Source organism: Saccharothrix obliqua (assembly GCF_019375475.1).
GTDB lineage: Bacteria > Actinomycetota > Actinomycetes > Mycobacteriales > Pseudonocardiaceae > Actinosynnema > Actinosynnema obliqua.
On sequence record NZ_JAHXGQ010000003.1, the window covers coordinates 460,518 to 518,188 of the forward strand.

Below are 57,671 nucleotides of genomic sequence, written 5' to 3' on the forward strand. Positions count from 1 at the left end.
TGAGCCGCACCACCGGCGCGGCCGTGATGCGGCCGTCCACCACGACCGGGCGCTGTCGCACGCGCCCGAGACCGAAAGTCACCGTGGTGCCACCGACCGAGTGGAAACCGTCGACGTCTCGGTGTCCGAGCGAGGTGACCGCGAAGGTGCCGGTGATCAGTGGTCGCAGCGCCAACGAGCGGGCCGTGTGGCGGAACCGCAGCCTGCCGCGCAGCGGGGAAGCGGCGTGCAGCGCGCGCACCCCGGCGAAGGCCGGTGATCGCGCCGGGTCGCCCTGCCGGGCGTGGTCCAGCCCGGCCTGGGCCTCGGAGAGGTCGGTCGAGTGCACGTCATGCAGCACCACGGCCAACACGACCCGATTGCCGTTCAGCTCGCTGTCCAGCGTCACCTTGGCATGGGCGAATGAGTACCGCGCCACCCTGAGGCGCAGCCGCCCGGTGACGGCGGCGTTGGCATCGGGGTGGCGGACGAGCACCCGGCCCGCGGTGTGCGCGAGGTAGGTGACCAGGGAAATCTTGGTCTCCCTGGTGGCGGCCTGGTGAGCGAGCACCGCGGACATACCCACCTCGGTGTCGAGGAAGACGGGAGAGAAGGACCGGATCTGCTCCAGGAAGTACAGCGTGTGCCTGCGTTCTCGGGCCATCGGCTGCCCGACTGCCATGACGCGCTCCTTCGAGATTCAGCGGACGGCGAGGTGGTAGATGCTTGCCAGGGTCGGCGCGGTCAGCACCTCGGGGAGCGACAGCTCCCGACCCGTGCGGCGCTCCAGCAGGGTGCACAGGCTCAACAGGTGCACCGAGTCCCAGCCCGCGACGTCCCGCAGCTCCAGGTCCACATCGGTGTCGGAGAGGTAGAGCCCCAAATCGTCGCGGAGAATGCGGAGGAACTCGTCGATGAGCATGGTTCACCTCACAGGGTATCGGTGAGCGTGACGTGCGCGGGCGGGGCGATGATGTCCGCCAGATCGTGAAGGAATCGGACGGATTCGGACCCCGGGACGCGGGTGAAGCCCGACCGGGAGTAGAAGGTGGCGACTCTGCCGTTCTTGGCTGTCGCCCGGTACTCGCCGGTGACGGCCACCGCCCCGGATTCCCGCGCGTGCCGCAAGATTGCGCTGATGGCGGCCTGCTCTACACCACGTGAGAACACCCTGCAGCTCAGCAAAAAGTTGTCCAAGTGCAGCGTATCACCGTCACGGCGGCCGAACACGACCCCGACGATCCCATTGTCTCCGAACCGGTCGGAGCACTCGATGGTCAGGACGAGGCCGTCCGGTGTCGCCGCCAGCGCGGCAACATCAGCTACCTGCATGCGCTGGCCGGTCATGTTGAACTGGTTGGTGCGCAACGTGATCTGAGAGATCCGGCTCAGCTGGTCGCCGCGCGCGCGGCCAACCGCGACCCGCACGCCGAGTTCGGCGAGGTAGTCCGCCAGCGATTCGAAGCTGTCCAAGAAGTCTTGGCGCACCAGTTCCGCCCGGTACCTTGCCGTGCGCGACCGGTCTTCCGTGGTCAGCTCGCGGGTGTCGAACCACCCGTCCCGCAGCAGTGTCTCCACATGGCGTGCCGGATCGCCGCCCACGTGTACCACCGCGACTTCGGGGAGTTCGGAGCGGATCAGGGCGCACTCGTAAGGGCTGTCGTCCACGAAGACGAAGCCGTCCAGCCCCAGGTTCAGATCGGCCGCCAGGTCGCGCAGGTTGTCGTGCTTGGGATGCCAGTTGGTCACCAGCCGCACCAGGTCGTCCTCGCGCAGCGTCGCGTCGGGCCTGGCCAGCGCCGCCCGCGCCGGACCCGGGTCGTTCTTGCTCACCGCGGCGATCAGGACACCCTGCGCGGCGAGTTGGCGTACGGTTTGCTGATACGCGCGGAACGCCTCGCCGACCGGCGTGTGCGCCATCTCGACGGCCTCGGGTCCGTCGTCGCCGACCACCCCACCCCAGAGCGTGTTGTCGAGGTCGGTGACCAGTACCTTCCGGGTGCGGCCGACGACGGAGCGGGCTAAGTGCCCGACCTCGTGGGCATAGGCGGCTTGGAGCGCAGGGGACAGGTGCACACCTGCGTATACGTCCATTCTCGGCTCGACGGCGGGCACCCCTTCGGCCAGCAGTGGGTCGCTGTCGAGCACGACCACGCCCGGTCGGTCCACACCGAACCGCAGTAACGCGGCGTTGGCTTCGCGCCACACCGCCCCCAACTCGGCGCGCGAACGGTGATCGACGAGTGCTGCGGTCCGTGACCTGGGGAGGGGCACGGTGTTGAGGACGAGAGTGCTCGAGGACCGCTTGGTGAATGAGTCCACCAGTCCGGACAGCAGACGGAGCTTTCGCTCCCATACCCGCTGCACGTCCTGCGGCGTCCAGGGCACGGCCACTTCGTCGAAGACCACCGCGGGGTCGAGCAGGCACAGCACCAAGTGGTGCCCGCCGGCGTACAACTCGCTGCTGGGATCGGACAGGTCGAACACGTAGCCGTCGAACCCGCCGACCATTACTCGCGCCACGATCCCGTGCCGGGCGAACTGGCCGGTCAATGCCGGCACCGTGGCAGCGAGCGTGCCGTGCCCGGTCACCGCGACCGACACCGATGGTGTGTCCGGGTGGACGGCGAGCACGGCTACCGGGTCGACTCCAGCCAGCAGCCTGCCTGCTGTCATCACGTCGTCGCCGCTCAGGCCGTCGAGCAAGCCGGCTACCTCGGGGTACCGCTCTACTACAGCACCCTTTTGGTGCAGTTCGCGCAGTCGGGCCAACGGGTCCGCATGTGTCTTCGCGGTCGACGGCGACATCAGATGCCCTCCAACGCGAACCCGGACCTGATCCACTTGCTGGACTCGATCGCCACACCCACCGCGCGTTCGCCCCGAACCATCTTGTCGAAGGCCCGCTCGAGCTGGAAGAAGACCAACGCATTGCCGTTGTTCCCGGTCTCGGCCACGCAGCTGACCTCGGTGGCCGACGGGAGGCCCAGCAGTGCCATGACCTTCTCGGTCATTCGCCCGGACAGCTGCGGCGGCAGCAGGTAGTCGATGTCCTCACCGTTCCAGGACAACGAGGACAGGATTTCCCCGAGTACCTCCCGGGCCATCGTGGGCACGCGCTCTTCGATTGCCTTGTAGTCCTCGGTCGCGGGCGGCCGGTTGCTGTGCCGGTCGTTGGGGCCGAACCACTCCAGCGTGGCGCCGGGCGCGCTGCCCAAGCCGACGAGCCGGGTCGCGGTGGTGCGCAGAATCGCGCTGCCCGGGACCGGGTCCGTGCTCAGCACCGCCGCTCCTGCACCGTCACCGAAGAGGACGAAGTTGACCAACTGTGCGGGCGGCAACTTTCTGAGGTCCTGGGAGGTGTCGTAGAAGCGGGCAACGACGTCGCCGCCGAGTACCAAAGCGGTACGGAACCGGTCGCCGTCCAGCAACCTGCGGGCAACGTCGAGCGCCTGTACCGCGCCGGAGCAACCGGATTGCAGTTGGTAAGAGGCGACCTGGTCGATGCCCAGCCGGTCGGCGACAACGTTCGCCGTGGTAGGCATCAACCGGTCCGGAGTCGACGTTCCCATCACGACCAGGTCGATGTCGCCGGCCTTGACCCCGGCGTCGACGAGCGCGATCCGTCCGGCCCGCTCGCCGAGGTCGGCCAGCTCCGCCTTGGGCACACCGCTGTCCAGATCGATCGACAAGTGTCGCGAGGTGGTGCCGATGAAGGTATCGACCCACTGCTCCCACAGTGGGTCCATGCCAAACCGGCGTGCCAGGTCGGCGTTGGTAACGGGCGGCCCAGGCAACGCCGTTCCCACGGAGAGCAGATGGACGTCCGGTCCGCTCACGGTGCCCCCTTGTACATCCTGCCGATCGTCGCGGTCGGGATGCCGCGCTCGCGGACATCGTCGACGGGACGTCTAAATCCCGTCTTGGCCGCGGTCGGGGGGAGTGTGTGTAGTCGCGCCCGCTGGCTGGGTGCGCGCTCCGCGATGATGATCGCCCGGTGCAGGTCACGCAGTTCGCCACAGGGGTCGAGACCGAGTTCTTCGTTGAGCGCGTTCCGCGCGACCTGGTAGACCTCCAGCGCTTCCGCCCTTCGGTGGCTGTGGAATAGCGCGAACATCAGTTGTTGGTAGAAGGTCTCGTCCAAGGGGCGCTCGATCACCAGGTCGAACAGCAGCGGAATCGACTCCTGATAGCGGCCGAGTCGGAAACGCGAGGTCACGAGCATTTGAGCGCACTCCAAGCGCAGCTCGTCGAGCCAGTTCGCCAGCGCGCTCACGACGGGCCCGTCGCGCAGGTCGCGGAACGCAGGCCCGCGCCACAACCCGAGTGCGTTCCGCAGTCGCTCAGCGGCCTGCTCGTGCTCGCCGAGCCGGTGCAACTCCCGGCCGCGCTCGGTGAGCCGGCGGAACTCCTCGTAGTCCAGGGAGGTCCCTTCCTCGGTCAGCAGATAGCCGGGTTCCTTCGTGAGGATGGCCGGGCCGTTACCGGTCGGCTTGGAGAGGAACTTGCGCAACTGGGAGATGTGGACGTAGATACTGGCGGTGGCACGCCGGGTCGGGCGGCTTCCCCAGACCTCGGTGATCAACTCTTCCATCGACACGACCCGGCCGGGGCGCGACAGCAAGGCGGCGAGCACGATGCCCTGCTGTCGCGCACTGATCCCGTGGCGTCCGCCTTGAACTACCTCCAGGTCGCCGAGCACGTTGAACTGCATTCACGAACCCCTTACCCATTCGGCCAACTGGGCAGACACTTCATCGGGTCTGCTTGTGGTCGACAGTGTGCCGGGGCGTCGGGTGGGGTCACATCAGAAGAACCTCTTACCCTGATCGGGTTGTATTCCCGCCCGATTGGGCTGGTGCGCAGCTGCTCAGACGGTTCCGTCTCCGGTTTCCGGTGCGACTGCGGGCCTGGGTGTCCGCAGTAGGAAGATCGCGATGACCAGTGCGGCACCGATGAACACAGCGGCGCCGCCGAACGCCCATGCGACCCCCGTGACGAGGGGGTCTGCGCTCGGCGGCGCTGACCTGCCGGCAGCGCCGAAGATGGTCACGAGGATCGCCAGGCCCAGTGAACCGCCGACGGTCAGCATGGCTTGGAGCACACCCGAAGCCGCACCGGCCTCCGCCGCGGGTGTCGCGGACATGATGATCAGGTTGTGCGCCACCATGCTGAACCCGGCGCCGGCCCCGAACAGGATCAGTGGGCCGAGCACCGACCCGGCGTACCCGTTGTCCGTGGAAAGCGTGCTGAGCCAGACCGCTGCGACGAGGATGGCGGAGATACCCGCGATCGCGACCAGTCGGGGGCTGGTCTTGGCCAGCAACCGGGGCACCACCTGAGAACCCGCGAACACCGCCGCGGCCATCGGCAGGAAGGCGAGTCCGGTGGTCAGCGGATCCATCCCCAGTGACTCCTGGAGGAACTGGGTGAGGAAGAACCACATGCTGGTGAGGGTGGCGGCGATGAGGAGCAGGTTCGCGTACGCCGCGGAACGGCCGCCGCCGCGGAACAGGCCGAGCGGCAGGACGGGGTGCGGAGACCTGGCCTCGATGACGATCAGGACGGCGAACAGCGCTAGGCCGCCGGCGAACGCGGCCAGTGCCACCGTGTCGTCCCATCTGTGCTCGGAGACTCGGATGAGCGCGTAGACCAGCGAGGTCATCGACGTGACGGAGGCGAACGCGCCCAGCAGGTCGAAGGGGCCGGGATTGGTCTCCGATTCACGGATGAACTTCGGCGTCAGCAGGATGACGAGCAGCCCGATCGGCACGTTGATGAACAGCACCCAGCGCCACGACAGCAAGGAGGTAAGCAGGCCGCCGAGCACCAGACCCAGCGCCAAGCCGGAACCGGAGATCGTCGAGAACACGGCGAAGGCGCGGTTGCGCTGCGCCTCCTCCCGGAAGTTGGTCGTCAGCAGGGCGATGCCGGTGGGCGCCGCGAAGGCGGCTCCGACACCCTGCCCGGCCCTGGTCAGCACCAGCACGACGTCGTCGGTCGCGAGCCCGCCCACCAGGGACGCGGTGGTGAACAGCGCGGTACCGACAAGGAACACCCGGCGGTGTCCGCAGATGTCGCCGAGTCGGCCGCCGAGGAGCAGGAGGCCACCGAAGGGGAGGAGGAACGCGTTGGTGATCCAGGACAGGCCGGTCTGGCTGAACCCGAGTTCGTCTCTGATCGTCGGCAGTGCCACGTTCATGATCGTGGTGTCGAGCTGGAGCATGAACTCGCACGAGACGATCAGCGTCAGCGCGATGCGAAGCCCGCGGCTGGTGAGCGCGCTCCCCGTCGCGGTGATTCCGGGCATGCGGAAGCCTCTCTGATGTCCGGTGTTGGACCTCGTGTTGATACCGGTTCGCGGAGGTGCCGACTGTGTCGTCGACTGCGCCTAATATATGGGGATGTCCCCCCGTTTGTAAATGGGGGGTGACTCTCAGATCACCCTGTGCAGGGAGTACGCAGATGACCGGACCCGAGGGGCGCAGAGCGCTGCGCGCCGATGCGCGGCGGAACCACGATCGGGTGTTGGCGCAGGCGGCGATCGACTTCGCCGAGTACGGTGCCGACGTCCCGCTGGACGACGTCGCCCGGCGCGCGGGCGTCGGCTCAGCCACGCTCTACCGGCACTTCCCGTCCAGGGACGCGTTGCTGGCGGAGGTGATCCGCGGCAGCGTCGACGGCCTGCGCGCCGAAGCCGAGCGCCTGCTGGTGGCCGATGACGCCGACCAGGCGCTGCGCGACTGGATGCGCGCGGCGACCGTGCACGCGGCGTCTTACCGGGGCCTGTCGTCGTCGCTCATGACCAGCTTCTACGACGAGGGATCCCCGTTGCACGCGTCGTGCCTCGCGATGCACGCAGCGGGCGGCGAACTCCTGGCCCGCGCTCGGAGATCGGGCTCAGTGCGGGCCGATTTCACCGCGGAGGATCTGTTCACCCTCGTCAACGCGCTGGCATGGGCGGCGGAGTGGAACGGTCGGATGGCCACCACCGCGCCCGCCCTGCTGGACGTCGTGTTCGACGGTGTTCGGGAGGCGGTAACGCCGTAATGCCGCGGCCTGTGTGCATTGTGCCGATCTAAAGGCATACCAAACCCAGATGTCGGCGGCGTTGTCGGTTCTACGGCGGCATCCTAGGGTCGGTCCGGATGGCCCCGCGTCACCGGACCGGAGGAGCGACATGGGAGAGACCACCGCTGCCCGCACCGCACCGCCCGAGTTCCCGCAGAGCCGCACCTGCCCGTTCCAACCCCCAAAGGGCTATGCCCCGTTACGCGAGGGCGGACCGCTCTCCCGCGTGTCGTTATGGGACGGGCGGGTGGTGTGGCTGATCACCGGGTATACCGAAGGGCGGGACCTGCTGGCCGACCGGCGGCTGTCCGCAGATCGGACCCGGCCGGATTATCCGATCATCGCGCCCAGATTCGCCGCTGACGTCACCCGCAGGCTGGTCCTGATCGGTATGGATCCACCCGCGCACGACGTGCACCGCCGGCTGCTCAACCCCGCCTTCAGCCTCCGTCAGGCGCGCGAGCTGGCCCCCCGTATCCAGCGGACCGTCGACGACGCCGTCGACGAGGTGCTGCGGCTGGGCCCACCGGTTGACCTCGTCGAGCACCTGGCACTGCCGGTCCCGTCCGAGGTGGTGTCCGAGCTACTCGGCGTGCCCTATGCCGACCACGGCTTCTTCCAGGACGCGACCCGCCGCTTGATGCAGGCGCGGGACGAGGCGTCGTCCCAGACTGCCGGACGTGACTTGGTCGACTACCTGGAGCGACTGGTCGCCGTTAAGCGCCGCCGTCCCGACAACGGGCTTATCACCAGGTTGATCGAGTCGCTCGAGGTGAACTCGCTGTCGCACGAGGAACTGGTGCAGATTGCGCTGGTGATCCTCGTGGCCGGGCACGAGACCACCGCGTCGATGATCGCACTGGGAGTGATCACGCTGCTGGAGCACCCCGACCAGTTGCGCGCGCTTACTGCGGACGCCGCATCGGTACGTATGGGCGTCGAGGAACTGCTGCGCTACCTCGCGGTCACCGATCTGGCGGGTACTCGAGTGGCAACCGAGGACATCGAAATCGGCGGCGAAGTCATCCACGCGGGCGACGGCGTCCTGGTCTCGTCGACCCTTGGCAACCGCGACGGTTCTGTGCACGCCGACCCCGACGTGCTCGATGTGGGCCGGGGAGACCGCAGGCACTTGACGTTCGGCTACGGGATACACCAGTGCCTCGGCCAGAACCTGGCCCGGGTTGAGCTGGAGATCGTGTTCGAGACGCTCTTCCGGCGAATCCCCGGACTGCGCTTGGCGGTTCCGATGGCTGAGTTGCCGACTCGTCCGCCGGGGGTCGGGACGATCCAGGGCGTGACCGCTCTCCCGGTGATGTGGTGATGGGATCGGGCGTGTCCGTCGATCGGGTCCGCTGCGTCGGGGCTGGCCAGTGCACGGCGGTGGCACCGGGGATGTTCGACATCTCCGCCGAGGACGGGCTCGTGGTTCTGCTCGATCCCGCGCCCGGTCCAGCCGACCACGATGCCGTCGCGGAGGCGATTCTGTTGTGCCCCAGGTACGCGTTGGAGGTGCTGGCCCGGTGAACGCCACCCGCTCTCTGGGGTCGCTGCACGTCGGTCCGCTCGGCCTCGGTTGCATGGGGATGACAGAGTTCTACGGGCCAACGGACGACGCAGAGTCCTGCGCCACGATCGACCGCGCCCTCGACCTCGGCGTCACGCTCTTCGACACTGCCGACGTGTACGCGTTGGGGCAGAACGAGAAGTTGCTCGGCCGGGCGCTCACAGGGCACCGCCGTGAGCAGGCGGTCGTCGCCACGAAGATCGGGGTCATCCGACCAGGTAAGGGTTTGGGCACCGGTGTACGCGGCGACGCCGAGTACGTGCGGGCCGCGGCTGAGGCATCTCTCCGCAGGCTTGGCCTCGACCACGTCGACCTGCTCTACCAGGCTCGAGTGGACCCCGGCGTGCCGATCGAGGAAACCGTCGGTGCAATGGCCAGACTAGTTGCTGAGGGTAAGGTCCGGCACATCGGGTTATCGGAGGCGAGTGCGGCCACCGTGCGTCGCGCACACGTTGAGCATCCCTTGACCGCCGTCCAGACGGAGTGGTCGCTGTGGTCTCGCGGCATCGAGAACGAGGTGGTCCCGCTGTGCCGGGAACTGGGTATTGGCCTGGTCGCCAACGCCCCGCTCGGCAGGGGGTTTTGGACCGGCCGCTACCTCGATGCTGAAGCGCTGGACCCCGGCGACTTCCGCCGCATCGCGCAACCGCGCTTCTCCTCGGAGAACCTGCGCCGCAACGCCCCGCTGGTGCATCGGCTGACGGACCTGGCCACCGAGCGTGGCGTCACCCCTGCCCAGCTCGCCCTGGCGTGGCTGTTGCACCAAGGCGACGACGTGGTGCCGATCCCCGGGACCAAGCGTCGTACCCACCTTATGGAGAACCTAGGCGCGCTGGAGCTCTCGCTCGATCCCGAGGAGGTCGACGCCGTCGCGGCTGCGGTGCCGCCGTCGGAAATCCACGGCGAGCGGTACACGGAGACCAGTTTGGCGATGGTGGACCTCTGATTCCGATCCCACCGTCGTCCCGCAGAACCGACTGGAGTGGACGGAGGTCCGTCGCTGTGGCGTGTTCTTCCAAGGCCTTCGCCCTGGTGGCGCTGCTCTTACTCACCGCGTGCGCCGGGACCGAGCCCGAAGACGATGTGGTGCGTGTGGCGCTGTCCCAGCAACCGGAGTGCCTCGACCCGCAGGTCAGCCCGCGCGAGGTCACCGCAACGGTGGTGCGCGGCGTGTTCGACTCGCTGGTCGAGCTCGACCAGGAGGGCGTTGTTCGGCCGTGGTTGGCGGAGCGGTGGGAAATCACGCGAGACCGGAGGTCCTTTACCTTCCACCTGCGTGGTGGTGTCACCTTCCACGACGGCACCCCGTTGGACGCCGAGGCGGTGCGAGCCACGCTCGACCACGCCACTGCTCCCGCCACCAAGTCCCGGTACGCGGCGATGCTGCTGCGCCGCTACGCCGGGTCGGACATCCTGGATTCGCGAACGATTCGAGTCCACCTCACCGAACCCGACGCCTCATTCCTCCAGGCGCTCAGCACCGCTTACCTCGGTATCCAGTCGCCTACCTCGATGCGGGTGAATGCGGGTGATCTGTGCGCGCGTCCGGTAGGTTCCGGGCCGTTCCGGTTCGCGCACTGGCGGCGCAACCGTGACATCCGGCTCGATCGCTATGCCGAGTACCGGTGGTCGCCGCCTTCGGCGCGCACCCCGGGCCCGGCCGCCGCATCGGGTGTCCAGATAACATTCATTCCCGAAGACGGTGCCCGCTTCGGCGCGCTCGTGAGCGGGCAGGCTGACGTGGTAACCCCGATCCCGCCCGTCAAGGCGGGAGTTCTGCGCGCCGACCGCAACCTGCGTCTGCTGGCCGCGGACTTGCCGGGCGTCGTCTATACGGTGTGTTTCAACAGCACCAGTGGACCGCTGGCCGATGAGCGGGTGCGTCACGCGGTGCGGCGTTCAGTCCGCATCGACGAACTCGTGCGCGCCGTCCACTTCGGTGAGTATCCGCGTGCATGGAGCATGTTGGGCCCGGCAACCCCTGCATACGCGCCGGACACCGTCGACAGCTGGCCGGTAGACACCGCCCTCGCGGAGCGGTTGCTGGACGAGGCAGGCTGGACAGGTCGGGATGAAGAAGGCTACCGAGTCCGCGACGGGCAGCGACTCGTGCTGAACTGGCCGTACCTACCGGAAACACAGGGCAAGGACCTTATTCTCCTCCAAGGCGTACAGGCCGAGGTTCGGCGCCTCGGCATTGACCTGCATGTGACGGCCGAGGATGCGGGCACCTACGTCCAGCTCACCTACACAGGCCGGGGCTTGGACATGTTCGGTACCAACTTCGTCCGCGCAGACCCGGACGTCCTTCGGTACTGGCTCGGGTCAGGTGAAACGCTGGACAACGGCGGCGGCAACGTCTTCCGGGTGCGCGACCCCGTGCTCGACACCCTGCTCGACCAGGGGCTGGCCACCGACGATCTGGCGGCGCGCGTTCGGCACTACCGTGCGGTCCAGCACTACGTCAACGACCGCGCGCTGGTCATGCCAGTGTTCGTCCCGCGTGCGATGGTCGGCACGTCCTCCCGACTTAACGGACTCGCGTTTGAGGCTGCCGGCTACCCGCTCTTTCGTGACGTGACGACAGGGAGGAGCTGACCGTGTCGACCTGGCTCCCTGGCGGGACCCCTCGCACCGCCGCACGTTGGTTCGCCCGTCGTGCGTCCCTCGCCGCGATCGTCGTTGCAGGCGCGGTTACGGCGGCCTTCCTGGGCCTGGAGTTGACTGCGGACGACCCTGCGCTGACTGTGCTCGGCACGACGCCGCGAACCCCGGAGTTGGTCGAGCAGGTTCGTGCCGAACTGGCTCTGGACAAGCCCGCGTGGCAGCGCTACCTGCTGATGATCGGACGGGTGTTCACTGGTGATCTCGGTACCTCCCACCAGCTACAGCAGCCGGTCTGGTCGCTCATCGGCGAGCAAGCGAGTGCCAGCGCCGAACTGGTCGTCGCCGGTATCGCTGTGGCGTTGGTCGTTGCCTCAACCTCTGCGATCGCCACGGCGGGCGGGCGCAGACCCATGCTCCGCGCCGCCCTGTCCGCCGTCGAGCACGTCACTGCGGCCAGTCCCGCGTTCTGGTTCGGGCTCCTGCTGCTTGGCGTCTTCTCTTTCCGCCTGCACTTGTTCCCTGTGGCGGGTGGCACCGGTCCGCGTGCCCTGGTGCTGCCCGCGCTGACCTTGGCACTGGAACTCTTCGGGCCCTTCGCTCAAGTGTTGAGGGCTGGTCTGGACACCGCTCTGCGTGAGCCGTTCGCGCTGACCGCGCGCGCCCGAGGCACCACCTGGGAACGCCTGCTCGTGCGGCACGCGCTGCGCCATGCCCTGCTGCCCCTGGTCACGCTGTCGGGGTGGACTGTGGGCGCGCTCCTCAGCGGTGCGGTGGTGATCGAGACCGTCTTCGGCAGGCAGGGTTTGGGCAGGTTGCTGGCCACCGCGATCACCGGGCACGACCTGCCGGTGGTCGTTGGTGTCGTCACCGTGTCCGCGGTGGCCTTCGCAGTGGTGTCGATGGTCGTGGACTGGCTGTATGGCGTCATCGACCCCAGGACTGGAGAGGCGATCGGATGACCGTCTTTGCCATCACCGTCGGACGGGTGCTCTCCGGTGCTGCGGGCAGTGGGCCGCACGGTGGTCGTCTGCGACGGTGTCATCACCGTAGTCAGACCTACCACGCCGAGCCTGAACGAAGCCGGCTCGGACAGCTGCCGCCTCGACCTCGCCGACGTCGCCGTCCTCACCGGGCTGAGCGCCCCGCATGTCCACCTGATACTCCGCGCATGTCGGGGACCCTGTTGTCGGCTTGGGTGCCACCGGGATCAAACGCATCCCGCTCGGGGTGGCCTGTCAGGGCGAGAAGTTGCCGGGCGCGGGCGTTACCACCGTGGCCCTGGCGAACACCCCTTCCCGGTGCAGCGCGAGGCAATCGCCGCCATCGAGTTGCCAAGCGACCGCATCTTCCCGGCAGAAGTGCCGGTGATCGCCAGCGATGGGTACTGCTGGTACCCGGGCGAGGCCGCGGGCGCCCCGACGGCACCTGCCGCCGGCCTCGGACCGACCTCACCTGTCGCATGGGCGGAACTGGTGTCGTGGTGATCGACGGGACCGCCGCCACAGGCGGGTCGGAGCACGGAACCAACCAGTCCAACACCGCCGTGGTCGCGGTGGCCGAGGGCCGCCGGATGGCCGCGCACGGTGAGGATGACTTCCGCTCTGCTGTCGACTCATTGGGGCGCTTTGGTTTCTCCGGCGCGCCCGCCGGTGATCCGAGCGCGGCCACAGTCGTGTGCTCGACGTTGCGCCGCACCATCGGCAATTCGGTCGAGCGCGTAGCCCGCGAGGTCCTCGACGTCGTGCTCCACCAGCACCACCGGCAGGTGTGGCTGGTTGCGGGCACCGACGCCGGTATACCCAACTGGTACTTCGGCGCCTACACCACGTACCTGGACTGGTGGCTAGCCGTAGGACAGAGGGAGGCAATCGTCCTGGAGCGCGCCGCCGCCGCGGCAGCCCGCGCCCTGGAACAGGGAGGGGTCACCGGTCACATCACGCTCGCCTCGACAGCCGATCTGCTCGTCGACGGTGATTCGCGCTCCACCCCCGGAATCCTCGCCGTGCCGCGTCTCGTCCTCCACCGCCGCACGGCCGACCGACCGGGGAGTGCGCAATGACCATGCTGAACAACTCGCCTGTACGCCGAAACCCCACCGTGGCGGTGACCGCTGCCGGCGTGGTCCTGCTGCTCGCCTCGCTCGCAGCGCTATGGCCCTCGATGCTGGCCCCATACGCGCCGGACGACATCGACCTGGTCCGCGCACTGGCCCCACCCGGGCCCGAGCACTGGCTGGGCACCGACCAACTCGGCCGCGACGTGCTCAGTCGAGTCGTGCACGGCACTGCGACCACACTGCTGGCTGGACTGGGGTCGATCGCCGGGGCGGTGACCCTGGGCTCGTCGCTGGGCATCTTCGCGGCCACCGCTCACCTCCGTGTCGCTGGGGCGATCATGCGGGCGACCGACGTCCTGCTGGCCTTCCCCGGCCTGCTGCTTGCGCTGCTGGTGGTCACAGCGATCGGTCCCGGCGCCATCAACTCCGCCGTCGCCATCGGGTCGGCAGCCGCTCCCGGCTTCGTCCGGCTCGCCCGCTCCCGCGCACTCGTGGTCGGCCGGTCCGGCTACGTGCAGGCCGCCGTTGCCCTGGGCAGGTCCAGGGGTGAGATCTACCTGTGTCACCTGGTCCCCAACACTCTGCCACCCGTGCTCGCGCTGGCCACCGTCAACGTCGGTAGCGCCATCATCGCCGGATCCTCCCTCGGATTCCTCGGCCTGGGGCCAGAGCCGCCGAGCCCGGAATGGGGCACGATGCTTGCTGAGGGCCGCGACTTCCTCGGCGCGGCACCAGCCATGGCTGTCGCACCGGGAGTGGCGGTCACCCTTGTGGTGCTGTCGCTCACCGTTGTCGGCGGGCACCTGCGCTACCGGTTCGAGACCGGGGGACGGACGTGATTGCCACCGATTTGGAACGGCCGCTGGTAGTGGTGCGCGGCCTGACCGTCCGGTTCGGTGGACCACCGGTGGTGCGCGGTGTCGACCTGACTCTGCACCGCGGCGAACGTTTGGCACTGGTTGGCGAGTCGGGGTCGGGCAAGAGCGTCACCGCGCGCTGCCTGCTCGGCTTAGCCGGCGACGGTGCCCTGGTCACTGTCGACCGACTGGAGTTCGCGGGCCGGGACCTCAGCGGGATCACCGAGAAGCAGTGGCACGAGCTACGCGGTGCCCGCGTCGGGCTGGTGCCCCAGGACGCGCTGTCCGCCCTGGATCCGTTGCGCCGCGTCGGACAGGAAGTAGGTGAGGTGCTGGTCAACCACGGCATTGCCACCCGCAGCGAGGCCCTGCGGCGGGCCGCAGTCGTATTGGAGGAGGCGGGTATCCCCGATGGGGCTGCTGCGGCGCGCCGCTATCCACACCAGCTCTCGGGCGGTCTGCGTCAACGCGCGCTCGTCGCCTCGGCTGTCGCCGCCCTCCCGGATGTCCTGGTCGCCGACGAGCCCACGGCCGCCCTCGACGCCGAAGTGCGTGCGCGAGTGCTGGACCTACTGTCCGGGCTGGCGGCCAGGGGCACCGCGTTGTTGCTGATCAGCCACGACCTCGCGGCGGTGGCTGACATCGCCGACCGCGTCGTGGTGATGCACGAAGGCGAAGTGGTCGAAGAGGGCCGAGTCGACCGCGTCCTCGGCGCGCCTGAGCACCCCTACACCCGGAAGCTACTGGCGGCCGCACCCAGTGCTGCGACTTCGCGTGGCATCGCGTCGGATCGCGTCGTGCTAGAGGTCCAAGGGGTGCGGAAAGTCTTCACGGATGCGGACGGCGCGCCGCATATCGCCGTGGACGACGTGTCGTTCCGAGTGCACGCCGGTGAAGTGCTCGGCCTTGTCGGCGGTTCCGGATCAGGCAAGACCACGGTGGCCAGTGTGGTGATGGGCCTGCTGAACCCAGATGGTGGCGATGTCCGGTTGCTCGGTGAGCCGTGGTCGAAACGGTCGGAGCGAGAGCGACGGCGGGTGCGCGGCAGCATCCAGCTCGTTCAGCAGGACGCTCTAGGCTCGTTCGACCCGCGATGGCCCGTGCACCGAATACTCGGTGAGGCGTTTGGTGCCACCGACCGACGCGGGCTGGCGGTACGCCAGCGTGACCTGACACGGTTGCTCGACCTGGTGGGTCTGCCAGAATCGCTGCTGGACAGGCATCCGTTGGCGTTGTCCGGCGGACAACGCCAACGGGTGGCCATCGCCCGAGCCTTGGCCCGGGAACCCGAGGTGGTCGTGTGCGACGAGCCGGTGTCAGCGCTCGACGCCTCGACCCAAGCACAGGTTCTGGACCTGTTCCTCGAGATCCGCGACCGATTGGGCGTGGCACTGGTTGTCATCTCCCATGACTTGGCCATGGTGCGTGCCATCGCGGACACCGTGGTCGTGATGCGTGCCGGGCGGGTCGTCGAATCCGGCCCGGCCGGTACCGTGCTGGGATTCCCAGAGCATCCCTACACCCGGGCTCTTCTCGCTGCGGCACCGCGACAGCACATCGCCGCACCATCCGCCCTGCGTACCACCTCCGCGGGTGTGGTACGACCGCTGCCCGGTGACGTGCCTCCGGAACCCGGACGGGGGTCAGACGTGGGGTATTGAGGTGGCCGTGGCCTCTTGGCACTCCGATCTGAGCGGTCAATCGGCCTGCGGTGAGCGTAGCTATGGGATCGGCGTGAGTTGACCGGCCACTGGAGATTGATGGGTTTGGTGGCCGGCAGGTGGATGGCGTTGCCGGGTTAGCAAGAAGTCCAGCGGTGTCGGCTCGCGGCATTGTCCCAACCCACTTTGGTCAGGTTGCTCATGTATACACCACGATGGACGCAGCGGTTTCCTTCATCCTTGTCGACGTGGCGGTATACGCGGACGTCAGGGTAGCTGCCGGCGTTGCCGCGATTATGCCACGAGGATGCGGCGTCGTTGGCGTCCATGCCGTTGTTAACGTCATCTCCGTAGTTGTTGTCGTCGCCCGACCAAGTCCAGGAACGCCCCTTCTTGTCGTCATGTTCCCAGATGCAGAAATCGCCCTGATCGCAGTTCGGGTCCGATGCTGCCGCCGATGGTACGGCCACGACGATGCTCGCGCAGGTGGTGACGGCCATGACCACGGCCCGCATGATGTGCATGGTGTTCTCCTATCTTGTGAATTCCGCATGTGTGGATGCGCTCGTTCTGTCAAGGGGGCGGCATGGCTGATCAGAGCGTGGCTAGTGCCGCGTACTGGAGGCGGCGCAGTTCCGCGACCGCGCGTTGGTAGGGGCGGCGTACCTCATAGGTCAATTCGACCTCCACGGTCCGGACCAGGACACCCACGTTGTGCTGGAGGGCGCAGCGTGCCTCCACACTGGCCAACTGCTTGTCGTGCTGGTCGGCGGTTCGGGCATCCATGGTCGACCAAGTGCGGGAGGCGGTGTTGCGCAGCTCGACGGGGCTGTCAACTGGCTGTCCATGGGCCCGGGCACACCGCGACCACGCCATTACCGCTGCGGTGTAGCGAGGATCGCGTCGTAGATCCGTCTCGTCCGCGACCGGGAGGTTGGACACTGTCTGCTGTGCCCACAGCCAGCGACCCAGGTCCCCGTACAGGGTGACTCGGGCCTGCGACAGGCAGCCGAGGTTACTTGTGGTTACCTGTGTGCCGTCGGGAAGTCTCGCCGTGACGCCGGTCGGGGCGGGGCCGAGCAACGCCGCTGTACGGGCCGACGTGGGGGTGGACGTCTGCTCTGCTCGTGCGGCGGCTACCCGCGCGGGGTTCGCCGCTCCGTATCCGTAACGATTCGCCCATTGTGCGTCGTCGAGCACCAGGCGGAACCGGGTCGCCGCGTACCTCTGGTAACCCGTTCCCGGCTGGGGTGTGTAGTGGTGGCCGGCGGCGGCCATGCAGTCGCGAACCAGGTGTTCCTCCGCCATGTGCAGCGCCTCCAGGTTCTCTGCCGATGGCTCCCAGCCTGCGGGTGGGCCGCCGGTCTCGTGGCCGCATCCGGACGCGGTGAGCATCATCGTCAGCCCCGCCGCGGCCAGTAGCCCGGTTCGCCACCGCATCGCCCTCACCTCCGTCTGTGGTCATCTGTGGCCGATACGAGACGACCACGGACGCGGAATCGCCTCAAGAGGTGAACCGTGACTCGTGTGTCGCCGACATGTCCCCGACAACGCTTCTACGCTTGGTATGCGCATTGCTACAGGAGGTGAGGCCCGGTGGTCAGGTCATCCTGGGACGAGACGCCCGAGTCCGTCGTGTCGGCGGCGGAACTGGGGCTGCTGCTGCGTCGTGTGAGAGGCGAGCGGACACAGCAAAGCGTCGCCAACGGTGCCAAGCGCCATCACTACTACCTGCACCGCCCGACCTTGTCAGCGATCGAATGCGGGCATCGGCTGCCCACGGCGAACGAACTACGCGGCATCCTGTACGGATGCGGTCAGCCCGACCTGCATGAGCGGCTGGAGCGGGCTAGACAACGCCTGATCGACGCACGCTCGGCCTCCACTGCCAGACCGTTGCCCTCTTCACGGGAGATGGAGGGCACCGTCGCCGATCGTCAAAGCGCCACCGAGTTCCGTGGAGTAACCGAGTCCTCCGCCGGGATGGTGGGCCGCGATCGATCCGGCGAGGTTCCGACACGACGATGGCTCGGGGTCGCCTGCGTTACCGCTGTGACATTGGTGGCATCGGCCGCAGGCGGACTGGTCGGCGACTCCGCTCGGGTTGGTGTGCCCTCGCCGGTTCCCCCTGCCCCGGTCGTAAGAGTGGACGCCGTACGCGACCACCACTTGTGCGCCGAGGCCCTTCCCCCCGCCAGGGACGGTGTCGTCCTGGCGTGGGCACTGGGACCGGACGATGCCATCACCCCGGACCGACGGGTGGAAGTTCATGCCGCCCGGACTCCGGAGGGAGGATGGATTGCCTGGACGCACCTCGCGCGCCCAGCGTCCAGCGTGGACCGGTTCTGGATGGATTGGAGCTACCGCGGTGACCCTCCCGGCCGCAGCCAGTGGCGGCAGTGCGGACCGCATGCGATCAGCGGTGGTCCGGACAGTCCCGCAGTGCGCGGTGTGGACAGTGAGGGCAAGGCGCGGTGGGTGCGGGCATGTGGACAGGCTCCACAGTGGGACCGGCCTCCGGCCAGTACGAAGAGTTCGTTCTGCACCAGCTGGGTGCCTATCAATCCCTGAGTTGTGCCCAACGTAAAAACGTCGGTTCATAAAGAACCCGCTCAGTCGCCCCGGCGCGTCATGGCCAATGTCGACCTCGATAGCGCCGAAGAAGTTGATGTCCTTGATGTGGGGGAACCCGGGTCGGGACCTCATTGTCCGCATGGCGGTCGGTGCGATACATCGGGCGTTATTCGCTGGAATGATGTCCCGTCTATCACCACCTTTCGGCGACTGTGCTTGTCGGTCGCCGTGTAGTGCGGGCAGTCGGTAGAAGCCGCGGTCGTGAGCGCCTGCGACAACTATGCCACCCACAATATCGCGAGACGCAGAGTCGTACGATGAGGTGATCTGCGGCCAGGCCGTCGACTGGGCGATGGAGGCGCCGGTGGGCGGGTCGCGGACCTGGGACTGTGATAGGTGCTCAGACCGTTGTGGGTGAGCCCGTTGAGGGCCTGTGACGGCACTCAGGCCAGGGGCAGTTCCGCCATGGCGTCCGCCAGTTGCTCGGCAGTATCCCCGGCAGCCCACACGTGGCCGTCCGGGCGCAACAGCACGACGGTCGTGGACCAAGGCAGCTCGGTCTCGTACAGCTGGAGGTCCGCGTTCGTGGCGAGTTCCTTCAACGCCGGATCGGTTTCCCGAGCCAGCAACACCGGGCGGCCCGCGCGCAACAGGTGAAGCTGCTCGCGAGTGGCCGGGAAGCGTTGGCCTGCAAGGGGATGGGTGCCCGGGTAACGCACGTCCAGCGCGGTCAGCGTGTTGGCCAACGCGGTCGCCACGTCGGGATGGGCGCGCAGCAGGTCCGCCATGAACCGGCGCAGGGACCGGCCTTCCTCGGTGGTGGCGGTGATCAGGGCGGTCTGGGCCTTGGTGTGCTCGCCCAGGGCAACGCCGACGGGGTGGCGTTCCGGGTGGTAGGTGTCGAGCAGGGCCGCGTCCGCCCGGCCCTGCTGGACCGCGGCCAGCTTCCAGCCGAGGTTCATCGCGTCCTGGAGGCCCACGTTCAGCCCGACGCCGCCTGCCGGGAAGTGCATGTGCGCGGCGTCGCCCGCCAGGAACACCCGACCCTTCCGGTATTCCGCCGCGAGCCGGGTGGCGTTGCCGAAGCGGGACAACCACACGGGGGAGTGCGGGCCGAAGTCCGTGCCCGCGATCCGCTTCACCGTGTCTCGCAAGGATTCCAGGGTCGGAGCGGGGTCTGTCGGGGCGTACCCGGTGACGCGGTGAAGTCCGCCGGGGAGCGGGACCACGATCAGCGCGCCGTGCTCGTTGTGCCAGAAACCCAGCCGCTCCGGTGGGTTGGCCAGCTCGACGTCGCCGAGGTAGCCGAAGACCGTCGAATCGGTGCCGGGGAAGTCGATGCCCGCCGCCTGGCGCACGGTGCTGCCCGCGCCGTCCGCCCCGACCACGTGGTCCGCGGTGATGTCGTGCTCACCGTCCGGCCCGTCGACCCGCAGCGTCACACCCTGTTCGTCCTGGCGCAGCCCGGAAACCCGGTACCCGCGCCGGATCACCACCCCGAGGGCCAGGGCGTGCTGTTCGAGCAGTTCCTCGGTGCGCAGTTGCGGGTGCGCGAGCATGAACGGAAAAGGTGTGTCCAGGTCCCGGAAGTCCAGGCGGGTGGGCAGCATCCCGAAGTGGCCGTCCGGCACGGCCAGCCCGCCGTCCAGGAAAGCCATTTCCTGCCCGCGCATCGCCAGCACCTCGATCGTGCGCGGGTGGACGGCCAACGCCTTCGAGTGCGGACTGCGCTGCTCGGCTCGTTCCAGGACCAGCGGTCGCCCGCCGCCCAGCGCCAACTCGGCCGCCACCCACAGCCCGACCGGGCCCGCGCCGACAACGATAGTGTCGTGTGCGTTCATGGTGTTCGCTCTCTCTATTGGCGTTACATACTGGTATGTGCACTTAGGAGTAGTCGAGATGACGTCATCGCAGATCAGTGGTCCGTGCCAGGCATGGCCGGAGGACAGCGCTTTCATCCGCGAGGTGCTCGACCGCATCGGCGACAAGTGGACGGTGTTGACCATCGGCACCCTGAGCACCGGCCCGCTGCGTTACTCCGACTTGCGGGCGAGCATCCCGGGGATCTCGCAGCGGATGCTGACCCAGACGCTCAAACACCTCGAACGCGACGGCCTGATCACCCGAACCTCATACCCCGAAGTCCCACCGCGAGTGGAGTACGACCTGACCGACCTGGGCCGGTCGCTGGTCAACGCGGTGACGGCGATGGCCGGGTGGGCTGCCACCCACCACAGCGAAATCGCCCGCAACCGGGCTGCCAGCGAGCAAACCGGAGTCGGCCGAGCCAAGGCCGCGGGGTCAGTGCGTCAGCAGGCTGAGGTGTCAGCGGCACTCACCAATCGGTAGCGCCGCCCACACCGCCCGCGCTGCGGGACCGGGGTTTGAAGCTCAACCATCTTCACCACCTCACCAGTGCGTAACGCCATCATGGGCGAGTCGGAGAGGGTCTACAAAAGGCACTTCCAAGTGCGTGAGCACTGTCGGGACCCTCATCCCCGATGAGTCCCGTAGGCGGCGAGGGCCGGTCCGGGTTCCGGCGGACGGCCTCGGTCGTGGAGTGCGTCGGTGCTCCGGCATTCTGTACCACCATGGGAAAGCTGACCTACGGCATGAACGTCTCGGTGGACGGCTACACCGCCGACGCGAACGGCGACCTCGGCTGGAGCACGCCGGACGACGAACTGCACCAGTATTGGAACGACCGCACCGCGCAGGTCGCGCTGTCGCTGTACGGGCGCAAGCTCTACGAGCTGATGGCGGCCCACTGGCCGACCGCCGGCCAGGCGCCCGACGTGCCCCCGGTGGAGGCCGAGTACGCCCGGCTGTGGCTCGCGATGCCGAAAGTGGTGTTCTCCCGAACCCTCGAATCGGTCGACTGGAACTCCAGGCTGGAGCGAGGTGACGTGGTCGAGGTCGCCAGGCGGCTCAAGGCCGAGACCGACGGCCTGATGGAAGTGGCCGGTGCGACGCTCGCCGCGCCCCTCGTCCGCGCGGGCCTCGTGGACGAGTTCCACGTGCTGGTCACACCGGCCGCGATCGGTGGCGGCACACCGTTCTTCCCGTCACTGGACGCGTGGCTGAAGCTGGAGTTGCTGGAGAACCGCACCTTCGCGTCGGGCGCGGTCCTCCTCCGCTACAAGCCCGTCCTCGGCTAGCGGTCGATCCCGCTCGATCGACTCGCGACAGCGGGAACACGCCGCGGGCTGGTATCAACGGTGGTCGTGACGAAGACCGCGTTACCTGAACTCCGGCCGATGTCGTGGTGGTGGGTGGTGCCCGCGCTGCTCGGCGTGGTGGCGATCGGGATCGGTGTCCAGATCTGGGCGCGCGGCTACGTCGGGGCGGCGGACCCCGCGTCGGTGCGGGTCGACGATCGCCGGCCCGATGGCGTTCGACGGCACGAAGGTCCGGGACAAGGTCAGCTTCGAGGGTGCGCGGTTCGGCGGTTGGGTCGCGGTCTCCGACCTGGAGACGACGTTGACGAGTTTCGGCGGCGCGACGTTCGAAGCGGGCATCCACATGGACGACTCGAAACCCGGTGCCGTGCTGGGCTTCGCCGGAGCGGAAGTACGCGGGAAGGCCGTGTTCCGGAAGTGCGTGGGAGTTGGTGTCCGGCGCGGTGAGCGCGCGTTCGGTGCCGACGAGCCCAGGGACGGTGAGCAGGGCCCAGATCATGAGGACCGCTTGCCCTGCCACACCAGCGGTGAGGTCACCGTCGACTGCGACACGCTCGCCGGCCGGGACCAACGCCTCGTGCTCTACAGCGCGCCGCCGGACTCTCCCGACTCTGAGGCCCCGGCCCTGCCGGGCCGCTGCGACACCGAGGGAAGCGCCGCGGCCGGTGCTCCCGGGAGCGGCTCGCCGCGTTCTCTTGACCCGGTGGGCGTCTACCGATATGCCTGTCCCCAGGGCAACCGGCTACGGGGGAGACGTCGGTGGCGGAGTTCCGGGTACTCGGCAGCGTCGAGCTTCACGTCGGGGGCGATGTGGTCGACCTCGGTCCCGCGCGGCAGCGGTGCGTCCTGGCGGTGCTGCTGGTCGAGGCCAACACCACCGTGCCGGCCGAGCAGTTGATCGACCGGGTGTGGGGTGAGCGCGTGCCGAGCCGGGTGCGGGGCGCGCTGCACAGCTACCTGGCGCGGCTGCGGCGGGTGCTGGCCCCGGAGTGGGCGACGATCACCCGGCGGACGGGTGGTTACGTGCTGACCGTCGACGAGGAAACCGTGGACCTGCACCGGTTCCGCCGGTTGATCGGCCAAGCCCGTGCGGCCGTCGACGACGAGCAGGCGCTGGCGATGGGGGAGCAGGCGCTGGGCCTGTGGCGCGGTGAGCCGTTCACGGGGTTGGACTCCCCGTGGTTGGCCTCCGTCCGCGCCACCCTGGAAAGGGAGCACTTCGACGTCCGGCTCGACCACTACGACCGCCGGTTGCGAGTGGGCGGGCACGCCGCGCTGCTGCCGGTGCTGCGGGCCGAGGTGGGCAGGAACCCCCTGGACGAGCGCCTGGCCGGGCAGTTGGCACTCGCGCTGTACCGCGGTGGACGCCAGGCCGAGGCCCTCGAGGTGTTCCAGGAGGTCCGGCGGCGGCTGGTCGCCGAGGTCGGCATCGAACCCGGCCCGGACCTCCAGCGGCTCCAGGAGCGCATCCTCCGCGCCGACCGCGACCTCGTCGCGGCGCACCGGCCCGACGTGCGGCGGCACAACGACCTGCCCGGCGACCTGCCGGACTTCACCGGTCGCGACGCGGAGGTCGACGCGCTGCTGTCGGTCCTGCCCGCCGGTGGCGACCGGCGCACCGCGGCGGTGGTCGTCGCGATCGACGGCATGGCCGGCGTCGGCAAGACCGCCTTCGCCGTCCACGTCGCCCACCGCCTGGCCGATCGCCACCCCGACGCGCAACTGTTCCTGGACCTGCACGCCCACACCTCCGGTCGCGAACCCCGCGACCCCGCCGACGCCCTCGACGTCCTGCTGCGCGGCCTCGGCGTGCCGGGCAGGCGGATCCCGGACGACCCGGAGGCGCGGGCGAGCCTGTGGCGGTCCGTGCTGGCCGATCGGAAGGCGTTGGTGGTGCTGGACAACGCCGTCAACGTGGCGCAGGTCCGGCCGCTGCTGCCCGGCAACCCCGCGTGCCTGGTGCTGATCACCAGCCGCCACCGGCTCATCGACCTGGATTCGACGCGCACGCTGTCCCTGGACGTGCTGCCGCCGGGTGACGCGGCGACGCTGTTCACCCGTGTCGTCGGTGGCGATCACGCGGTCGCCGCGGTGGACGAGGTCGTGCGGTTGTGCGGCCGGCTGCCGCTGGCGGTGCGGATCGCCGCGGCCCGGTTGCGCTCGCGCCCGGCCTGGACGGCCGCCCACCTGGCACAACGCCTCCGCGAGGAACACCGGCGGCTGGGCGAGCTGACCACCGGTGACCGGAGCGTCGTCGCCGCGTTCAGCCTGTCCCACCGCTACCTCAAGCCCGCCCACCAGCGGTTGTTCCGACTGCTGGGCACGCTCCCCGGCGTCGACTTCGACGCCCACCTCGCCGCCGCGGTGGCGGATTCCGACTTCCACGAGGCCGAGCGGCTGCTGGAGGACCTGCTCGACGTGCACCTGCTCCAGCAGCGCTCCGCCGGCCGGTACCGCTTCCACGACCTGCTGCGCTCCTACGCCGCGCGGTTGTCCGCCGACACTGACCACCCCGACGTCCGGAACGCCGCCCTGACCCGGGTCCTGGCCTACTACCTGCACACCAGCGCCGCGGCCATGGACGTCATCGCCACCGACAAACGGGGAACGCGCCCCGACGCCCCGATGCCCGCGACACCCGTCCCTTCCGTGTCGAACCTCGAACAAGCCCTGTCCTGGTTGGAGGCGGAGCGGCCCAACCTCGTCGCGGTCGCCGTGCACTCCGCCGACCACGGTCACCCGACGCAGGCCAACCACCTCTCCGCGACGCTGTGGCGCTTCCTGCTCGTCGGCGGGTACTTCGACGACGCCCTCGTGCTGCACACCGTGGCCGTCACGACGGCGCGGAGCACCGGTGACCGGTTCCGCGAAGGTGAGGCGCACCTCAACATCGGTCTCACCTACTGGCGGTTGGGGCGCTCCAAGCACGCGCTCACCCACCTCGAACGAGCCCTCGCGCTGGCCGAAGACCTCGACGACGACGCGCTGCTCGGGCGGGTGCTGGTCGGGTTGGGCCTCGCGCACTGGGGCTCGGGCCGCTACCGCGAAGCCCTCGGCTGCTACTCGCGCGGACTCGTCCTGGCACGGCGGATCGGTGATCGCAACCTCGAAGGCCAGGCCCTGGTCGGCACGGGGTTCAACTACTGGGGCCTGGGCCGGTTCCAGGAGTCGATCGACCACCACCGGCAGGCGATCGAGTCGGCCCAGGACGCCGGTGACCGCGGCCTCGAAGGGTACCCGCTGGTGGGCATGGGCTTCGCGCACTGGAGCCTGGGCCGCTACCAGGAAGCCCTCGACCACCACCAGCGCGGGCTTCGCCTGGCGAGGGAAGTCGGCGATCGCAGTCTTGAGGGGCGTGCGTTGCACGGGTTGGGTTCGACGTGCCGGAGCTTGGGGCGGCACCACGACGCCCTCGACCACGACCTGCGGGCGCTTCGCGTGGGGAGGGAGGCCGGCGATCGCAGTCTTGAGGGGCGTGCGTTGCACGGGTTGGGTTCGACGTGCCGGAGCCTGGGGCGGCACCACGACGCCCTCGGCTACTTCGAACAGGCGCTCTCCCTCGCCCGCGCCATCGACAGCCACAACCTCGAAACCGAGGCGCTGAACGGACTGGGCGAAACCACCCGCGCCACCGCCGACCCGGTTGCCGCGCTGTCCCACCACCGCAGGGCCCTCGCCCTCGCGCGCGAAACGGGCAACCAGGCCGAGCAGGTCCGCGCCCACGAAGGCATCGCCCACGCGCACAGCGACCTCGGCCAGGCCGAGGAGGCGGACCGGCACCGACGCGAGGCTGCGGCCATCCACCGTGACATCGGCGGGTCCACCAGCAGGTGACAACCTCGGCCTGTGAGCGGGCCGCGTCGCCGAGCAGCGTCACGCCGGGCGTGTGCTCCCACATGTGGGGCACGGGTGGCGCGTACAGCGGCCGGTGGACCAGGTTGCCGACGAGGAACGCCTTACAGATCGGGGTGCCAGTCCGCGTAGAGGCCGAGCAGCTCGGCGTTGGTGGGCTCCAGTCGTCACGTGCGCAGGCAGGCGTACGCGCGGAGGTGGTCGCCGCTGTTGCGCTGGGAGCACAGCATCCCTCGTGCCCAGCGACCCTCGTGCCCCGGCCGGTGAGTTCGAGCAGGCGCTCGTCAACCGGGCTGCAAGGTATTCGTCGGTATCGCAAACTATCTACGACGTAGAGCCATTGTCGACCCGCTAATTGATTATTTGGTCGCGAAGTCGGCGGTCAGATTCGGGGTGGTGCGAGTTAGGTCGGGAAGCACGCGTTGTGGTGGCCGTATCTGCCGTAGCCTACGGTACAGACCCGCTTTCTCGCGTCTTCCGTTCGACTGGTAAGAGTCGGTTGAACGGGCGGAGGTCACTGCAAGTCACTCTATGCCATGCGTAGGTCATCCAGCGGATTGAATCGTTCGTTCAGGCTTGGAGAGCACGCACATCCGGTCCGATCGAGGCGGTGGTGAAGGTGTGGAGCGCTCTGAGCGTCGACGTGGGTGGGATCGTGTTGTTCCTGGTCTGGTTGGTGCTGCCTCCGCTCTACGTCATCGCTCTTGGTCGGCGGTATGTGCGGCAGTGCGTGGAGAGCGCTGCGGCGGCGGTGTGGGCGCGGGAGGAGCTTCGGGCTGCGCTTGAGGAGTCGCCGTCTGCTGGTCGGCATCGCATGGAAGGAACGTGATTGGCATGGCGGCTACGACTGCTTCGGCGAAGTCCGCAGGCGGCCTGACGGAGGTGCAGCGGGTTGCCGCGGAGCGGCGGGCGATCGGGTTGCTCAGCCCTGTTGCCTATGACGAGGCTGTGGCGAACATGGTCATGGCGTCGGCTCCCAACCTGTTCGCCGTGGTGGAGTACGAGGTGGCGGCCCCGGAGATTGCTCGGGTGATGGGTTACGGCGTGTCGGCCGGCGAGTGGGTGCACGTGGTGTCGGTGGATGGCACGGCGTGTGGCACCTTCGAAACCGCGGACGAGGCGCTCAAGCCTTACGAGACGACGAACGAGGTTGCTGCGCGGATCGTGTGGATCACTCCTGATTTGGTGCTTCAGAAGTTGCTGGTCAAGTAGAGAGTGCCGCCCCGCCGCTGTGCGTGGGACGGGACGGCTGTGGGCCGCGCATCCTCGGGATGTGCGGCCCACAGCCGTTTCTGGACCGACCGGGACGGCTCGATGTGGTGCTGTCCCGTGTCCCGAGGAAGGTTTGTGCAGGTCACGGCAGTGACGGGGTAGGTGGCGTTGGGACGGGTTGGGTGCTGGTGGGACGGGTGGAATCAAACGGTCTGCGGCCTGTGCGAGACTGAAATCAACGACTGGTCAGCGCCCTGTCAGCTCGACTGATCTTCGAGTCAGCCATACGGAAGGACGCCGCTATGCGGATGCCTCGCACGGTGCTTGAGCAGAAGATCCGCGAACGACGCATGACCTTGGAGGAGTTCGCCGAGTTCGCCGAGACGTTCGCACGGGAACGCGGCGAGCCGGGGACGCTCGGGCTGCGGCATCTTCACCGGCTGGTCGCCGGCCGCAAGTCGTCCGGTGAACCGCTCGGGCCGGTGCGGCAGGTGACCGCTCGACTGCTGGAGAGCATCTTCGAGACGGGCATCGAGGAGTTGCTGTCAGCTCCATCCGCGGTCGAAGCGGTCGGCCTAGAAGTGAGTGCCGAACCTCCTGGCCGTGCTGATCTGGAGATCGCGGCGGCGCTGGAGTGGTTGGACGAGCGGGCCGGGTGGGCGGCCGGCATGAGTCGGGCGAAGGTTCGTGCGCGGGTTCGAGAGTCCGATCCCGGCGCCCTGCTTGATCAACGGGCGTGGCGGGCGAAGGTTGGGCGTCGGCAGCTCGTGAGGGCACTTGACCGGTATTACGACGCATCCGCGAGTGGGCACGGCATGTACCGCGTGCGCTACGGCGATGAGGAGGTCGTGACTACGGTCTTCGGTCGGCCTGACTGGTGGGACGGAGTGGCCGCGCTGGATGGCCAAAGCGACCGGTTGGTGTTCAACACCGAAGCGTTCATGCCGAGAGGAGTCCTGAGCGCTCGCGGCGTGGAAGCGGCTGTTTACAGGATTGCCGAGTCCGCCGCGCTTGGTGTACGGGTCGCCAATCTGCCGCTGTACCGGTTGTTGAACGTGCAGGTTGGCGAGGTGCTGACGGGCACTGTCGGGTTGGCACCATTCATCGAGTACGCGCTGACGGTGGATCTGCTCGAACGTGAGATGGTGGACGCGGTGAGCCGTCGGCATGGCGGTTTGCCGTTGCGGGACGAGTACCTACCGGATGTCGGAGCGGTGCTTGATCCGGCCGGGCGGGTGTGTGCGGGCGGGGTGGTGGCGCTGTGTGCGATCGCGCGGCCTCGGGACCGGTTCCGCGGTGAGCCCGACTTCGCGTTGTTGGTGCAGGAACGGTCCGGAAGCGTGCTCAACGCCGCTGGGCGGCTCGCCGTGATTCCCAAGGGATTCCATCAGCCGCTCAACGATGTGCGGGCGGATGTCCAACTCGGGGCCACCTTGTTGCGCGAACTGGAGGAAGAACTGTTCGGGAGGACCGAGGTCGACACGACCAGCGGAGAATGTCGAGCGGCTGCTCCGATGCATCCTGCGCGGTGGTCCGAGCCGATGAGGTGGCTGGCGGAAGAACCCGGTCGGCTGCGGCTGGAGCGGACCGGGTTCGGGTTCAACCTGGTGAGCGGCAACTACGAGTTCGCCAGCCTGGTCGTGATCGAGGATGAGGAGTTCTGGCCGCGCTTCGGTGGACAGGTGGAGGCAAACTGGGAAGCCGTCGGTTTGCAGCTCTATTCGAGTCTGGACGGTGGGCTGATCGGGGACTTGATCGCGCGCGAGTCTTGGAGCAATGAAGGGCTGTTCGCATTGCTCCAAGGACTGCGGCGGTTGCGGGAGATCGGCGGGAAGCGGGTCGATCTGCCCGAGGTTGAACTGTCAGGTTTGTGACGGCCAGCGGACGGTCATGACGGTGGACTCGTCCAGAGCTTCCCATGAGTGGTCGACGCCCGGACCCCACATGATGTAGTCGCCAGGGCGGGTCATGGTGGAATTTCCCTCGGTGGTGTCCACGCGGAAGCGACCCTGAACGAGGATGACCAGGGTGGTGCGCTGGTCGTCCGCTGTCCAGTCGGGGCGCTTGTCGCCAGCGGGGTGGTTGGCCCACTTGACTTCCACGTCCTTCTGCGAACGGACGCCCTGGGAAGGGTCGATGAAGTGGCCCACCAGCCAGCCTCTTGTTCCGCCGGTGTCCTCGTTGGCGTTTCCGGCCTGCCAGTTGGCGGTCACTTGATCTCCCATTCGACGGTTGGCAGGATGACGCGGTCCTCGCCGATCTCCCGCAGTCGGCGGAGACCTTGGAGGAGCGCGAACAGCCCTTCGTTGCTCCACGCTACATCGTTGGCAAGTTCTGCCGACAGCTCCGCGTCGAGGCTGGAATACTGGCGCAGGTTTGAGGACTCCCAATTGGCGCGTACCTGGCCGCCGTACCTGGTCCAGAATTCCTCGTCTTCGATGACGATCAGGCTGGCGAACTCGTAGTTGCCACTCACCAGGTTGAGGCCGAAGCCGGTGCACTCCATGCGCAGGCGGCCGGGTTCCGCCATCAGCCAGCGCATCGGCTCGGACAGGTGGCTCGGGTGCATCGGGTCCGCGTGGCGCTGGTCGCCGATGGTGTTGTCGATGTCCTCGCGGCCGAACAGCTCCTCTTCCATCTCCCGGCGGAGTGTCGCTCCGATTTGGGCATCGGCTCGGAAATCGGTCAACGGCTGATGGAAGCCTTTGGGGATCACGGCCAGGCGGCGGGCGGCGTTGATGACGTGGCCTGAGCGTTCCTGGACCAACAGCAGGTAGTCCGGCCTGCTGCGGAAGAAGTCGGCGGGACGAGCGATCGCCGTCAAGGCGAGGGCACCACCGGCGCACAGGCGGTTCGACACATCGAGCACGGCGGACAGGTCCGGAAGGTAGGCGTCGCGCAGGGGCAGCGTTCCGCGGGTGGTCGGCTGGTTGGTGGTCAGCGCGTCGACCAGCTCACCTTCGAGCAGGTCCATCGTCACCACGTACCCCACAAAGCTCGTCACGCCAACGGAACCCGCGATGGCCTGTTTGCGCACGTCCACGTCGAGCAGTCGGAACAGCGGCATGTTCACCATGCGGTTGCCGAGCGCCAACGTTTCGGCCAACCGCTGAGCAGCGCGCCCGGCGGTCTCCTCGTCCATCGTCGGGCCGTCGTCCAGGGTTACGCCTGCGAGCTTCAGCCGGTCATGGCTGGGGGCCAAGGGGCAGTCGAGGTCGAGCCATGCCGGCTGGGTGAGCACCGTGGTGGTGGCGCCCACTGCGCCGAAGCGGGCCGTGTAACGGCCGTGCCCACCGGTCGGCTGGCCGTAGTAGTCGGCGAGTGCTCGGGCGGTGTCCCGCTGGCTGATCCGGCCCCGGCGAGCGCCCCGATCGTGCAGCGCTGGAACGTCCAGATGCACGAGGCGCGTGGCGACTTCACGCCGGGCGGTTCCTGGCTCCCAGTGCGCGTGTTCATCGAGCCAGTCCAGCGCGGCGACGATGGCCGAGTCCGCGCTGAGACGAAGCTCGGCGTCGGCCGCCGCGCCTTGCGGGAGGTCGAGGGGCGGCTCGTTGACGAGCGCGGCGAACCTCGCCTTGACCGCGGGGGCGGCACGGTCCAGCGCGGTGTCCAGGAGTTGCTGCATCTCCGACTTGGGCCGCAGGTCCGGCTTCTGGTGCCAGGACGCGACCGTGCGGACTCCGATGCCCAGGTGCTCGGCGAACGTTTCGTGGCTGAGGCGTAGAGCGGCCTGGAGTGCGGACGCGGTTCGGCCGGTCCAACCATGGTTCAGGCTCATCACTACCCCTGCGCATGATGTGCAGTGGACCTGCACTGGTTGTGCATCGGTGGTGCATGGGTTCCGGCCGCTGATCGCAGTGGAATTAGCGGCATGGGAAACAAGCACTCCGACCAGCGGAAATGCATTGAGCTATCGGCGATCGCGCACGTGTTCGAGCACGGTTGCGAGGTTCGACTTGAGGTCGTCGAGGCGTTGGGTGATCTCGATCAGCCGTTGCTCGACACTGTCCAAACGGGACCAGAGGCTGTCGGTCGGGTCCGTCACCGGGTCGTCTGCTTCCGGCGGCTTTCTGTTGTGCAGCACGGCATCGAGGTGTTGCGGGTGCCAGCCGAGGGCTGTGGACAGCGACTCCAGGGTGCGCGGACTGCGGCGGCGCTCGACGGTGTGGTGCTGCACTTCGCGGACGATCGCCTGGGAGACGTGCGAGCGTTCCGCAAGCTCGCGTTGACGCCAGCCCAGTTCGTTCACCCGCTGGTTGATGGCCTTGGCGACTGCCGCCCAGTCCTCCGACACGTATTCCTCCGCGCTCCGCCTGAACGCCGAGATTAGCCGCTATCCGCCGTTGCGTGGCGCGTACACGCAACGCGCGATCAGTCGCGTCGTCTGATGCGCTGAAATCACTGAGTTCGAGCTGAAATCATTGGCTTCAGGTTGAAGGGCTTATCTCATGCGTACTTCTCTGTCTTTCGGATTCACCGTTCGCCAGGCGGCTTGGCTGCTCGGCGTCGACCCGGCCACCGTTCACCGCGCCATTCGCGTCGGGACGTTGCCGCTGGTGCGCCGCCGCGGCCGGTACGTCATTCCGGCTCACGCGCTGGTTCGGCTGCTCGTCGCGCCTCGTACTGGGGGCACACCTTGAACTTGCCTGATCGGTTGCGGTGGGTGCCTACCGCTGTGCTCGCTGAGGTGGTCGAGCGGGATGGCTTGTGCATGTGGGCGCTTGCGGACTCGCCGCCATGGGCCGGTGCCGATATGACCGACCGGGAGTTGGCCGCGCGGATGTGCAGCGGCTGCCCGGTGCGGGCCGAGTGCCTGGAAGTGGAGTTGCGCACGGCCGGTGCGACCACGTTGGGGGTGTGGGGCGGGCTGTCGGCCGACGACCGCCGGGCGCTGTACCTCCTCTGGGCGCAGCGTGGTGATCGGGGGCCGCGTTCATGAACGCTCTCGGGTTGACCTCATGGCAGGTCGTGGCCGCTGTGGGTGTGCTCTTGGCGCTGTTGTGGGTGTGGCGTGCCGGTGCTCGCCGAGGTAAGGCAAAGGCCAGGGGTGACGTGGGGTCGGTGTCGTTGGCCGGTCGGGTGGTGCTGAACGCTGCGCTGATCGTCGGTGCTCAGTGGGCGTTGATCACCTGTCGGGTGAATGGGTGGTTGTTGCTGGTTGTGTTGGCCGGGCCAGCGCTGTTCGCGTCGTATGCGCTTACTCGGGCGTTGACTGTCACCACGTACGCGCCGCGGCGGCGAGGTGAACGGCGGTGAGCGAGCTTCTGCCCGTTGAGCGGGTGTACGACGCCGAACTTGTTGCTGAGCAGGCGAGCCTGGTTCGGCGGTTGGAGGCCCGCTGGCGGCGGTCACGGGCCGTGCCGCGTGGGCTGAAGACTCGGCGGGCGCTTCGCGGTGCGGTCGCGCGGTGCGGTCGATCGCTGGCCCGGTTCCCCGGTGCCGTCGTCCGGGGTGTCGTGGTTGCCGCGCGGGCTTGGCGTCGGTGGGTTCGGGTGCGGGACTACCGGGAGGCTGCCGAACAACAGGAGAAGTTGGCGGACAAGTTCGTGGAAATCCGTGCGCTGGCGTTGTTCCGGTGGAAGATGAGCGGCGCCGTCCTTGGTGGCGTGGCAGTTGCCATGGCCGTGCTGCACACGCTGTACGGCGCGATCGTGTTGTGGGCTGCGGCTGGTGTCACCGCGGTGGTGTTGGCGATAGCCGGGAGGCGCAAGGACGGGGCGTCGGGCCGGAAGGCCGTGCTCGCCGGCCCCCGCACGCTGACGTGGACGATGGACGCGAAGGTGTTGGTGGATGCGTTCCGGGACGCGAGGCTCATCGGTAAGGACGAGTCCTTGCGCCTGGTCGAGCGCGCACGACGGGTCGGTGACGGGTGGGCGCTTACGGTCGACCTGCCACCTACGCGCAAGGCTGTCGACGTGATCAAGCATCGGGAGGCGTTGGCTTCGGCGCTGGCGGTGGATGAGGTGCAGCTCGTTGTGGAGCGGGTGCGTGGTCGTGGTGGGCACGCCGGGCGGGTGTTCTTCTGGGTGGCCGATGAGGACCCGTACGCCGGTCCGCCGGTGCGGACGCCGTTGCTGGACGTGGAGCGGTGGGACGCGTGGCGTGCGGTGCCTTTCGGGCGTGACGCGCGGAACCGGCCGGTTGAACTGCCGTTGGTGTGGACGTCGTTGCTCGTCGGGGCGATTCCGCGGCAGGGCAAGACGTTCGCTGCTCGGCTCGCTGCTGCCGGGTTGGTGCTGGACCCGTATGCGCGGTTGTACGTGTTCGATGGCAAGGGCGGCAAGGATTGGGACGCTGCGGAACAGCTTGCGTATCGGTACGTGTGTGGGGACGAGCTTGGCCATGCCTACGCCGTGCGGGACCACCTCGTCGAGTTGGTGGCCGAGGTCCAATCACGGTACGCACGAATGGCCACATTGGACGATGAGCTGTGTCCGGAATCCAAGATCACTCCGGTGATCTCGCGGGACGTGGGCCTCGGGATGCCGATCACGGCGGTGGTCATTGACGAGGTGCAGGTTTACCTGGAGAACCCGACGCGGGAGGAGGTCGGCGGGAAGAAGACCACGCTCGGCGCGTACATCGCGGACCTGTTGACCTACCTGGTTCGCAAGGGTCCGGCGGCCGGGGTGGTGGTCATCCTGGCTACCCAGCGGCCGGACTCCAACACGATCCCGTCTCGGTTGCGTGCCGTGTTGGGATCACGGTTCGCGTTGCGGGTGATGGACTGGCGGGACTCCAACATCGTGCTCGGCGAGCAGATGAACACCCGCGGGTTCGATGCCTCGACCCTGCTGCCGGGCCACAAGGGCGTCGGCATCCTGCGGCCGGACGGGGAGACCGACGCCGACGTGGTCGCCATGACCGTGCGGACGTACTACATGCCGAACACGGACTGGCGGGCCATCTGCGACCGGGGCCGTGCGTTGCGGGAGGCGGCCGGGACGTTGGCCGGTCATGCCGTTGGCGATGACGCCGTGCGGCCGGTCGACTCGTCAGCCGTGGTCCAGGTGCTCGGCAGCGGCACCGGGTGGGTGGTGCCCGAACCGTTGGCGTCGGTCGTGGATCACCTCGGGGACGAGTTGGACGCACGGGAGTTCGTGCCCACCGCTGAGTTGGTCGAGGCGTTGGAGGTCGAGGCCACCGCGTTCGGGCGGGAGATGAGCGAGCTGGGGTGCCGTCCGGTGCGGCGGTACGTGCCGGACGGGGAGGGCGTGCGGCGGGTACGTGGCTACCTCACTGCGGACATCCGCGCGGCTGTTGATCGAGCAGGTGATGAAAGCGGCTCACTGAAGCCGGGTCAGCTATGACTACGGCCGACGACGTCACCGTGCACCTGCCGGACGAGCTACCGCCACTCACCCCTGTGACCAGTCGTGTACTCCTTGCCATACTGGTTGAGCTGACCGAGGTGGAGGTCTTGGGCGGGCCTCCCGGAGGAGGTGGCGATGGCTGCTGAAATCAGCCGGGACCCGTGGTCGACGCTGGACGAACTGCTGGGCGTTGAGGCGGTCGAAGCGATCGAAGACGGTATTGGGCCAGTGGCGGCTTATGGGCGGTGTTCGACCGAGGACAACCAGGACCCAGACGTCGCGTGGGTGGCAGTTCGGCAACGCGCGGAAGTCGGGGTGACCGGGCGATCGCCACGGGCCTTCAACCGGACGGGATTGCGTGCGATCCCGCAAGCCCGCCCATCCGGCGATCGTGAGCGTCGAGGACTTCACGCGGGCCACCTGCTGCGCAAGTCGAAGTCGGCCGGCGGGTTGAAGACGGCTCGCAGGACCGAGCGCGCCGAGCGACCCACGAAGCGGCCCTACCTGTTCCGTGGCCTCGTCCGGTGCACGGCGTCCGGCCGGAAGATGAAGATAAGCCCGCGCGCACGGCGGGTACTACCGGTGTCCCGCGCGGACGCTCACGCCCGGATCGCTGGCGCTCGCCTCACGTCCAGCTCCATAGGCGCGTCGAACTCGAACCGCGGTGTTGCCACATGGCGCATCTCGGTCCGTCCCACGTCCAGCGAGACCTTCAAATGGTGGACCAGTTTGAGCTGCGAGCCCGCGCCTAGGTCGAGAAGTCGGTTTCCTGCTTGGCAAGGGGGATGCCGTCGGTGAGGGCGTCCCGGGGCGGCATCACGTTCGGCGCGCCGTCGAGCACCAGGGCACGATGTCGCTGATGTGGGTGACGAGCCTGTCCAACTCGACCGGCTCACCATGGTCGTAGTGGACATTGACCAGTAGCTTGCCCACGGCGAAACGTTGACGGCGGCCGAACGGGTCCTCGAAGGTGCGCCGACAGTCGTCCAACGTGAGGCCGCCCATGGCGGTCTCACCCAGAATGCGCCGGGTGGCTCCGTCGAAGTTGCGGGACTCGGTGTCGGTATGAATGTCCGGAGCGCCCCTTTCTGCAGCACTCCCTCTGTTCTTCCGCACGCCGAGTACGTTGGCCTGCGCACCTACCCGCCCGCCGACGACTACGACGAGGCGTGGAGCACACGACGTGCGGCGCACGCTGTCGCCCCGCTCCGACAGCAAGGTCAACTACGCCCGGTCGTGCGGATTCTCGACATCGGCCACACGCGAGCAGATGCGTGCCCGGCTCGACCAACGTGCCCATCGCGCCAGGGTGCCGCCCGTTGTCGGTGATCCAGCCTTTCCTGACGATACCCATCTGCGGGTCTGGTTGCGCCGCCGCGAGTCCAAACGCCAGCCGACAAAGGACGACCGCCGAGCCGTTCATCACGGCTGGCACCGGCCACCGCGATCGACAAAGTAGGGCTGGCATTCCACAAAGCATGGGCAGCGGCCTCCCAGTTCGACCTGCTTGCCGGGTGAAGCGTGATGCTCGTTGATGGTTGGCGGAGGCCTGCTGTTCGACGGCGAGGTGCACGACCCGACGTCCGACGCATAGCCCGCCGACGTGCAGCTCGCTGTGATGCTTCGTGAGGCTGGGCGAGTTGGCGGCGGGGCAAGCCCTCGATAACGTCGCGGGGTTCACCATCGTCGACTGGACCGGAGTGAGGTCATGGCGTTACCAGCGAATGAAGGAACCAACGGCGAAGTCGACGTGCTCAGGGTCCCGAACTTCCGGCGGCTCTGGGCGGCGAACGGCTTCCGCTACTCCGCTGCGGAGGTCGCGGGTTTCGCGCTGCCCGTCACAGCTCTGGTCATCTTGCACGCCGAACCCTTCGCGATGAGCCTGATCTTCGCGTCAAGCCGACTCGGATATCTGCTGGTGGGGCTGCCGGCCGGGGTCTGGATCGACCGCTGGCGCAAGAAGATCGTGCTGATCCGGGCCGATTTCGTCTACTTTGCCGCTTTTGGCAGTATCCCTGCGGCGTATTACTTGGATCTGCTTACCGTGCCGCACCTGGTCACGGTGGCACTTGCGGTCAGCCTGGCCGGTGTGTTCTTCGAGATCGCACACAGCAGCGTGTTGCCGGAGATGCTGCCCAAGAAGCGCGTCTCGGACGCCAACGCCCGCTTGCAAACCTCGGAAACGACGATTCGGACGGTCGCGCCGAGTGCTGCGGGCGCGTTGACCCAAACCGTCGCTGCTCCCCTGCTGTACTGCTTCGCGGCGCTCTGCCACCTGGTGTCGGCGCTGCTGCTCAAGCGCATCGACCTGGCCGGCGACGTAGCCGGTCGAGCGCGGAAGAGCGAGCGAAACTTCCGCAAGGAGGTCGTCGACGGCCTGCGGGTGCTGATCCGCCAACCGCTCCTGCGACTGCTGGCCGGACAGGCGGTGCTGAACAACATCGGCGCGGGCATGCTGCTCACCATCATGCCGGTTTTTCTGCTCACCGATATCGGCCTGTCCACGCTGGTGTTCGGCGTGCTGTCCACGCTGGGGGCACTCGCCGGCCTCACCGCTTCACTGGTCGCCCCGCGGCTGCGGCGCCGGATCGGCGAGATCCGGATGACACTGGTCCTCTCCGCGCTGGCCCCGGTGGCGGTAGTCGCGGCACCGCTGGCGGCGGAGTTCCGGGACGTGGCGGTGGTGCTCGCCGCCACAGCCGAAGTCCTGATCGGCTTCGTGGCGGTGGGCAGGGCCGTCGCCGCAGCGGGACTGCGGGCCAGGGTCACCCCGGCCGAGTACATGGGGCGCGTCACCGCGGCGAACAGCGTGATCACCCAGAGCGCGACGCCGCTCGGTGCCCTGGCGGGGGGATTCGTCGCGACGACCTGGTCCACCACGACCGCGTTGTGGCTGGGGGTCCTGGAGATGTGCGTCCCGATCTTCCTGCTGCTGACGTCACCGTTGAGACGTCACCGAACCTTGCCCGCCGAATGGGAGGTGTGACTCCAGCGGCGGCCGACGTGAACCACGAACGAGCCGACTCGACCACACGATCGACTGGAGTAGCGCATGACCGCGTTGGAACAGGCGGCCGCGCACTACGAGGAGCACGGTTTCGCCATCATCAGGAACGTCATCCCGCCCGAGCTCATCGAGGAGGCGTCACCTCTGGACGGTCGGATGCGGCGCCCGTGGGGATACTCGCGCAGCAGCATGATCGCCACGACCGTCTCGACCTCGTCGCCGCTGTAGCGTTCCCAAGGCTCACGACCTGACATGCGCGCCTCCATCGTTCGATCTCCCCCCTCCCGCCCGAAGTACCGCGCGTCCTCGACCCGGAACGCGCCCAGGCCTCGGAACGGGCACGGCGGCGCGAGCACTCCGCAGCCTCGACCAGCGCCTCGGCCGGAATCTAGGCGGTGCCCGAACCCCGTTCAGCAGCCACCGTCATACCGATCACCGCGGCCAACTCTTCGCTCCACACCGGCGAGCCGCTGAAGCCCCGTGCGATACGCGGCCCGCCGTCGTCGGCCTGCACCTGCACCCACCCGGTGCCCTGCCGCTCGCGCAGGCTGCCGCCGACCCACACTCCGTCCTCACCGCCCGAGGGGAAACCCGGCACCCGGAACCGCTTGCCCCACGGGCGCGCAGCCGCACCGAGCGCCAAGGGTGTCGAACCCATCGGCGGCGATCCGGCCAACCGCAACAATGCGATGTCGCCCCGCCCGTCGGCGTGCACCGGCCGCCATACCTCCACCCGCGCAGCGACCGCCGGGACACCGGGTCCCATCGGGAAGTCCGCCCACACCGACCCAGGCGGTGGATCGGTGCCATCGCCGACCACATGCGCGCACGTGCACAGCAGGTCCGGCGCGACCAGGAATCCGGCACTCACCACCAGCCCCCGAGCATCGCGCACCCATACCACAGCCGACGGCAAACCACCCGCTGACGCCATCGTCCGATCCCCTCCGGTGATCAGGGCTCCATGGCGAATGCCGCTTTCACATTTCTGTAGGTAAGCCCGGCTGCGAGAATTGCGGACAACACCAGGACGCCGATTCTGGCAGGCAACAGTGCGCCGTCGAATCCACACGCCGGTATCCGGGCACGCGATCAACCGATCAGATGCAACACGAACGGTGATGCGCACGCTCGCCTCGCCGTCGGGTTCAGCATCCCCCGCAGTACCGTTTGGCGCAATGTCTGCGAAGCGGCAGACCTGCTCGACGGTGCGTCCCACGACCCCCGGGCCGCGAGTGAACAGGACGCCCGTCCGACCTACGCCGTCCTGGACACCCCCGGTCGACCGCGTCACGAACCAGAAGCCCTACTACGCGGGCGAACACCGCACGTCAACGGTCAGGCCCGCACTGACGCGGCCGGACGATCGGCGGGGTTGACGCCCTACCCGGCTCCGTCCACGACCTGACTGCCGCCCACAACCACGGCCTGGTCGACGTACCGGGCACCAACGACATCGCCACGTTCGCCCACAAGGCGCCCCACGGTGCGGCTGGGACGGCACGTACCGTATTCGAGCGCCACCCGAGTGCAGGGCCGCATCCGCGCCCTCGCGGCCGTGCCGTGTCGCTGTCCAAAAGCTGGGAAGTCCTCGTCACGCCGCACTGGTGTCCGCGTCGGACCACGGCGTACGTCGTGGCCATCCTCGTTCTGCACCACATCGAGACCCGACGCCACCCACGGTGAAAGGCTCGCCGAAGCATCGGCGGAAAGCAGTCAAGAACGCTGCCGCAGTCTCCTGTCCCCTCGAAATCGGGCGCATCGTCGATTCGAGCGAAACACCCACCTCCACAGCATCGACACCGACTACCGCATTGACGACCTCTCCGGGGATAGTCGGGCGAGCCGAGCCGCGTCGGTCTTGCTGGGTGGCCCGCGCAAGCTCAGCACCCGGATCTCACCGCGCCCCGCGCTCCATCGCCACCGTGCCTGGCTGCCTCGCTCCACCGGGCTGACCTGCCCGTTCGAGATTAGTATGCAGGGTCCGTACCGGGTTGGTCACTCAATGTATTGGGTCTGCGTCCGGCCGCTGTGCGGGCCGGGCGATCGACACCCGGCGCATCTCATCGCGGGAGGGAACGATGAGGGGCAGGACCCTGCTGCTCGTGCTCGTGCTCGTGCTCGCCGCGTCGGTGCTTGAGCCTGCCGCGGCGGCACAGCCGCGGCCGATGGTCGGCACCGATGTGGTTCCTGAGCAGCGGACCGCCACAGCAGGAAGCGGCCTTGTGGCCGAGCCGCCGGCCGAGCCCGCCCGTGACCCGCCCAGACCGCTGGATGCGGTGCCCGACCGCGTCGAGGTCCCGCCGGTGCTGCCGCCGGAGCGCGTGCCGGTGGACGTGGTGCCCGAGGTGGTACCGGTGCCGCGAGCCGGTGGGCTCGACGCCCGGTCCGGTGTGGAGCGGGTCGAGGAGCGGACCGCGCGCACCGAGACGTTCACCAACGCCGACGGCACCCGGACGCTGCGGGTGCACGCCGCTGACTCGCACGTCCGCCAACCCGACGGCTCGTTCGCGCCGGTGGACCTCGGGCTGGTCGACGACGGCAGGGGCGGCCTGCGTCCCGTCCGCGCGCCGGTCGGGGTCCGGTTCGCCGCCGCGGCGGCCGAGGTGTCGTTCGGTGACGCGATGCTCGGGATGGGCGTGGCAGACGCCGCCGACGTGGTGCCCGAGGTGGTGGCGGCCACCGCGACCTACCGCGGCGTGCGGCCGGGTGTCGACCTGCGGCTGACCTCGTCGGCACTGGGCTTCGAGGAAGCCGTGGTGCTGTCCGCGCCGGTCGGGTCGGTGACCTCGGTGCTGCGGCTGACCGGCCTGCGCCCGGAGGTCGAGACCGGTGCGGTGCGGTTCACCGATGCCGGGGGAGAGGTGCGAGCCCACCTGCCCGCGGCGGTCCTGGTGGACGCCGACGGCGTGCGGTCCGCGGAGGTACGCCACGTCGTGGAGGAGCGCGGGGGCTCGTGGACGCTGCGAGCCGACCTGGACCGGGAGTGGCTGGCCGACCCGTCCCGGGCCTACCCCGTGGTACTCGCGCGCTCGGCCTCGCACATCGACACCGACGCCGACGACACCTACGTGCGCGCGGGCGCGGGCAACGCCTCATCGGCGCCGGACCTGCGGGCCGGCCGGGTCGACGGGGAGTCCGCGGCGCGGTCCTACCTGCACTTCGGCAGGCTGCGCGAAGTGCTGCGCGACCGCTATGTCGTGGGCGCCACGCTGAACGTGGTCAACATCTGGTCCGGCTCGTGCACGGCGCGGCCGGTGACGGTGTTCGAGGTGGCGGAGCCCTGGCGGGGTGGGACGGCTCGCTGGCCGGGCGCCGCGGTCGGTGAGGCGTTGTCCACCCGCTCGTTCGCTCACGGCCAGCCGTGCGGTGGACCGGTGCGGGCGGCCCTGCCCTTCGACCAGGACAAGCTCGTGAGGGTCAGCGGGTGGACCCACGGCGCGCCGTTCCACGGGCTGGGGCTGCGCGCGGCCAACGAGGGCGACGCGGGCGCGGGCAAGCGGTTCGCCTCGGCTGACGCCGCCGCCGCGAACGCCCCGTTCCTCGACATCGTCCACTCCGCCGAGGGCGCGGCCTACGCGGTGGATGGGGTCACCCTGCCGGACAACGCCAACCAGGGCGAGATCCGGGCGACGGTGACCAACCTGGGCTCCTCGTCCTGGCCCGCGGGCGGCGGATTCCGCTTGGGCTACGAGGTCATCCGGGACGGGAAGACCATCGCGACGTCCCCCGGCGTCGGACCGCTCGGGGACGTCGCGCCGATGGGCGAGGGCGCGTTCAAGGTGCCTGTCCAGGGCGTGCCGCCCGGCGAGTACGAGGTGCGGATCTCGATGCGCGACCCGCAAGGGCGTGACTTCCACCTGGAGCACTCCCTGCCCTACGCCCGGTTCGCGATGCAGGTGCGCAACACACCGCCGGCCAGCGACCGGCAGCAGCCGGGCAGCGGCGCGTCGGTCGAGTCGCTGACCCCGTCCCTGTACGCCGAGGGCGTCGACCCCGACCGTTGGCCGGGACAGCCGTTCAAGTACCGGTTCCGGCTCTGCGCGGACGCCCTCCTGACCAAGGACTGCCACGAGTCGGGGTGGGGACCGCAGGTGTGGGCACCACCGCGGGACGCGCTGCGCTGGGGCACCACCTACCACTGGTCGGTCAAGGTGCACGACGGCGTCTCGGAGTCACCGGACTGGCACCAGGCCCTCGTGCTGACCACGAAGGTGCCCCAGCCGCAGATCACCTCCCACCTCGCCGGATCGGTCGGGTCGGCCGAGCCGGCGGGGCTGGGCGTCCAGGTCGGCAACTTCACCACCGCGGCCACCGACGCCTCCGTGGCCACGGCCGGGCCCGGCCTGACCGTCACCCGCACCTACAACAGCCTCGACCCCCGACGCGACACGGCGTTCGGCATCGGCTGGTCCTCGCCGTTGGACATGCGGCTGCGCGAGGACGACGACGGCTCCGGCGGCATCGTGGCCACCCTGGCGACCGGCAGGCAAATCCGCTTGGGCCGCAACCCCGACACCCCGGACGGCAGACGTGACTACGCGCCCCCGCCAGGGCAGAACACCACGCTCGTCCACGACTCCCGGGACGGCCGCTACACGTTGCGCGACGCGACGGGCGGCATGTGGGTCTTCGACGCCCGCCTGCGCCTGGTCCTGGTGGTCGACCCGGCGGGGCTGCGGCAGCGGTTGGACCACGACGACCACGACCACGTCGTGCTCATCACCAACGAGACCAGCGACCGGTGGCTGCGGCTGACGTGGAAGGGCGCGCACGTCGAAACGATCCGCACAGACGCGCCCGAGCCCGGTGCGCAGCCGCTGGTGTGGACCTACCGCCACGAGGAGGACCGCCTGGTCCAGGCGTGCGCGCCCGGCGGAGCGCCCCACTGCGCCACCTACCACTACGAGACCGGGTCGCACTACCGCGCCTCGGTGCTGGACGACAACCCCCGCGCCTACTGGCGGTTGAGCGAGACGGGCACCGACGTGGCGACCAACGTGGTCGCCCGCAAACCGGGCGCCGACGAGGGCCGCTACCGCGCCGTCGTCCAAGGCTCCGGAGGCGCTGTCGGCGGGACCGCGGACCGCGCGGCGACCTTCGACGGCTCGAGCAGCCACGTCCTGCTGCCCGAGCGGCTGACCGCCGACACCATGTCGCTCTCGGTCGAGCTGTGGTTCCGCACCACCGACCAGGGCGTGCTGGTGTCCTACGCGGACCGCGCGATCCCCGCCGAGGCCCGGCAGCACACGCCCGTGCTCTACATCGGCACGGACGGCCTGCTCTACGGCGGGTTCGCGATGCGCGAGGTCGTCGGGCTGCGCCAGGTGGCCAGCCGCGCGCCGGTCAACGACGACCGGTGGCACCACGCCGTGGTCTCCGCCGCCATCGACCGGCAGGTGCTGCTGCTCGACGGCGAGCCGCAGGGCGAGGCGCGCGGCTTGGTGGACCACGGCGACCGCACCCACCTCGCGCTCGGTTCCGGCAGCGGTCGGGACTGGCCCGCCACCTCCGGGGCGGACTTCCCGTTCCGAGGTGACATCGACGAGGTGGCGCTTTACCGGCACCCGTTGGGCACCCTCGCCGCGCGGCAGCACCGCGCCGTCGGCCGGTCGGCGGACCTGCTCACGAAGGTCACCCTGCCGCAAGACGACCGCGTGCTCGCCCAGGTGACCTACGACGATCACCACGGACGCGTGCGCACGCTGACCGACCACACCGGTCGCGAGTGGACGTTGGACCCGCCGGTACGGGACGAAGCCAAGCGCGAGGTCGTGCTGCGCGGTCCCGGCGTCACCCGCCGCCACGCCTACGACGCCGACAACCGCGGGCGCCCGGTGTCCCGCTGGGAGAACGGCCGCGTCCGGCGCTTCGAGTACAACGCCAAGGACTTCGGCTCGGCCGAGGTGGACGAGAACGGCCACCGCACCGAGTGGACCACCGACGACCGCGGCAACGTGCTGAGCGAGAAGACCTGCCGCACTAAGGACGCCTGCCACACGACCTACCACACGTACCACAAGGCGTCCGGCCCGCTCGACCCACGCGGCGACAAGCCGGCGAGCACGTCGGACGCCCGGTCCTCCGGTCCCGATGACCAGCGCTACCGCACCACCTATGACTACGACGACCTCGGCAGGCCGATCAGGACGACGAGCCCCGCGCCGCGCGGCAGCACCAGCAGGCCGGTGGAGACCTCGACCTGGTCCACGGGCACCGAGGACGCCCTCGGCGGTGGCACCGTCCCCGCGGGACTGCTGATCCGGACCACCGGCAAACGCGACCAGGTGACCACCCACGACCACCGGGCCAACGGCGACCTGGCTCGCACCACCTCGGCCACCGGGCTGCGCACGGAGCACGCGCACGACCGCATCGGGCGGGTCAAGTCCACCACCGTGACCAACAGGGCGGGAGCCGACTACGGCACCACCACCTACACCTACACGCCCCGCTCCCAGCCGGAGACCGTGACGGGGCCGCGGGTGGTCAATCCCGTCACCGGCGTCGTCCACTCGAAGGTGACCACCTACCGCTACGACGGCAATGGCAACACCACCCAGGTGACCGTGTCCGACGCCGTCGGAGGTGATCGGCCTCGCACGACCACGTTCGGCTACGACGCCCACGACCGCCTCGCCACGATCACCTTCCCGGACGGGGGTGTGCGGACCACCTCCTACGAGGACGACGGCTTCACCGAAGTGCTCACCGACGTTCGCGGCTTCCGGTGGACCTCGCAGTTCGACGAACGCGGCCTGCTGTCCACCCTCACCGCGGTCGGGTCCGGCGTGGACCCGCAGGACCCGCGCGCGACCACGCTCACTGTCGAGTCGCGGGGCTACGACGACGCGGGCAGGTTGGCGTGGGTCACCGACGCGATGGGCAGGCGCACCACCTACGGCTACTACGACGACAACCTGCCCGCGACCGTCACCCGCAACGGCTATGTCGACCCCGACGGCCGCGTGCGCGACGTGGTGGTGCAGTGGCACGGCTACGACCCGGCGGGCAACCGGACCCTCCTTGTCGAGGCGGGCGACCGGCACACCACCACCGAGTACGACGACGCCGGCCACGTGTGGCGCGAGACAACCGACCCCGACCGCCTCAAGCGCGTCACCACCTATGCCCGCGACCGCGCGGGCAACGCCGAGCGCGTCGAGCTGACCGGTGCGGCCGACCCCGGCCGGGTGGAGGCCACGCGGTACTCCTACGACGCGACCGACCTGGTGCTGCGCGAGGACGCCGAGGTGGGGCCGGGCGTGGCGTTGTCCACGATCCACGAGCGGGACGAGCGCGGCCTGGTGCTGCGCAGCACCAACCGCAGGCTGCACTCGACGAGCTACTCCTACGACGCCACCGGCGCTCTGGTCGCCACCACCGCGCCACCGGTCGATGCGTGGGTCGGCGGGGTGCACAGGCCGGGGTTCGCCGGTGCGGAAACGCTGGGCCGCAACACCTTCGGCGAGGTCACCCACGTCCGCGACGCGGCCGGGGGCGTGACCCGCACCGAGCACGACGTGATGGGGCGCATCACAGCCGAGCTGCTCCCGGACCACACCCCGCCCGGCGGGGAACCGATCAAGGACGCGGCGACGAAGACCGAGTACGACTTCGCGGGCAACGCCACGAAGGTCACCGACCCGCTGGGCCGCGTCACCACTCGCGCGTACGACCCGTACGGCCGCGTGCTGACCACCACCGAGCCCGAGGTCGACGGAGTGGTGGCGACCTCGGGCACCACCTACACCCGCGCGGGCGAGGTGCGCACCACCACCAGTGCCACCGGTGCGGAGCAGCGCTTCACCTACGACGAACTGGGTCGCCGGATCACCGCCACCGCCGTGGAGCGCCGCCCCGCACCGACCGCCTACCACACCACGACCACCGGCTACGACGATGCCGGGAACGCCACCTCGACCAGGACGCCGCGCGGGCACACCTCCACCGCCGAGCACAACAAGGCGGGCGAGGTGGTCCGGCAGGTCGACGCCACCGGTCGCGCCACGCTGCTCGGCCACGACGACGCGGGCCGGTTGACCTCGGTCACCGACCCGGCCAGCCTGGTGACCAGGTTCCACGTCGACCCGGTCGGCAGGCTGACCGGCTGGTCGGAGTGGGTGGCCGGGGTCGAGCGCCGTCGCTGGCGAGTGGAGCCCGACGAGAACGGCAACGTCGTGTCGACCACCTCGCCGGCCGGCCGCACCACCACCGCGGTCCACGACGCGCTGGACCGGGTGGTGGCCAGGTCGGAGCGGGTGGACGAGCACCGGTCGATCGACGTGGAACTGGGTTACGACCCGCTCGGCCACCTCAGTCGGCAAGTGGACGGCGAAAAGCGGGTCACCGTCCACACCTCCAACGCCCGCGGCGAACGCGAGTCCACCGCGGACCCCGGCGGGGCGACCTGGACCACGTCCTACGACGCGGCCGGGCAGGCGGTCCGGCAGATCGCGCCCGGAGGGGTCGAGCGGACCCGCGAGTTCGACGCCCGCGGCAGGCTGACCGTCGAGCGGGGGGCGGGAGCGGAAGCGGCCACGGCGGAACGCCGGTTCGGCTACGACGCCGACAACAGGCTGGTGCGCGTCGGCGGTCCGCTGGGCGAGGCCACCTACGACTACGACGACCGCGGCAACCTGGTCGGCACCGGCGGCGCGGCGGGCGAGGCCACGTACACCTACCACCCCGAGGGCGACCTGGCTTCCCGGACCGACGCCGCCGGCCGCGCGAGCTTCGAGTACGACGCGGCGGGCCGCCTCGCCCTGGTCGAGGACCCGGTCACCGGCGCCCGGCACGACTTCACCTACGACACCGCAGGCCGACCGGAGACGGCGGCCGGGCGCCGGATCAGCCACGACGACCTCGGCAGGACCAAGACCCGGTCGGTGACCGGTTTCACCGTCGGCTACACCTACGACGATGACGACAAGGTGAAGACCCGCACCACCAACGGCGCCACCGAGTCCTACGACTACGACGGCGCGGGCCGGCTCACCTCGTGGACCGACACCACCGGGCACCTCACCACCTACGGCTGGGACTTGGCGGGGAACCGCACCTCGGTCGGAGCCACCACCTACAGCTACGACGAGCGCGACCGGCTCCGTTCGGGCGGCGGCGCGACCCACGAGTACACCGACCGGGGCACGCTGTCCTCCACCACCGCCGACGGGCGCACCCGCGAGTACGTCTCCGACGGGTTCGACCGCATGACCCGGGTGGACGGCACGACCTACCGGTACGACGCCTTGGACCGCGTCGCTGACCGGAACGGGGTCCCGTTCCGGTACGCGGGCTTGTCCAACGAACTCGTCTCCGACGGCGCACGGCTGGTCGGCAGGCTCCCGGACGGGACCGCGCTGGCGGACAAGGCCGTTGACAGGCCCGGCGCGCTGCTGTTCGCCGACCAGCACGGCGACGTCGTGGCCCGCCACCTCGGAACCGCGATAGCCGGCAGCCGGGCCTTCGACCCGTTCGGCCGGGTGCTCACCGAGACGGGCGAGAACGCGACCATCGGTTACCAGGGCGACTGGACCGACCCCGGCACGGGCCTGGTCGACATGACGGCCCGCTGGTACCGGCCGGCCACCGGCTCCTTCACCACCCGCGACGACCGGGACAACCACCCGGCGCCGTCGGGGGCGGCCAACCGGTACGCCTACGGGAACAACGACCCGGTGTCCACATCGGACCCGAGCGGGCACTTCGGGGTGGCGTTGGCACCGCTGGTCCAGCCGATGCTCCACTTCCTGCGCCAGTCTGTGCTGTACGTCGCCCGGCAGGCAGCCCGTCAGGTCGCCCGGCAGGGCCGGTTCATCTTCAAGCCGCACGAGAGCGGCGCCGGCGGAAGCGGTGGTGGCGGAAGCAGTAGTGGCGGTGGTGGTCTCCCGATCGCGCCCGTCCCGGTCCCCGCGCGCCGCGACCACGCAGAGCCGCCGCAGCCGCCACCCGGGCCTCGGGAGCCGAAGAACCCCGGCGGTGCGGTCATCACACCGACACCGCCGCCTCCACCACCGTGGCTGGTCCACGCGATGAAGCCCCTGCGCAGGCCGGTCGACGGCACCACGGTCCAAGTGCCCGCCCAGGAGGTCGTCACCACACCCACCCTGGTCGTGGACCTGGGCCAGGAGCGGTACAACAAGGCCAGGAAGACCACCTACGTCGACCGCGCCGACGATCGGACGCGCACCGACCACGACTTCGCCGAGGACCAGGCCGGCTGCTTGCGGGGTCACGTGCCGCACACCATCTGGTACGGCTCGCTCGACCACCTCGGCCGGGCCACGGGCGCGGGCGGGTGCCTCACGCAGGTGCGGCCGAACAAGAAGAACAAGATCACCGCGGCGGTGCCGGGCCATGACGCGGGTGACGAGTACGCCACCGCGCGAGGTCACTTGGTCGCACATTCCTTCTTCGGGGAGAACCGCAGGCAGAACCTGGTTCCGCTGAACCAGCCCGCGACCAACAGCTCGATGATGTGGCACGGAGTGGAGAGCAAGGTCTACGCCCGTGTCGCGGCGGGCGAGCGCGTCCACTACCGGGTGGCACCGGCCTTCTACGGCAACGAACTCGTGCCGCGCGGCATCGGTGTCGAGGTGACCGGCTCCAGCGGCTACTACTGCAAGATCTACATCCCCAACCTGGTCTACCGCCCCGACTTCTTCAAGGGCTGCCCACCGTGACCCAGGAGGTTCCACAATGGACAGGCAGCGACGGCTCACCACGCTGGTGGCGGTCCTGGCACTCGCCACGACGGGAGCCGGAACGGCGTCGGCGCGCGCCGACGGGGGAGTGGACTCCGCAGGCCCGGCCGCCACCGGCCAGGACCTGCTGCGCGACCGGCAGGGCCGACCGCTGGTCTACGTCGAGGGCGCGGACGACGGTGCCCTCGCGCGGGCGGTGGCGCGGGTGGGCGGCGAGGTGCTGGCGAGCACACCGGGCCGGGTGAAGGCGGCCCTCCCGGCGGGGCGGACCGGCGACGTGACGGCGAGCCCCGGCGTGCGCGAGGTGCGCCTACCCGACCGCGCCGTTCCGATGGCCGTCACCTCCGAGGGCGTCGCCCCCGCGAAGCTGGACCTGTGGGCGCAGGAGGGGAAGAAGGGCGCGGGGGTGAAGGTCGGCGTGATCGACGTCGGCTTCGGCGGCCTGACCCGCGCACAGCGGGCGGGCGAGCTGCCCGAGGTGGTGCTGCGGGAGGACGACTGCTCGGACGTGAGCAGGCAGCGCACCCACGGCACGAGCGTCGCCGAGGTGGTGCACGACGTCGCCCCCGAGGCCACCCTCCACCTGGTGTGCGTCGAGGACGCCACCGGCTTCGCCAAGGCGGCCGACTGGCTGCGGGAGCGGGGTGTCCAGGTCGTCAGCGCGGCGATCGGCTTCCCCGGCACGACCACGGGCCGCGGTGACGGCACGGGTGATCCGGGCAGCCCGGTGGAGGTGGTCCGGCGCAGCCGGGAGGCCGGTCTGCTGTGGTCGGTCGCGGCGGGCAACCAGGCCCGGCTGCACTTCGGCGGGCCCGCCGCGGACCGCGACCGCGACGGCTGGGTCGAATTCGGCGGCACCACCGAGAACAACGGGTTCCCCGCGCCCGCCGGCACATCCACCACCGTGGCGCTGCGGTGGGACGCCTGGCCGCGCACCACCGAGGACCTGGACCTGTACGTGCTGCGCCGCAACGCCCCACCGACCGGCGACACCGACCCGAATGTCATCGCCAAGTCGACCCGCGCGCAGCGCGACACGCCCGGTGGGCTCAGCCCCACCGAAGCGGTCACCTTCACCGGTACCGGCGCGACCGCGTGGATCTGGGTGCGCAACCGCAACGCGCGGTTCACCACTCCCTTCGACCTGTTCGTCAGCGGCCCGACCGGGCAGCTCCAGTTCTCGACCCCCTCGGGCAGCGTCGTGGAACCGGCCACCTCGCCGTACGCCCTCGCCGTCGGCGCGACCCAGCCCGGCTCCGGCCGGGTGCAGGGCTACAGCGGTCGCGGCCCGACCGTGGACGGCCGCACCAAGCCCGACCTCACCGGCTACGACCAGGTCAGCACCTCCACCGACGGAGGCCAGGGCTTCCAGGGCACCTCGGCGGCCGCCGCCCACGTCGCGGGCGCGGCGGCCGTGCTCAAATCGGCGCACCCGGAATTGGACGCCGCTCGGCTGGAGTCCGAGCTGAAGTCCCGAGCGCGGGCCGACCGGGTCGACAACGACTGGGGGCACGGCGCGCTGTCCCTCGGCGTGCCGGGCGTCGCCCCCGTCGCCGCCTCCGCGGGCTACCGCCCGCTGGCCGAGCCCCGGCGCGTCCACGACCGCGGCTACGGCCCTGGCGAGGTCGTCACCCTGCCGCTCGACGTCACCGGCGACACGACCGCGGTGGTGCTCAACGTGACCGCCCGCGCCGACACCGAGACCAGGGTCGACGTGGTGCCCCACTCGCCCGACCAGATCGCGACCAAGACCTCTGCGCTGTGGGTGCGCCCGGGCGGCGGGTTCACCTCGGTCATGACCACGACCACGCTGGGCGCCGACCGCGCGGTCCGGCTGCGCAACCACACCGGCCACGCCTGGATCGTCGTGGACGTGCTCGGGAACTTCGCCAAGGACGCCACCGCGACCTACACGGCCGCACCCGCCGCCGAGCGGGTGCTGGACACCCGGCTCGTCGAGGGCGCGGAGCACCGGCTCCGGGTGCGCGGCGCGGCAGGCGTGCCCGACACGGCCATCGCCGCGGTGATCGCGTTGACCGCCTCGGAGGCGACGCATGAGACGTGGCTGTCCGCCTACAGCAGGGACGACGGGCCGCCGTCCACGCTCAACCTGACCCGCGGTGACCGCCGGGCCAACACCGCCGTGGTCGCCATCGCCTCAGACGGCGCCGTCGGGCTGCGCAACGAGAAGGGCGCGGTCACCGTCGCGGTCGACGTCGTGGGCTGGTTCGGGCCGGGGCCGGGTGCCCGGTACGTGGCCCTGGCCAACCCGACGCGGGTGGTCGACACCGGCACCGGGACCGGGGTGCCCGCCCGGCCGGTCGGTCCGGGCGAGACCGTCGACTTCGCGCTCGGCGGCGTGTGGGGCGTCAGCGGATCGGCCACCGCCGCCGCGCTCACCGTGACCGGCGCGGACGGCCGGGCCGGGACGGACCTGTCCGTCGCGGCCGTCGAGCGGGGTCGCACCACCGCGCCGCAGCTGCCGGTCGGGAGGCGGCAGGACAACACCGCGTCGCTCTACGCGCCGCTCGGCGCGTCCGGGCGGCTGTCCGCGCGCAACGAGCGCGGTCGCGCCGAGGTGGCGGTGGACCTGCACGGGTACTTCGTCGGCGGGACACCGGTTCCGTCCGACCCGTGCGCCCTGCCCCGGGGTGAGACCGGGTTCGGCGCGTTGTTCGACGGCCGCGAGGGGGTCGACCTGACCGGCTGGCAGGACGCGGGCGACGGCCGGGCGACGGTGATCGGCTGCGAGCTGCGCACCGCGGTCGGCACCGGCGTGACGTGGCACTCCGCCGTCGCCGCGGGGGCCGACCACACCCTGCGGCTGGACTGGAAGGCCCTGTCGCCCGAGGCCGACTCCGGTGTGCTCGTCGGCTTCGACCACCCCGCCGGGCGGGGCGACGCGCCGGGCGCGCGCGGGCTGGAGGTCCAGATCGGTCCCGCGGGCGCCACCGGGGACCTGGCGACCGGGGCGATCGCGGGCAAGCGCGCACCCGACCTGGCCGCGGCCAAGCCGCCGGGCGAGTGGAACACCTACGAGATCACCATCTCGTGGCACGAGGTCACCGTCGTGCTCAACGGGCACCGGGTCAACCGGTACACCACCACGGAGTCACACCGGACCAACTCGCGGAGCTTCGTCGGCCTCCAGCACAGCCCGGCGGGCTCGGTCGCGTTCCGGGACGTGCGGGTGCGCGACAACTCGGCCACCGGGGCCGGCCCCGTCGAGGGACCCAACGGCAAGTGCCTCGACGTGGCCAACGGCAACCCGGCCGACAACGCGGTGTTCGCCTACACGTGCTCCGGCGAGGGCAACCGGGCGCAGAGCTGGACTCTGCCCGGCGACGGAACCGCGCGGGCGTTCCACAAGTGCCTGGACGTGATCGGCGGCGGGGTGGCCGCGGGTACGCAGGTGCGGCTGTACGACTGCGTCCCCGGTGATGCGCAGGAGTGGGTGTTCCGCCGGGACGACATCGTCAACACCCGGTCCGGCCGGTGCCTCGCGGCCACCGGCGACGCCGACCGCGCGCCCCTGACGATCGAGGACTGCGGCGGCCAGCGGCAGACCTGGTGGGTGAAGCCGCGCGCCGCGGTGACCGGGGAGCTGACCGCGTTCGGCGGCAAGTGCCTCGACGTGGCGGACGGGAACCCGGACGGCGAGGCGGTCATCGTTTACGGCTGCTCCGGTGACTTCGCGCAGACGTGGTCGGTTGTCGACGACGGCACGGTGCGCGCCTACGGCAAGTGCCTGGACGTCACAGGCGGCAACACGGTGCCGGGCACCCGCGTGATCCTCTACCGGTGCAACAACGACGGCGCGCAGCAGTGGCAGCACCGGCCGGACGGCTCGCTGGTCAACCCGCCCTCCCAGCGCTGCCTCACCGCCGCCGCCCCGGCCGACCGCGCCGGCTTGACCATCGAGGACTGCGACGGCCGAACCGCCCAGCGCTGGCGAACGTCGGCGCAGGCGGTGAGCGCGGGCGCGCTGATCGCCGTCGTGGCGGGCGAGACGGAAGCGAAGTGCCTGGACGTGGCCAACGGCAGGCCCGAGGACGGCCGGGTGATCGCGTACCAGTGCAACGGCGACCGCGCCCAGCAGTGGACCGCGCCCGGTGATGGCACCATTCGCGCCTACGGCCGTTGCCTCGACGTCTCCAACGGCGCGATCGACAACGGCACGCCGGTGATCCTGCACCCGTGCAACGGCGACCGCGCCCAGGACTGGACACGACGGCCGGGAGGCCAGTTGGTCAACCCGCAGTCGGGGCGCTGTCTCGACGCCTCACCCGCCGGGATGATCATCTGGGATTGCCACACCGGCTCCAACCAGCGTTGGTCGGTGGTGGGCCGCACCACGTGACCCGGCCCGGGGCAGCAGGGTGTGCGTGCGATGCTTCCGTCGCTGAACCATTGCGGCGCGGTGCGGGCAGCCACCGTCGAGCAGGTGCCGCGGACCGACCACGGGCGGCGGAGAGACCACCAGGCGGTGGAGCGCAATCCGGTCATGGTCCAGCTCCTCCGCGAGTAGGCGGCGGCCGAAGCGGCGCGGCGGCCCGAAGCCACACCCGCAACGGACGGGTCAGGAGAGCCTGCGGTGCTCAACCGCCTGGAATCCGTCGGCCCCGCTGATGGTCACCTGCGGATTGGCCGAGTACCCGGACTAGAAGCGGCCGGAATCGTGCCGGCGCGCGCCGCCCGGGCCGAACTGCTGCCGCTGTACCGGGCAACGTGGAGGAGTATCTGACCGAGGCGTGCCGACCTCCGCACCCCGCTGCTCGTCCGGCTTCAGGCGGAGCCGTCCCGAGGCCGCTGGTTGTGCGGCTGATCCGCGTGGCGCACCAAGCACTCGATCGCGACCGGGTGAGCTGTGCGCCCAGGCCTGCCTCCCTGACCTGGCCGCGATCAAGCCCACCCGCTGACCCACATCGTCCCGGTGGTCTATCCGGACCGCACGCCGCGCCGGCCGGTCGTCGTTCACCCCGCCGCACGACACCACCGCTCGGCGTTGGTTCGCGCACCTGGCCGGGTACCTCGCGCGAGCGGGCACGCAGGGAACTCGTCCGTGAGTTGCTCGCCGTCACCCGCGTCTTGGACGGCCGGCTCAAGGCAACACCCGGTGCATGTACGAGGAGGTCGACTTCGAAAGCGGCCTGATCGACGTGGTCGGGATCGGCCGGTCGTGACCGTTTGGCTGCTCGACCGCGTACCGGACGTGCCTCGCGTTTTTCGACCACCGGGGCTTCCGACGCCCACGCCGGTATCACCCAATCGAGATCGTCGGCGGGGATGCCCGCCCCAGATTGTCTCGCGAGAGCGACAGCGGACCGAGCGGCTGCGCATGTGGTGCCTGACATCCGACGGAGTGCCATCGCTGCCCTGATCACCGGCAGCGAACTGCACCGGTGAATCCAGCCATTGACGAGCATGTCTCGCTGGGCACAGTCACCTTGGTGGAGGCAGACACCACTGCGCAAGGATGGGCGGGCAAGCGGCACGGCGCATGCCCGTCTTGGCCGACGCAACACGCAGCGCCCGGCCCGGACCGCCGCCCGACCATGTGGCTGGCCCGACGTCGCTAGCTAGTGGAACCCGTCGCAGGCAATGGCGGGATGGAATCGCGCATCATGCCGATACGGGCACTGACAAGGAACTGGGCCGACTCCGAGCCAAGTTTCCACGGGTGCTGAAGAAGCGCACGTCGCAGCCGGTTGTTGTCTGCGATCTCCCGTGGGCGTGGGCGCAATCGGGAGAACCATTGGCTTTCCGTGCCCCAATGCGAGTCGGCCGGGTCGTCCAGCGCGTGGACGAAGCGGTCGACCAGCCCGGCCAGGTTGGGGTACCCCACCAGTGGCGACAGGCAAGCCCTGCATGGGCTGCGGCGCGCCAGAAGGCGTAGTGGGCGTTACGGTCTTCGGCCAGTTGGGCGACACCGCCGAGGACCCCCAAGGCGTGATCGGTGTACTCGTCGAGGTTGTCGCCAGCGAGGTCAGCGAGGACGACCCCGGTAGACAGCCTGTGTCGAGGGTCGGTCAGCCAACGGCACAGCTTGCCCGCGAGCCCGTCGACCGCCTCGATGTCGAGTTCGTCCAGGTAGGCGACGGGTGCATGGGCGTCGATGCCGCAGTCGGTGCGCCGCGTCGGATTATGTCGCGCACCCGGCCGGTTGTGTGGGAATTGATGCGGAGCATGTCGCCGTCGCTCAACGGGCCATCGCCGGCGTGCCAGTCCTCCGCCGGACTGTTTCGCCACGCGCTGTTGACCAGTCCAACTGCGGCGAGGTCGATGACTGCGCCGCAGTGGTCGGGTTCGATGCCGACCTGGTGGCGCAGCATCCGAGCCACCAGCTCTTCTTCTTGGGCGGAAGTCAGTTCTTGGCGCCCGGTGGTAGCGCTCTCGCTCACAACGTCTCCGTTTCGACTTGCCGAGTCGGTGGTGTTGGGGTGTTGAGCCTCGCATATTGGATGGCGTGACGCCGGATCCACCCGCAGGCCGAGATCAAGCGAAATAGAACATCGGGCATGCTCGCAGGCCGCAACCGCACAGCAGCCTTGATAACAAATTATCGTTGTCGTACCAAGTGTGCAGGTTTAGCGATCCGTTTGATGGACAGTCGCCTTCTGGTCCAGAAATCACGCATGCATCGCGGGCATAGGACACCGCCTGTTCGAGGCCGACCAGACGACAAGCACTACAGCGCACCCTGGCCCCGTCTGCACGTCGTCGTGCATGGCGCCTCTCGATAACCGATGACGACGTCTGCTGCTCAGCACTTCGTGATTAGCCAGGCAGGTCCGAGGACCGGGCGTAGTGCAACTGGTGAGCAAGGGTGACGGTGGCCGTAGGGCCGCCGCGGTGCTTGGCGACGATCAGGGCCGCTTCGCCAGCACGCGGATACTGGCGCGTTCCGGCAACGACGCAGCGACTCGTTCGCCAACGCCGCCTCGTTCTTGAACGTCACCAGCAATTCCGCGCACGTGGCGGCGTCGCCGATGCTGCCAATCCCGGGCCCGTACCGGGCGTTGGCGGCGATGAAATCGCAGGCCGAGTTGGGCCGGTATCTGGGTGGGCGTCCGCCGTACGGGTACATGCTGGCCGAAGCCGGTGTACTGACGTGAGGATCACCTGCTGGAACGGATAGCGCTGGCGGCGATATGCGATCGACTCAGGTCGGGAAGGGCCTCGGATGTAGTCGTGGCACCCCTGGCGAAAGACGTCGTGGTGGTTTGCGGCCGCGGCGACGTCGAGATCCGTGATGGCGGCAGGTCCGGCCTGCGTTCCAGTGGTGGAATGCATGGCGGTCGCTGAGGGTTCGGGGATCACGCGGGTTGACTGACTTGAGGACGGCCGACGTCCCGTCATGCGGTTGGCGTCGCCTCCGCACGGAAGGACATCACTGCCGGCAGCATGGGGTGATGCTGGAGGGAACCGTTGACGGGGTCATCGGATTGACACCGAAGCAGCGTGGTGCGGTGGCGGGATGTGCTCGGGGCTGGTTGCGGCGCCGCGGTCACATGTCGATGGTGCCGGGGCGCCATCCCCGTACGGTACGGGTGATCGCACGGCAGTGGTGGACCATCCTCGAGGACAGCCGCCTGACTTCCAATCTGCTGCGTCTGGAGACGGCCGTTGCCGCGATCGTCGAGGCAGCGGCCTCTCCGGTCGTGAGTGACGTAGGACGTCGTGTCTTCGTCGCGTTGGACCAAGTGGTCGAGGCCTGTCGTGTGGTGGCGGCGATGTTCAACGTGGTGGGCTGGTTCGCTCCGCCCGAGCACCTGGCGGGTATGGCGGCGGTATTGGACCGGATGGAAGAGGTGATGTACGGGTTCGCCCGCGATGCCGTGGACGCGGCCGTGGAGGGGTTGCCGGAACAGCGTTGGCATGAGGTGTTGAGTTTCACCGCGACGCGGGACGCGCTGATCGACGAGTTGAGGTCGGTGGCCGCCCGTATGCCGGAGGTGCAGGAGCCGCTGCTGGAGACGGTGTTGGGGTTGCCCGGTTCGGTGATCGACGCCGGTGACGGTCTGACCTTCGCAGCCAGGGTGTCGGCTGCCTGGGCGCGGCAATCCGACGTCCTCGACGATCGCCTGCGGGAGACGTTGCCGCACCTGCTGGATCCGTCGATGCCACTGATGTCGGAGGTCCGGCTGCACCTGACCGGGCTGCTGTTGCGGGAACACCCGTGGCGGGCACATGTCGCTGCGGTGGCGGCTCGTGATCTCGTCCTGGCCGCGCTGGCCACCGACGCCGACCGCTGTCTGGACGTGATCACCGAGTCCGTTGAGCGGCAGAACCAGATGTACTTCACTCATACTCGGATCAGCAAAGCCGTCGCGGCGGTGAAGGCGGCGCGGTACCCGGAGGAGGCCGCTGATCCAGCGGCCAACATCTACCTGGCGATGGCGGAGGGCGATGTCCGGCGCGCGGCGGTGACGGTGTTGGCGCTGATCGGGGAGGACGTGCCCGACAAGGCCACGCTGCACCCGCTGCGCACCCGGCTGGCCGCCCATCGTGACAGCATGGCGTGCGCGGTGCTCCTGTGGTGCATCGACACCCACCTGCGTAACGCCATCGCCCACTCCCACATGGAATGGGATGCCGAACACCAGTGCATGGTGCTCGACGGCCGGGCGGTATCACCTCACGACTTGATGCGCATGACCCTGCAGGCGTACGGCACGTGCACCGGGTTGCACGCCGGGATTTCGTTAGCGCTCAACCAGGCGGGCAACCCCCACCACCACCGACCGCCGCCCACCGATCCCTCGGTATGGGACGGCCGCCTTCTCGACATCCTCGGCTCGCACGGCATCGAAGCGACCCGGGCGCGCAGGCAAGGCCGCACCATCCGCATCCAGGTACCCCACGTGACGGCTGCCACTTTGCGCGACCACTTGGTGGGTGTGTGCCACGCCGACCAGGTCGTGCCGCACGTCGACGACTGGATCCTCGCCCCACACGACCGGCCTGACCTGCTGCTTGATGCCGCCACCCTCGCCACCGCCCGCAGCCTGACCGAGCCCGACCACGGCGACAGCCCATCAGCGCACGTGTACGCCATCGAGCCGGTCCTGTACGCGGGTGCCCTGTTCAACCACGGGCTCGCGCCCGACAGGATCGTCAGGTCGGTGATCGGGTTGGCCTCGGCCCAGGCGGTCGGCGAGCGAAATCGACTACTGCCGCAGTGGTCGTCCGAGCCTGCGGCCGTGGCTGAGTTGACCTCGGCGTTACGACACCTTGCCCGCGGCGTCGTGGCTGCTGCCTCCCTGTTGCCGGAGTCGGTTCGGGACCACATAGACGGCTTCGCCGCCATGCTCACGGCCTGCTGCGAACGGCTACGTGCCGTTCACCTAGAGCAGGAGGCCAGGGAGGCCTCCATCCAGCTCGACTGGGCACTGCAATCGAATACTCCGATCGAAATCCCGTGGAGGCAGGAAGCACCTGCACCGCAGTAGGCACGGAAGAAGCGCCGGTGGAGAACCTCTACGATCCTCTCGGCCCATCAACGAGATGGGCATGCGCTGACTGTCGCGTACCCGAATTGACGATTCACGGTAGGGGTCTGGTTGATTTCTCGGGCGTGCGGTCCATCGGTGTCGGGCACCGCTCCGGGCGGGGATGTGGTGACCGGAAGTGGTTACCTGGGTGTGGGGCTCCGGTGTCGGCGGGAATCGCGAGTACGGGTGCACGGTCAACCTCCTGCGTCCCCTCACTTCGTCGAGGTAGCTCAGGCGGTACAGCTCGTCGAGGGATGTGCACCGGGCTTCACGGACCGCCCGGCGTCGCGGTGGCCTGGGCGCGCTGCCGCCAGACATCCGGGAGACGCGCGACGCGGGTGCCTGCGGCCGGCTGGATGGCTAGCCTTTACGCGTGGCAGGTGACGAGCGCGAGGACGAACAGCGGGAAGACCCTTCGGAGGACGACGGCCTTGAGTTGACGCCGAAGCAACAGGAGACGCTCCGGAAGTCGATGGAACAAGTGCGGCGTTCTCTGGGCCCGCGGATCGGCTTCACGCTTCCGTCCATGTCGCAGT

The 57,671-nt window shown here is 69.3% G+C and carries 39 protein-coding genes (2 of these 39 cut by a window edge); 24 read left to right on the top strand and 15 right to left on the bottom strand.

What is annotated here, in order from left to right:
• The 6 genes from KZQ38_RS11820 to KZQ38_RS11845 form a co-directional block, all read right to left on the bottom strand.
• Nucleotides 1–661, bottom strand: the 5' portion of a protein-coding gene (locus KZQ38_RS11820) for a 2-oxo acid dehydrogenase subunit E2 (protein WP_219441137.1). Its footprint begins 110 nt before the window's first position; only the first 661 of its 771 coding nucleotides appear in the window; it begins with the start codon at nucleotides 659–661; its stop codon lies off the left edge, out of view.
• A gap of 18 nt (nucleotides 662–679) precedes the next feature.
• Nucleotides 680–901 carry an acyl carrier protein gene (locus tag KZQ38_RS11825; RefSeq protein WP_219441139.1) on the bottom strand — a complete coding sequence of 74 codons (222 nt, stop codon included), beginning with the start codon at nucleotides 899–901 and terminating at the stop codon, nucleotides 680–682.
• 8 nt (nucleotides 902–909) lie between these two features.
• Entirely contained in the window at nucleotides 910–2,685 is a 1,776-nt protein-coding gene (locus KZQ38_RS11830; RefSeq protein WP_219441141.1) for an HAD-IIIC family phosphatase, read from the bottom strand.
• A gap of 101 nt (nucleotides 2,686–2,786) precedes the next feature.
• A complete protein-coding gene (locus tag KZQ38_RS11835; protein ID WP_308258349.1) occupies nucleotides 2,787–3,818 on the bottom strand; it encodes a 3-oxoacyl-ACP synthase III family protein in 1,032 nt (343 codons plus the stop codon).
• Complete coding sequence (locus KZQ38_RS11840; protein ID WP_219441143.1) at nucleotides 3,815–4,693, bottom strand: AfsR/SARP family transcriptional regulator; 879 nt, start codon at nucleotides 4,691–4,693, stop codon at nucleotides 3,815–3,817. The genes KZQ38_RS11835 and KZQ38_RS11840 overlap by 4 nt, the downstream gene beginning before the upstream one ends.
• A gap of 156 nt (nucleotides 4,694–4,849) precedes the next feature.
• Nucleotides 4,850–6,205, bottom strand: a complete 1,356-nt coding sequence (locus tag KZQ38_RS11845) for an MFS transporter (protein WP_308258381.1) — start codon at nucleotides 6,203–6,205, stop codon at nucleotides 4,850–4,852.
• Between KZQ38_RS11845 and KZQ38_RS36050 the strand changes: the two genes are divergently transcribed.
• The 10 genes from KZQ38_RS36050 (at nucleotide 6,114) to KZQ38_RS11890 (ending at nucleotide 15,798) form a co-directional block, all read left to right on the top strand.
• Nucleotides 6,114–6,305: a hypothetical protein gene (locus KZQ38_RS36050; RefSeq protein WP_257901405.1), complete on the top strand. Its 192-nt coding sequence runs from the start codon at nucleotides 6,114–6,116 to the stop codon at nucleotides 6,303–6,305. The two genes, KZQ38_RS11845 and KZQ38_RS36050, sit on opposite strands and share 92 nt — an antisense overlap.
• A 139-nt stretch (nucleotides 6,306–6,444) precedes the next feature.
• Nucleotides 6,445–7,029, top strand: coding sequence for a TetR/AcrR family transcriptional regulator (locus KZQ38_RS11850; protein ID WP_219441147.1), 585 nt, complete (start codon nucleotides 6,445–6,447; stop codon nucleotides 7,027–7,029).
• Nucleotides 7,030–7,159: 130 nt separating this feature from the next.
• Nucleotides 7,160–8,374, top strand: coding sequence for a cytochrome P450 (locus KZQ38_RS11855; RefSeq protein ID WP_219441149.1), 1,215 nt, complete (start codon nucleotides 7,160–7,162; stop codon nucleotides 8,372–8,374).
• An 11-nt stretch (nucleotides 8,375–8,385) separates the two neighbouring features.
• Nucleotides 8,386–8,577 (top strand): ferredoxin, encoded by a 192-nt coding sequence (locus KZQ38_RS11860; protein ID WP_308258350.1) that lies wholly within the window; start codon nucleotides 8,386–8,388, stop codon nucleotides 8,575–8,577.
• The gene (locus tag KZQ38_RS11865; protein WP_219441153.1) at nucleotides 8,574–9,563 is read left to right on the top strand and encodes an aldo/keto reductase; all 990 of its coding nucleotides are present in this window, start codon (nucleotides 8,574–8,576) and stop codon (nucleotides 9,561–9,563) included. Before KZQ38_RS11860 ends, KZQ38_RS11865 begins: the two co-directional genes overlap by 4 nt.
• 56 nt (nucleotides 9,564–9,619) lie before the next feature.
• Nucleotides 9,620–11,215, top strand: a complete 1,596-nt coding sequence (locus KZQ38_RS11870) for an ABC transporter substrate-binding protein (protein WP_219441155.1) — start codon at nucleotides 9,620–9,622, stop codon at nucleotides 11,213–11,215.
• A 2-nt stretch (nucleotides 11,216–11,217) separates the two neighbouring features.
• Nucleotides 11,218–12,183, top strand: a complete 966-nt coding sequence (locus KZQ38_RS11875) for an ABC transporter permease (protein WP_219441157.1) — start codon at nucleotides 11,218–11,220, stop codon at nucleotides 12,181–12,183.
• Nucleotides 12,184–12,704: 521 nt separating this feature from the next.
• On the top strand, nucleotides 12,705–13,283 hold the full coding sequence (locus tag KZQ38_RS11880; protein WP_219441159.1) for a hypothetical protein: 579 nt from the start codon (nucleotides 12,705–12,707) through the stop codon (nucleotides 13,281–13,283).
• Nucleotides 13,280–14,119 carry an ABC transporter permease gene (locus KZQ38_RS11885; RefSeq protein ID WP_257901197.1) on the top strand — a complete coding sequence of 280 codons (840 nt, stop codon included), beginning with the start codon at nucleotides 13,280–13,282 and terminating at the stop codon, nucleotides 14,117–14,119. Before KZQ38_RS11880 ends, KZQ38_RS11885 begins: the two co-directional genes overlap by 4 nt.
• Nucleotides 14,116–15,798: a dipeptide ABC transporter ATP-binding protein gene (locus KZQ38_RS11890; protein WP_308258351.1), complete on the top strand. Its 1,683-nt coding sequence runs from the start codon at nucleotides 14,116–14,118 to the stop codon at nucleotides 15,796–15,798. The genes KZQ38_RS11885 and KZQ38_RS11890 overlap by 4 nt, the downstream gene beginning before the upstream one ends.
• Before the next feature lie 137 nt (nucleotides 15,799–15,935).
• Here the strand turns inward: KZQ38_RS11890 and KZQ38_RS11895 are convergent, their stop codons facing one another.
• The 3 genes from KZQ38_RS11895 to KZQ38_RS11905 all read right to left on the bottom strand — a co-directional run bounded on the left by KZQ38_RS11895 (nucleotide 15,936) and on the right by KZQ38_RS11905 (nucleotide 20,213).
• Complete coding sequence (locus KZQ38_RS11895; RefSeq protein WP_219441161.1) at nucleotides 15,936–16,322, bottom strand: peptidase inhibitor family I36 protein; 387 nt, start codon at nucleotides 16,320–16,322, stop codon at nucleotides 15,936–15,938.
• Between the two features lie 70 nt (nucleotides 16,323–16,392).
• Nucleotides 16,393–17,238 carry a hypothetical protein gene (locus tag KZQ38_RS11900; RefSeq protein ID WP_219441164.1) on the bottom strand — a complete coding sequence of 282 codons (846 nt, stop codon included), beginning with the start codon at nucleotides 17,236–17,238 and terminating at the stop codon, nucleotides 16,393–16,395.
• A 1,577-nt stretch (nucleotides 17,239–18,815) separates the two neighbouring features.
• Nucleotides 18,816–20,213 carry an FAD-dependent monooxygenase gene (locus KZQ38_RS11905; RefSeq protein ID WP_219441166.1) on the bottom strand — a complete coding sequence of 466 codons (1,398 nt, stop codon included), beginning with the start codon at nucleotides 20,211–20,213 and terminating at the stop codon, nucleotides 18,816–18,818.
• Nucleotides 20,214–20,271: 58 nt separating this feature from the next.
• Here KZQ38_RS11905 and KZQ38_RS11910 point away from each other — a divergent pair, with 58 nt between their 5' ends.
• The 5 genes from KZQ38_RS11910 (at nucleotide 20,272) to KZQ38_RS11930 (ending at nucleotide 28,489) form a co-directional block, all read left to right on the top strand.
• A complete protein-coding gene (locus tag KZQ38_RS11910) occupies nucleotides 20,272–20,721 on the top strand; it encodes a winged helix-turn-helix transcriptional regulator (RefSeq protein WP_219441168.1) in 450 nt (149 codons plus the stop codon).
• 242 nt (nucleotides 20,722–20,963) lie between these two features.
• The gene (locus KZQ38_RS11915) at nucleotides 20,964–21,530 is read left to right on the top strand and encodes a dihydrofolate reductase family protein (protein ID WP_219441170.1); all 567 of its coding nucleotides are present in this window, start codon (nucleotides 20,964–20,966) and stop codon (nucleotides 21,528–21,530) included.
• A 780-nt stretch (nucleotides 21,531–22,310) separates the two neighbouring features.
• On the top strand, nucleotides 22,311–25,385 hold the full coding sequence (locus KZQ38_RS11920) for an AfsR/SARP family transcriptional regulator (protein ID WP_219441172.1): 3,075 nt from the start codon (nucleotides 22,311–22,313) through the stop codon (nucleotides 25,383–25,385).
• 843 nt (nucleotides 25,386–26,228) lie between these two features.
• Complete coding sequence (locus KZQ38_RS11925) at nucleotides 26,229–26,615, top strand: hypothetical protein (protein WP_219441174.1); 387 nt, start codon at nucleotides 26,229–26,231, stop codon at nucleotides 26,613–26,615.
• A gap of 320 nt (nucleotides 26,616–26,935) precedes the next feature.
• A complete protein-coding gene (locus KZQ38_RS11930) occupies nucleotides 26,936–28,489 on the top strand; it encodes a transcriptional regulator (RefSeq protein ID WP_308258352.1) in 1,554 nt (517 codons plus the stop codon).
• On the opposite strand, the gene KZQ38_RS11935 is transcribed toward KZQ38_RS11930, so the two are convergent.
• From KZQ38_RS11935 to KZQ38_RS11945, 3 genes are all read right to left on the bottom strand, one after another.
• The gene (locus tag KZQ38_RS11935) at nucleotides 28,478–28,828 is read right to left on the bottom strand and encodes a signal peptidase I (protein ID WP_308258353.1); all 351 of its coding nucleotides are present in this window, start codon (nucleotides 28,826–28,828) and stop codon (nucleotides 28,478–28,480) included. The two genes, KZQ38_RS11930 and KZQ38_RS11935, sit on opposite strands and share 12 nt — an antisense overlap.
• A complete protein-coding gene (locus tag KZQ38_RS11940) occupies nucleotides 28,825–30,393 on the bottom strand; it encodes a transcriptional regulator (RefSeq protein ID WP_219441178.1) in 1,569 nt (522 codons plus the stop codon). The genes KZQ38_RS11935 and KZQ38_RS11940 overlap by 4 nt, the downstream gene beginning before the upstream one ends.
• Nucleotides 30,394–30,525: 132 nt before the next feature.
• Entirely contained in the window at nucleotides 30,526–30,909 is a 384-nt protein-coding gene (locus KZQ38_RS11945; protein WP_219441180.1) for a helix-turn-helix domain-containing protein, read from the bottom strand.
• A gap of 154 nt (nucleotides 30,910–31,063) precedes the next feature.
• On the opposite strand from KZQ38_RS11945, the gene KZQ38_RS11950 reads away from it, so the two are divergent.
• From KZQ38_RS11950 to KZQ38_RS11960, 3 genes are all read left to right on the top strand, one after another.
• Nucleotides 31,064–31,255 carry a helix-turn-helix domain-containing protein gene (locus tag KZQ38_RS11950; RefSeq protein ID WP_219441181.1) on the top strand — a complete coding sequence of 64 codons (192 nt, stop codon included), beginning with the start codon at nucleotides 31,064–31,066 and terminating at the stop codon, nucleotides 31,253–31,255.
• A gap of 113 nt (nucleotides 31,256–31,368) precedes the next feature.
• Nucleotides 31,369–31,554, top strand: a complete 186-nt coding sequence (locus KZQ38_RS37025; protein ID WP_308258354.1) for a WhiB family transcriptional regulator — start codon at nucleotides 31,369–31,371, stop codon at nucleotides 31,552–31,554.
• Nucleotides 31,555–31,867: 313 nt separating this feature from the next.
• Nucleotides 31,868–33,925: a cell division protein FtsK gene (locus KZQ38_RS11960; protein WP_219441183.1), complete on the top strand. Its 2,058-nt coding sequence runs from the start codon at nucleotides 31,868–31,870 to the stop codon at nucleotides 33,923–33,925.
• 819 nt (nucleotides 33,926–34,744) lie between these two features.
• On the opposite strand, the gene KZQ38_RS11965 is transcribed toward KZQ38_RS11960, so the two are convergent.
• On the bottom strand, nucleotides 34,745–35,044 hold the full coding sequence (locus KZQ38_RS11965; RefSeq protein ID WP_219441185.1) for a hypothetical protein: 300 nt from the start codon (nucleotides 35,042–35,044) through the stop codon (nucleotides 34,745–34,747).
• Between the two features lie 592 nt (nucleotides 35,045–35,636).
• On the opposite strand from KZQ38_RS11965, the gene KZQ38_RS11970 reads away from it, so the two are divergent.
• Together KZQ38_RS11970 and KZQ38_RS11975 are read left to right on the top strand one after the other, a co-directional pair.
• A complete protein-coding gene (locus KZQ38_RS11970; protein ID WP_219441187.1) occupies nucleotides 35,637–36,914 on the top strand; it encodes an MFS transporter in 1,278 nt (425 codons plus the stop codon).
• A 66-nt stretch (nucleotides 36,915–36,980) separates the two neighbouring features.
• Nucleotides 36,981–37,163 carry a hypothetical protein gene (locus KZQ38_RS11975; protein ID WP_219441189.1) on the top strand — a complete coding sequence of 61 codons (183 nt, stop codon included), beginning with the start codon at nucleotides 36,981–36,983 and terminating at the stop codon, nucleotides 37,161–37,163.
• A 160-nt stretch (nucleotides 37,164–37,323) separates the two neighbouring features.
• On the opposite strand, the gene KZQ38_RS11980 is transcribed toward KZQ38_RS11975, so the two are convergent.
• The gene (locus KZQ38_RS11980; protein WP_219441191.1) at nucleotides 37,324–38,154 is read right to left on the bottom strand and encodes a S1 family peptidase; all 831 of its coding nucleotides are present in this window, start codon (nucleotides 38,152–38,154) and stop codon (nucleotides 37,324–37,326) included.
• Nucleotides 38,155–39,016: 862 nt separating this feature from the next.
• Here KZQ38_RS11980 and KZQ38_RS11985 point away from each other — a divergent pair.
• The gene (locus tag KZQ38_RS11985; RefSeq protein WP_219441193.1) at nucleotides 39,017–47,620 is read left to right on the top strand and encodes an RHS repeat-associated core domain-containing protein; all 8,604 of its coding nucleotides are present in this window, start codon (nucleotides 39,017–39,019) and stop codon (nucleotides 47,618–47,620) included.
• 16 nt (nucleotides 47,621–47,636) lie between these two features.
• Complete coding sequence (locus tag KZQ38_RS11990) at nucleotides 47,637–52,001, top strand: ricin-type beta-trefoil lectin domain protein (protein ID WP_219441194.1); 4,365 nt, start codon at nucleotides 47,637–47,639, stop codon at nucleotides 51,999–52,001.
• Between the two features lie 1,669 nt (nucleotides 52,002–53,670).
• Here the strand turns inward: KZQ38_RS11990 and KZQ38_RS11995 are convergent.
• Nucleotides 53,671–54,042 (bottom strand): hypothetical protein, encoded by a 372-nt coding sequence (locus KZQ38_RS11995; protein WP_219441196.1) that lies wholly within the window; start codon nucleotides 54,040–54,042, stop codon nucleotides 53,671–53,673.
• A gap of 1,011 nt (nucleotides 54,043–55,053) precedes the next feature.
• Here KZQ38_RS11995 and KZQ38_RS12000 point away from each other — a divergent pair.
• Together KZQ38_RS12000 and KZQ38_RS12005 are read left to right on the top strand one after the other, a co-directional pair.
• Nucleotides 55,054–57,093 carry a hypothetical protein gene (locus KZQ38_RS12000; protein ID WP_219441198.1) on the top strand — a complete coding sequence of 680 codons (2,040 nt, stop codon included), beginning with the start codon at nucleotides 55,054–55,056 and terminating at the stop codon, nucleotides 57,091–57,093.
• 415 nt (nucleotides 57,094–57,508) lie between these two features.
• Nucleotides 57,509–57,671, top strand: partial view of a hypothetical protein gene (locus KZQ38_RS12005; protein ID WP_219441200.1) — the start only. It continues 953 nt past the right edge of the window; only the first 163 of its 1,116 coding nucleotides appear in the window; its start codon is at nucleotides 57,509–57,511; its stop codon lies beyond the right edge, outside the window.

Excerpts from the sequence above, each read along its gene's own strand:
- KZQ38_RS11885 (WP_257901197.1), top strand. The coding sequence starts at position 13,280 with ATGACCATGCTGAACAACTCGCCTGTACGCCGAAACCCCACCGTGGCG.
- KZQ38_RS11825 (WP_219441139.1), bottom strand. The coding sequence starts at position 901 with ATGCTCATCGACGAGTTCCTCCGCATTCTCCGCGACGATTTGGGGCTC.
- KZQ38_RS11895 (WP_219441161.1), bottom strand. The coding sequence starts at position 16,322 with ATGCACATCATGCGGGCCGTGGTCATGGCCGTCACCACCTGCGCGAGC.
- KZQ38_RS11940 (WP_219441178.1), bottom strand. The coding sequence starts at position 30,393 with ATGAGCCTGAACCATGGTTGGACCGGCCGAACCGCGTCCGCACTCCAG.
- KZQ38_RS11975 (WP_219441189.1), top strand. The coding sequence starts at position 36,981 with ATGACCGCGTTGGAACAGGCGGCCGCGCACTACGAGGAGCACGGTTTC.
- KZQ38_RS11900 (WP_219441164.1), bottom strand. The coding sequence starts at position 17,238 with ATGCGGTGGCGAACCGGGCTACTGGCCGCGGCGGGGCTGACGATGATG.
- KZQ38_RS11950 (WP_219441181.1), top strand. The coding sequence starts at position 31,064 with ATGCGTACTTCTCTGTCTTTCGGATTCACCGTTCGCCAGGCGGCTTGG.
- KZQ38_RS11985 (WP_219441193.1), top strand. The coding sequence starts at position 39,017 with ATGAGGGGCAGGACCCTGCTGCTCGTGCTCGTGCTCGTGCTCGCCGCG.
- KZQ38_RS11845 (WP_308258381.1), bottom strand. The coding sequence starts at position 6,205 with ATGCTCCAGCTCGACACCACGATCATGAACGTGGCACTGCCGACGATC.
- KZQ38_RS11915 (WP_219441170.1), top strand. The coding sequence starts at position 20,964 with ATGGGAAAGCTGACCTACGGCATGAACGTCTCGGTGGACGGCTACACC.
- KZQ38_RS11855 (WP_219441149.1), top strand. The coding sequence starts at position 7,160 with ATGGGAGAGACCACCGCTGCCCGCACCGCACCGCCCGAGTTCCCGCAG.
- KZQ38_RS11970 (WP_219441187.1), top strand. The coding sequence starts at position 35,637 with ATGGCGTTACCAGCGAATGAAGGAACCAACGGCGAAGTCGACGTGCTC.
- KZQ38_RS11905 (WP_219441166.1), bottom strand. The coding sequence starts at position 20,213 with ATGAACGCACACGACACTATCGTTGTCGGCGCGGGCCCGGTCGGGCTG.
- KZQ38_RS37025 (WP_308258354.1), top strand. The coding sequence starts at position 31,369 with ATGACCGACCGGGAGTTGGCCGCGCGGATGTGCAGCGGCTGCCCGGTG.
- KZQ38_RS11850 (WP_219441147.1), top strand. The coding sequence starts at position 6,445 with ATGACCGGACCCGAGGGGCGCAGAGCGCTGCGCGCCGATGCGCGGCGG.
- KZQ38_RS11840 (WP_219441143.1), bottom strand. The coding sequence starts at position 4,693 with ATGCAGTTCAACGTGCTCGGCGACCTGGAGGTAGTTCAAGGCGGACGC.
- KZQ38_RS11910 (WP_219441168.1), top strand. The coding sequence starts at position 20,272 with ATGACGTCATCGCAGATCAGTGGTCCGTGCCAGGCATGGCCGGAGGAC.
- KZQ38_RS12000 (WP_219441198.1), top strand. The coding sequence starts at position 55,054 with ATGCTGGAGGGAACCGTTGACGGGGTCATCGGATTGACACCGAAGCAG.
- KZQ38_RS11990 (WP_219441194.1), top strand. The coding sequence starts at position 47,637 with ATGGACAGGCAGCGACGGCTCACCACGCTGGTGGCGGTCCTGGCACTC.